This window comes from Micromonospora sp. NPDC049230 (assembly GCF_040647875.1).
Lineage (GTDB): Bacteria > Actinomycetota > Actinomycetes > Mycobacteriales > Micromonosporaceae > Micromonospora.
The window spans coordinates 1-57,671 of the sequence record NZ_JBEZCZ010000002.1 but is presented as its reverse complement, the minus strand read 5'-3'; the positions used below and the strand labels follow the sequence as shown (position 1 = coordinate 57,671).

At 72.5% G+C, this 57,671-nt stretch carries 47 protein-coding genes (1 of these 47 running past the window's edge); 32 read left to right on the top strand and 15 right to left on the bottom strand.

Annotation, left to right across the window (positions count from 1 at the left end):
• Window positions 1-758 carry the 3' portion of a hypothetical protein gene (locus AB0A95_RS01955; RefSeq protein WP_357553711.1) on the top strand. Its footprint begins 28 nt before the window's first position, so only the last 758 of its 786 coding nucleotides appear in the window; the start codon falls outside the window, past its left edge; it ends in the stop codon at window positions 756-758.
• Between the two features lie 14 nt (window positions 759-772).
• On the opposite strand, the gene AB0A95_RS01950 is transcribed toward AB0A95_RS01955, so the two are convergent.
• Entirely contained in the window at window positions 773-4,390 is a 3,618-nt protein-coding gene (locus tag AB0A95_RS01950) for a hypothetical protein (protein WP_357553710.1), read from the bottom strand.
• Between the two features lie 164 nt (window positions 4,391-4,554).
• A complete protein-coding gene (locus AB0A95_RS01945; protein WP_357553902.1) occupies window positions 4,555-5,364 on the bottom strand; it encodes a DNA-formamidopyrimidine glycosylase family protein in 810 nt (269 codons plus the stop codon).
• Between the two features lie 109 nt (window positions 5,365-5,473).
• On the opposite strand from AB0A95_RS01945, the gene AB0A95_RS01940 reads away from it, so the two are divergent.
• Window positions 5,474-6,736, top strand: a complete 1,263-nt coding sequence (locus tag AB0A95_RS01940) for a hypothetical protein (protein ID WP_357553709.1) — start codon at window positions 5,474-5,476, stop codon at window positions 6,734-6,736.
• A gap of 25 nt (window positions 6,737-6,761) precedes the next feature.
• On the opposite strand, the gene AB0A95_RS01935 is transcribed toward AB0A95_RS01940, so the two are convergent.
• The gene (locus AB0A95_RS01935; RefSeq protein WP_110566168.1) at window positions 6,762-7,004 is read right to left on the bottom strand and encodes a CPCC family cysteine-rich protein; all 243 of its coding nucleotides are present in this window, start codon (window positions 7,002-7,004) and stop codon (window positions 6,762-6,764) included.
• 25 nt (window positions 7,005-7,029) lie between these two features.
• Window positions 7,030-7,830 carry an SAM-dependent chlorinase/fluorinase gene (locus tag AB0A95_RS01930; RefSeq protein ID WP_357553708.1) on the bottom strand — a complete coding sequence of 267 codons (801 nt, stop codon included), beginning with the start codon at window positions 7,828-7,830 and terminating at the stop codon, window positions 7,030-7,032.
• Window positions 7,831-7,986: 156 nt separating this feature from the next.
• Between AB0A95_RS01930 and AB0A95_RS01925 the strand changes: the two genes are divergently transcribed.
• The gene (locus AB0A95_RS01925) at window positions 7,987-8,583 is read left to right on the top strand and encodes a hypothetical protein (protein ID WP_357553707.1); all 597 of its coding nucleotides are present in this window, start codon (window positions 7,987-7,989) and stop codon (window positions 8,581-8,583) included.
• Window positions 8,584-8,807: 224 nt separating this feature from the next.
• Here AB0A95_RS01925 and AB0A95_RS01920 read toward each other — a convergent pair whose 3' ends face one another.
• Window positions 8,808-13,439, bottom strand: a complete 4,632-nt coding sequence (locus AB0A95_RS01920) for an ATP-dependent helicase (protein WP_357553706.1) — start codon at window positions 13,437-13,439, stop codon at window positions 8,808-8,810.
• Window positions 13,440-13,616: 177 nt separating this feature from the next.
• On the opposite strand from AB0A95_RS01920, the gene AB0A95_RS01915 reads away from it, so the two are divergent.
• The 10 genes from AB0A95_RS01915 (at window position 13,617) to AB0A95_RS01870 (ending at window position 24,056) form a co-directional block, all read left to right on the top strand.
• Window positions 13,617-14,003, top strand: a complete 387-nt coding sequence (locus tag AB0A95_RS01915; RefSeq protein WP_357553705.1) for a hypothetical protein — start codon at window positions 13,617-13,619, stop codon at window positions 14,001-14,003.
• Between the two features lie 301 nt (window positions 14,004-14,304).
• Window positions 14,305-17,139 (top strand): Na+/H+ antiporter subunit A, encoded by a 2,835-nt coding sequence (locus tag AB0A95_RS01910; RefSeq protein ID WP_357553704.1) that lies wholly within the window; start codon window positions 14,305-14,307, stop codon window positions 17,137-17,139.
• Window positions 17,136-17,615, top strand: a complete 480-nt coding sequence (locus AB0A95_RS01905; protein ID WP_357553703.1) for a Na(+)/H(+) antiporter subunit C — start codon at window positions 17,136-17,138, stop codon at window positions 17,613-17,615. The genes AB0A95_RS01910 and AB0A95_RS01905 overlap by 4 nt, the downstream gene beginning before the upstream one ends.
• Entirely contained in the window at window positions 17,615-19,120 is a 1,506-nt protein-coding gene (locus AB0A95_RS01900; RefSeq protein WP_357553901.1) for a Na+/H+ antiporter subunit D, read from the top strand. The genes AB0A95_RS01905 and AB0A95_RS01900 overlap by 1 nt, the downstream gene beginning before the upstream one ends.
• Window positions 19,117-19,728 carry a Na+/H+ antiporter subunit E gene (locus tag AB0A95_RS01895; protein WP_357553702.1) on the top strand — a complete coding sequence of 204 codons (612 nt, stop codon included), beginning with the start codon at window positions 19,117-19,119 and terminating at the stop codon, window positions 19,726-19,728. The genes AB0A95_RS01900 and AB0A95_RS01895 overlap by 4 nt, the downstream gene beginning before the upstream one ends.
• Complete coding sequence (locus AB0A95_RS01890; protein WP_357553701.1) at window positions 19,725-19,988, top strand: monovalent cation/H+ antiporter complex subunit F; 264 nt, start codon at window positions 19,725-19,727, stop codon at window positions 19,986-19,988. Before AB0A95_RS01895 ends, AB0A95_RS01890 begins: the two co-directional genes overlap by 4 nt.
• A complete protein-coding gene (mnhG, locus tag AB0A95_RS01885) occupies window positions 19,988-20,347 on the top strand; it encodes a monovalent cation/H(+) antiporter subunit G (RefSeq protein ID WP_357553900.1) in 360 nt (119 codons plus the stop codon). Before AB0A95_RS01890 ends, mnhG begins: the two co-directional genes overlap by 1 nt.
• Window positions 20,348-20,519: 172 nt before the next feature.
• A complete protein-coding gene (locus AB0A95_RS01880) occupies window positions 20,520-21,875 on the top strand; it encodes a hemolysin family protein (protein WP_357553700.1) in 1,356 nt (451 codons plus the stop codon).
• On the top strand, window positions 21,872-22,936 hold the full coding sequence (locus AB0A95_RS01875) for a hemolysin family protein (RefSeq protein ID WP_357553699.1): 1,065 nt from the start codon (window positions 21,872-21,874) through the stop codon (window positions 22,934-22,936). Before AB0A95_RS01880 ends, AB0A95_RS01875 begins: the two co-directional genes overlap by 4 nt.
• Window positions 22,937-23,126: 190 nt before the next feature.
• A complete protein-coding gene (locus AB0A95_RS01870; protein WP_357553698.1) occupies window positions 23,127-24,056 on the top strand; it encodes a sporulation protein in 930 nt (309 codons plus the stop codon).
• Between the two features lie 187 nt (window positions 24,057-24,243).
• Here the strand turns inward: AB0A95_RS01870 and leuE are convergent, their stop codons facing one another.
• On the bottom strand, window positions 24,244-24,915 hold the full coding sequence (gene leuE, locus AB0A95_RS01865) for a leucine efflux protein LeuE (RefSeq protein WP_357553697.1): 672 nt from the start codon (window positions 24,913-24,915) through the stop codon (window positions 24,244-24,246).
• Window positions 24,915-26,156, bottom strand: coding sequence for a bifunctional pyridoxamine 5'-phosphate oxidase family protein/GNAT family N-acetyltransferase (locus tag AB0A95_RS01860; protein WP_357553696.1), 1,242 nt, complete (start codon window positions 26,154-26,156; stop codon window positions 24,915-24,917). The genes leuE and AB0A95_RS01860 overlap by 1 nt, the downstream gene beginning before the upstream one ends.
• Window positions 26,157-26,192: 36 nt before the next feature.
• On the opposite strand from AB0A95_RS01860, the gene AB0A95_RS01855 reads away from it, so the two are divergent.
• The 9 genes from AB0A95_RS01855 to AB0A95_RS01815 all read left to right on the top strand — a co-directional run bounded on the left by AB0A95_RS01855 (window position 26,193) and on the right by AB0A95_RS01815 (window position 35,448).
• Window positions 26,193-27,533 (top strand): aminotransferase class I/II-fold pyridoxal phosphate-dependent enzyme, encoded by a 1,341-nt coding sequence (locus AB0A95_RS01855; RefSeq protein ID WP_357553695.1) that lies wholly within the window; start codon window positions 26,193-26,195, stop codon window positions 27,531-27,533.
• Between the two features lie 388 nt (window positions 27,534-27,921).
• Window positions 27,922-28,626, top strand: coding sequence for a UdgX family uracil-DNA binding protein (locus AB0A95_RS01850; RefSeq protein ID WP_357553694.1), 705 nt, complete (start codon window positions 27,922-27,924; stop codon window positions 28,624-28,626).
• A gap of 186 nt (window positions 28,627-28,812) precedes the next feature.
• Window positions 28,813-30,414, top strand: a complete 1,602-nt coding sequence (locus AB0A95_RS01845; protein WP_357553693.1) for a flavin monoamine oxidase family protein — start codon at window positions 28,813-28,815, stop codon at window positions 30,412-30,414.
• Window positions 30,415-30,482: 68 nt separating this feature from the next.
• Entirely contained in the window at window positions 30,483-31,040 is a 558-nt protein-coding gene (locus tag AB0A95_RS01840) for a hypothetical protein (RefSeq protein WP_357553692.1), read from the top strand.
• A gap of 197 nt (window positions 31,041-31,237) precedes the next feature.
• Window positions 31,238-32,566 carry an MFS transporter gene (locus AB0A95_RS01835; protein WP_357553691.1) on the top strand — a complete coding sequence of 443 codons (1,329 nt, stop codon included), beginning with the start codon at window positions 31,238-31,240 and terminating at the stop codon, window positions 32,564-32,566.
• Window positions 32,567-32,571: 5 nt separating this feature from the next.
• Complete coding sequence (locus AB0A95_RS01830; protein WP_030489422.1) at window positions 32,572-32,772, top strand: DUF3046 domain-containing protein; 201 nt, start codon at window positions 32,572-32,574, stop codon at window positions 32,770-32,772.
• Between the two features lie 184 nt (window positions 32,773-32,956).
• On the top strand, window positions 32,957-34,003 hold the full coding sequence (gene recA, locus AB0A95_RS01825; protein WP_007456801.1) for a recombinase RecA: 1,047 nt from the start codon (window positions 32,957-32,959) through the stop codon (window positions 34,001-34,003).
• Window positions 34,004-34,017: 14 nt separating this feature from the next.
• Window positions 34,018-34,710: a regulatory protein RecX gene (locus AB0A95_RS01820; RefSeq protein WP_357553690.1), complete on the top strand. Its 693-nt coding sequence runs from the start codon at window positions 34,018-34,020 to the stop codon at window positions 34,708-34,710.
• A gap of 30 nt (window positions 34,711-34,740) precedes the next feature.
• Window positions 34,741-35,448 carry a 3-keto-5-aminohexanoate cleavage protein gene (locus AB0A95_RS01815; protein ID WP_357553689.1) on the top strand — a complete coding sequence of 236 codons (708 nt, stop codon included), beginning with the start codon at window positions 34,741-34,743 and terminating at the stop codon, window positions 35,446-35,448.
• A 70-nt stretch (window positions 35,449-35,518) separates the two neighbouring features.
• On the opposite strand, the gene AB0A95_RS01810 is transcribed toward AB0A95_RS01815, so the two are convergent.
• Window positions 35,519-35,692, bottom strand: a complete 174-nt coding sequence (locus AB0A95_RS01810; protein WP_357553688.1) for a hypothetical protein — start codon at window positions 35,690-35,692, stop codon at window positions 35,519-35,521.
• Between the two features lie 821 nt (window positions 35,693-36,513).
• Between AB0A95_RS01810 and rny the strand changes: the two genes are divergently transcribed.
• A complete protein-coding gene (rny, locus tag AB0A95_RS01805) occupies window positions 36,514-38,280 on the top strand; it encodes a ribonuclease Y (protein WP_357553687.1) in 1,767 nt (588 codons plus the stop codon).
• Between the two features lie 79 nt (window positions 38,281-38,359).
• Here the strand turns inward: rny and AB0A95_RS01800 are convergent, their stop codons facing one another.
• The 4 genes from AB0A95_RS01800 to AB0A95_RS01785 form a co-directional block, all read right to left on the bottom strand.
• Window positions 38,360-39,244, bottom strand: coding sequence for an amino acid ABC transporter permease (locus AB0A95_RS01800; RefSeq protein ID WP_357553686.1), 885 nt, complete (start codon window positions 39,242-39,244; stop codon window positions 38,360-38,362).
• Window positions 39,244-39,918, bottom strand: coding sequence for an amino acid ABC transporter permease (locus AB0A95_RS01795; protein ID WP_357553685.1), 675 nt, complete (start codon window positions 39,916-39,918; stop codon window positions 39,244-39,246). Before AB0A95_RS01795 ends, AB0A95_RS01800 begins: the two co-directional genes overlap by 1 nt.
• A gap of 84 nt (window positions 39,919-40,002) precedes the next feature.
• Window positions 40,003-40,869, bottom strand: a complete 867-nt coding sequence (locus AB0A95_RS01790; protein WP_357553684.1) for a glutamate ABC transporter substrate-binding protein — start codon at window positions 40,867-40,869, stop codon at window positions 40,003-40,005.
• Between the two features lie 57 nt (window positions 40,870-40,926).
• Window positions 40,927-41,682: an amino acid ABC transporter ATP-binding protein gene (locus tag AB0A95_RS01785; protein ID WP_357526236.1), complete on the bottom strand. Its 756-nt coding sequence runs from the start codon at window positions 41,680-41,682 to the stop codon at window positions 40,927-40,929.
• A gap of 195 nt (window positions 41,683-41,877) precedes the next feature.
• Here AB0A95_RS01785 and selD point away from each other — a divergent pair, with 195 nt between their 5' ends.
• Together selD and AB0A95_RS01775 are read left to right on the top strand one after the other, a co-directional pair.
• Window positions 41,878-42,867 carry a selenide, water dikinase SelD gene (selD, locus tag AB0A95_RS01780; RefSeq protein WP_357553683.1) on the top strand — a complete coding sequence of 330 codons (990 nt, stop codon included), beginning with the start codon at window positions 41,878-41,880 and terminating at the stop codon, window positions 42,865-42,867.
• Between the two features lie 273 nt (window positions 42,868-43,140).
• On the top strand, window positions 43,141-43,620 hold the full coding sequence (locus tag AB0A95_RS01775) for a hypothetical protein (RefSeq protein ID WP_357553682.1): 480 nt from the start codon (window positions 43,141-43,143) through the stop codon (window positions 43,618-43,620).
• A 122-nt stretch (window positions 43,621-43,742) separates the two neighbouring features.
• Here the strand turns inward: AB0A95_RS01775 and AB0A95_RS01770 are convergent, their stop codons facing one another.
• Window positions 43,743-43,991, bottom strand: coding sequence for a DUF2277 family protein (locus AB0A95_RS01770; protein ID WP_357553681.1), 249 nt, complete (start codon window positions 43,989-43,991; stop codon window positions 43,743-43,745).
• A gap of 164 nt (window positions 43,992-44,155) precedes the next feature.
• Between AB0A95_RS01770 and AB0A95_RS01765 the strand changes: the two genes are divergently transcribed.
• The 6 genes from AB0A95_RS01765 (at window position 44,156) to fxsT (ending at window position 53,311) form a co-directional block, all read left to right on the top strand.
• A complete protein-coding gene (locus tag AB0A95_RS01765; RefSeq protein WP_357553680.1) occupies window positions 44,156-44,344 on the top strand; it encodes a hypothetical protein in 189 nt (62 codons plus the stop codon).
• Between the two features lie 63 nt (window positions 44,345-44,407).
• On the top strand, window positions 44,408-46,657 hold the full coding sequence (locus AB0A95_RS01760; RefSeq protein ID WP_357553679.1) for an FxsB family cyclophane-forming radical SAM/SPASM peptide maturase: 2,250 nt from the start codon (window positions 44,408-44,410) through the stop codon (window positions 46,655-46,657).
• The gene (locus tag AB0A95_RS01755; protein WP_357553678.1) at window positions 46,641-47,465 is read left to right on the top strand and encodes an AAC(3) family N-acetyltransferase; all 825 of its coding nucleotides are present in this window, start codon (window positions 46,641-46,643) and stop codon (window positions 47,463-47,465) included. The genes AB0A95_RS01760 and AB0A95_RS01755 overlap by 17 nt, the downstream gene beginning before the upstream one ends.
• A 52-nt stretch (window positions 47,466-47,517) precedes the next feature.
• Window positions 47,518-48,177: a TIR-like protein FxsC gene (locus AB0A95_RS01750; protein WP_357553677.1), complete on the top strand. Its 660-nt coding sequence runs from the start codon at window positions 47,518-47,520 to the stop codon at window positions 48,175-48,177.
• On the top strand, window positions 48,174-49,445 hold the full coding sequence (locus AB0A95_RS01745) for a TIR-like protein FxsC (protein ID WP_357553676.1): 1,272 nt from the start codon (window positions 48,174-48,176) through the stop codon (window positions 49,443-49,445). Before AB0A95_RS01750 ends, AB0A95_RS01745 begins: the two co-directional genes overlap by 4 nt.
• A complete protein-coding gene (gene fxsT, locus AB0A95_RS01740) occupies window positions 49,442-53,311 on the top strand; it encodes an FxSxx-COOH system tetratricopeptide repeat protein (RefSeq protein WP_357553675.1) in 3,870 nt (1,289 codons plus the stop codon). Before AB0A95_RS01745 ends, fxsT begins: the two co-directional genes overlap by 4 nt.
• Before the next feature lie 38 nt (window positions 53,312-53,349).
• On the opposite strand, the gene AB0A95_RS01735 is transcribed toward fxsT, so the two are convergent.
• Window positions 53,350-54,258, bottom strand: a complete 909-nt coding sequence (locus AB0A95_RS01735) for an alpha/beta hydrolase (RefSeq protein WP_357553674.1) — start codon at window positions 54,256-54,258, stop codon at window positions 53,350-53,352.
• Between the two features lie 220 nt (window positions 54,259-54,478).
• Here AB0A95_RS01735 and miaB point away from each other — a divergent pair, with 220 nt between their 5' ends.
• A complete protein-coding gene (gene miaB / locus AB0A95_RS01730) occupies window positions 54,479-55,972 on the top strand; it encodes a tRNA (N6-isopentenyl adenosine(37)-C2)-methylthiotransferase MiaB (protein WP_357553673.1) in 1,494 nt (497 codons plus the stop codon).
• A 39-nt stretch (window positions 55,973-56,011) separates the two neighbouring features.
• Here miaB and AB0A95_RS01725 read toward each other — a convergent pair whose 3' ends face one another.
• On the bottom strand, window positions 56,012-57,361 hold the full coding sequence (locus AB0A95_RS01725) for a cellulose binding domain-containing protein (protein WP_357553672.1): 1,350 nt from the start codon (window positions 57,359-57,361) through the stop codon (window positions 56,012-56,014).
• Window positions 57,362-57,671 lie beyond the last annotated feature (310 nt).

Genomic DNA, 57,671 nt, shown 5'->3' with positions numbered 1-57,671 from the left:
GCAAACTGGGTCGGCTGCGCCGGTCCGCCCGACGGTGGAGCGTGTTGGCCGGTGGGCTCGGCGGCGCGGCGGCGGTGCTGACTCCGTACGCCGGCCTTGGTCTGCCCGACGCGGCCTGGGCCGGCGCCGCGGGCAGTGCGGTGGCACTCGCCGTCTGGCGCTGGATCGACGTGCGCGCCCTGGCCGCCCAGCCGGCACCTCCCGCGCTCGACCCCGCGGAGGCGGCAGCCCGGTCCCGAGCCCGGCTGATCGCCGCCGTCGAACGGCTGCCGGTCGGGCCGGGGGTGCTCGCCGAGGTGCGCCGGGTCCGCTCCCGGATCGCCCTGCGTGGCACCAGCGCGGGCGAGCAGTGGGCCCGACTCGACCGGGCGGCGCTCACCCTGGCCGGCATGGCCCCCCGGCTCACCGGGCTGGCCGAGCCGGCGGTGCTGGAGGCAGCCGCCGCCGACCGTTCGTTGCGCGACCTGGCCGCGCGGGTGGCAAGCGTCGAACGCGCGCTGCGGCTCGCGCCGGCCGACGCCCGCCCACCGCTCGCCGACGCGCACGGCGTGCTGACCGCCCAGTTGGAGGGTGGGGTCGCGGCCTACGAACGACTGGTGGTGGCCGCCGCCGGCTATCTGGCCGAGGACGCCCGACCGGAGCCCACCCACCCGGCGGCGGACCGACTCACCGAGGCGACCGACCTGTTGCACGGGGTGGCCGGGGCCCTGGCCGAGTTGCGCACCGTCGGCACCCCGCTTCGCGCACCCACCCGCTGAAACCCACCCGCCGGTCACGGCGGCGTCGTGACCAGGATCGGGCCGGTGTACGGCGAGCTGCCCACGACGTTGAACGACCGGAGCCGGTAGTGGTAGGTGACGCCCCGGGCCAGTCCCGTGTTGCTGAAGCTGCGCCCGGTCACGGTGAAGGTGGCGACCTCCCGGTCGAACGCCGGGTCCAGCGCCCGCTGCACGATGAACCCGGACCCCGGGCCGGCGGGGGTGCTCGCCGCCCAGTCCAGGATCACCGTCGCGGTGTCCGGCCCCGGTGCGTTGGCGGTGGCGCGCACCTCGTTCGGGGTGCCCGGCGCGGGTGGGGAGGTCACAGTGGCGACGGTCGACCAGGCCGAGGCGGCACCCAGATAGGTGGTGCGTACCCGGTAGTAGTAGGTGGTGTCCGGCGCGATGGTGACGTCCAGATGGTTGTCGCCGGCACCGATCGCCGTGGTGCCCGGGCCGCTGGTGAACGTCGGGTTGGTGGCCCGCTGCACGTCGATGCCCGTGGCGAACGAACGGTTCGTCCAGCGCAGGGCCACGCGCAGCGGCGCGGCGGGCGGCAGCGCGGCGACCAGTCCGCTGGGCGCGGCCAGGTGCACCGAGGCGGGTACGCCGTTCGACCAGGACGAGTAGCTGACCGCGTTCTCCGCCCGGATCCGGTAGTGGTAGGTCACGCCGGGGGTCACCGACGCGTCCGTGTACCGGGTGGCTGCCGCCGCGACGGTGATCGTGGTGACCTCGCCGTCGAATGTCGCGTCGGTGGCCCGTTGCAGCAGGTGACTGGTGGCCGGTGGTCGGCCGCCGTTGCTGGTCCAGGTCAACCCGATCGCGGGTAGTGCGGTGGCCGAGCCCGGCACCGGCGTGGCGGTCAGCCCGGTCGGTGCCTTCGGCGTGACGCGCAGCACCAGTGGTCGGGTCATCCCGCCGTCGCGGTGGCCGGCGAGTTGGCTGTGCCAGTGGTACTCCCAGCCGAGGTTCACCAGGTGGTTGACCACTGTGGCGGGTCGCCCGTCCACCGGGCTGATCGGGGTCGACCCGGTCCGGGCGCCGGCCGGGCGGCCCGGGTCGAGCAGCCGGACGCTGTCGCCCAGCTTGAACGGCAGCGTCGGGGCGACCGGGCGCAGCGCCACCACCACGTCCTCGCGGGGGTTGACCCGGACGATCTGCTTCCACCCCAACTCGGTGCCGTGCGGGAACCGCAGCGTGCCGTCCCAACCGGCCCGGTTGACCACCTGCACGTCGCAGCACCCGAAATGCAGCGGTTCGGTCTGCCGCACGGTGCCGCTGATCCGCCAGAGCTGGGTGCCGTCGGTCGCGCTGCCCAGCGGCACGGCGGGGTCGGTGGCGAAGAGCACCTCGGTGACCGGGTCGGTCGGACCGAGGGGCAGGGCCGGCGGGCCGAGCGGCCCGGCGTGCGGGTGTCCGACGCCGAGTCGGCCGGCCAGCCGGCCGTGGTCGGGCTCGAAGACGTGCTGTGCGGCCTTGACCGCGATCGGCAGTGTCACCGGGCTCGCGCCGGCCGTCGGTGTGATCGTCACCGAGGTGGCGTGCACCGGCACTGTGGTCGTCGACGCGGTGCGGGTGCCGAACGCCGGATCGTACGCCGGCTGCGGCACGATCGGCGGGCGTTGGCTGGCCCCGTACGCCAGGGGCAGCCGGTCGCGTAGCCGACCCAGGTCGTACGGCGGCGCGGGTGTCCCGCTGACCCGGAACTGGAGCAGGGTGCGGGTGTTCGGGCCGTACCCCGGTTCGGTGCCCGGCGGCCCACCCTCGGCCGTCCGGTCCCGGGCGTCGGTGTGCTGGTCGTAGCGGGGGTCGAAGCCGGGCAGCGGCGCCGGGGCGTCGTTGTACAGGATCAGCGTGCTGCCCGGCGGCACGGCCGAGAAGTCGACGAGCACGTCGGCCCGCTCACCCGGGGCGAGCAGCAGGGTGTGCCCGTCGACGTTGAGCACTGTCGGGTCGAGCCGGTCGTAGCGGTAGCCGACCGGCCGGTTCGGCAGCACCACCGGGGCGGGCAGCAGCCCGGCCTCGTTACCGATCTGGACGAACTCCGGGCCGGCGGCGCGCGGGTCGGGCACACCGCCGTCGCGCCCGTCGGTCGGCCACCCCGTCGGCCGGTCCGCCGCCCGCACGGCGGGCACCATCGGCACCTCCCCGGCGTCGGCGTCGGCGAGGGTGCCGTCGGCCGCCCACATGGCCGCGTCGGAGCAGGCCCGGTAGAGCTGGAGGTTGAGGCTGCGGTCCAGGCAGGCGTTGAGGATCCGGAACCGGTACGTCCGCGGCGCCACCTCCAGGTACGGGTACGCGACGCCGTTGACGAGCGGGGTGTCGCCGTACGCCTCGGGGACGGCGGACGGGTGCGGCACGCCGGGGCGCGACGGCGGCTCGTCCGGCGCGTCGACCGGGTCGTGGTGCGGGTTGGCGACCCAGCCGTCGGTGCGGGTGTCGCCCGGTGCGGGGTCGCGCGACCAGGGGCCGTAGTCCCACCGGCCGGTGGGGTTGCGTCCGTCGGACCGGTGCGGGTTCTGCCGCGGCTGGTAGACGTGCGGGTGCCAGAGGCTTCCCCGGGCACCCCAGCGGTCCCGGTCCCAGGTCGGGTCCTCGGTGGCGAGTTGGGCGTCGTCCGGCACGAACGTCTTGTCCTCGATCACCAGCGGCAGTTGGTCGGCCGGCAGCACCCCGTCGGCGACGAGTTGGTCCTCGGCCGGGTCGGTGAGCAGGTAGAGGGCGAGTTGCCCGCCGTAGACGGTGAGCCGGGCCAGGCCGAGGGTGTTGTCGTGCCACCACAGCAGCCGGCCGCTCTGCTCGTTCGGGTAGTACAGGGTGGTGGCGCCGGCGCCCGGCGGTGGCATGTCCGGCACGTGGGTCACGCCCACACCGTTCGGGTACGGGGTGATCTCCCCGGCCGGAGTTATCCACTGCCCCGGGTTGCCGGCGCTGGTCCAGCCGGTCTGTGCCCCGGCCAGGTGCAGCACCGCGCGGTTCTGCGGGAACGGGGCGGGCCCGTCCAGCGGGCCGAGGCCGGCTCCCTCGATCGTGTCGTCGACCGGCAGGAACAGCTCACCGGCCCGGCCGGTGGGGAGTTGGTTGATGAACTTCACCCGGACCGGTCGGCCCCGGCGGGCGCGGATCATCGGGCCGAGGTGCCAGGGCCGCCCGGGCGGTGCCATGGTGTTGTGACCGGTCGGATCGGTGCCCGGGTTGAGCTGCCGGTAGCCGCGCAGCCGGGTGGCGGGGAGGTCGCGGTGCAGCCGCTGCGCGTACTCCTGCACGCCGATCTCGTAGTAGTCGCAACCCGGATAGCTGATCGTGTCCGGCGCGGCCACCGGCAGGTGGCCGCCGAGGTCGCTGCCGGCCGGCTGGCCCGGGATGGGCAGTGGGTCGACGAACTTACGCAGCCCGGTCCCGGGCAGCACCCGCCCGTCGGCGTCGAGAGTCGGGCGAGGGCTGTGGGCGAAGTTCGGCACCGGGCCGAAGCAGCGAGGCACCACGGCCGGGTCCAGGCTCGGCGCCGGGGCGGTCGCCACGGCGGTACGCGCGGCCGGCACGGACGCCGCCCGGCCGTTGGCCTGGCCGTCGGTGGCGCGGGTGGCCCGTTCGAAGAAGGTGGAGCGGAGTCTGCGGAACAGCGCCATGACTCTCCCCGGGTCGGAGCGCGAGGGTCGCCACCCCGGCGTGGCTGCCTCGGCGCTCTGCTGACGATCGGTGAGCACTCAACCGCAGCATGCGACTCCGACGGCCAGATAGGAATTACCCAATCGTCCGTATCTGTGGTGACCTTGGCCGACGGGCGCCCTGGTCAGCCGGATTCGGCAGGGCCCGGATGCTCGGGCTGACAGACCGGACACCAGTAGGTGACCCGGTCACCCAGCTCCTCCTTGCGGATCGCGGTGCCGCAGCGGCGGCAGGGCTGGGCGCGGCGCCCGTACACGTAGCTGGTCTGCCCCCGGTGCAGCGAACCGGTGCTGCTCTGCGTCCACCGGCCGCGGTTGGCGGCGAGCAGCCGCTGCGCCAGGCTCACCAGGCCGGGCAGGTCGGGCACCTCGCCGACCGGCGTCCACGGCGACACACCGCGCAGGAACAGCACCTCGCACTTGTAGAGGTTGCCCACCCCGGCCAGGTTGCGCTGGTCGAGCAGCGCCTCGCCGATGGTCAGCTCCGGGTGGTCGGCGAGTCGGCGGACCGCCTCGGCCGGGTCCCAGTCCGGGCCGAGCAGGTCGGGGCCGAGGGGCCCGACCACCTGGTCCTCCTCGGCGGTCGGCACCAGGGTCATCTCGTGCAGGTGGTAGCCCACCGCGACCGCGCCGGGGCTGCGCAGCACCACCCGGATCAGGTGGGCGGGCCGGCCGGTCCAGCGTTCTCCCGGCGCGTACGCCCGCCAGGCACCGTCCATCCGCAGGTGCGAGTGCAGGGTCCAGTGCGCGTCGTCCGGTGTGGCGAGACGCAGCAGCAGGTGCTTGCCCCGGCTGGCCGACTCGCGGACGGCCCAGCCGCTGAGATCGGTGGTCGCCAACCGCGGCACCCGGAAGTCACTGCTGGTGATCCGCGCGCCGGCGAGCGCGCGGTGCAGCACGCGCGCGGTGTTCCAGACGGTGTCGCCTTCGGGCACCCCGCCATTCTCCCTCATTCGAGCAGGATTCGCATGTGTCGCTATTTGTACACAGGTTCCTCCTGATCTCCGGACATGCGAGGGTCAGGGGGTTCTGAGGAGAATGCCTATGTCACGGCTGCATTGTCGTACTCGATCCCTCTCCCTCGTCGCCTCCCTCACCCTCGCCCTCGTCGCCACGCTCCTACCCACCAACCCCGTTCCGGCCGCATCCGCCGCCGGAAGCCTGCCCATCCTCACCGCCGCCGCACCGGGCGGCGAGCGGTGGAACGCGGACCTGTCCGTCGTCGACCGCGACGACGTCAACGTCCGGCGTACCGCCGCCGGGCTGCGGCTGCGCGAGGCCCGGTCCGCCGGACGCAGCCCCCGCAGCCCGCACAGCGCGGTCGCGGAGGGGATGCTGCTGACCGCTCCGCGGACCCTCAGCCGGCCGGCCAACCGGGTCCGCGCCCAGGTCAGTGCCGTCGTGCCGGCGGGCGCCACAGTCGATGCCCAGGTGCGTGGTTGGCGGTCCAGCGGCTGGACCGAGTGGCGGTCCGCCACGGCCGGCGCGGCCTTCGACAGTCCGGTGAGCCGGGTGCAGAGCCGCGTGGTGCTCACCGCGCCCACCGGCGGCGCCACCGCGACGGTACGCGCCATCCAGCTCACCGCCGACACGGCCGCCGCCGTCGCCGAGGCCACGCCGGGCCTCACCTACCGGGTGTACGCCACCCGCATCGGCCTGGTCGGCGAGCAGACCGCCAACGGCCGCACCGTGCAGCCCCGGGACCACTTCGTGGCCCTGCCGTCGCGGCGCAGCCTGTCCCCGCTCAATTCGGGCGACTACTCCGTGCGGGTCTGCACCAGCACCGGCTCCCGCTGCGAGTACGCCCCGGTCTGGGACGTCGGCCCGTGGAACACCCGCGACGACTACTGGAACCCGGCGGCGGTGCGCGAGAACTGGAAGATCCTGGGGCAGGGCCGACCCGAGGCGCAGGCCGCCTACCAGTCCGGCTTCAACGGTGGGCGGGACCAGTTCGGGAGGACGGTGCTCAACCCGGCCGCCATCGACCTGGCCGACGGCACCTTCTGGGACGGTCTCCAGTTGACCACCAACGCGTGGGTGGACGTCGCCTACCTGTGGACCGGTGGCGGACTGCGCGGCGTGGTCGGTGACGGGCCACTCACCATCCGCACCGGGGCCAGCACGTCGTATCCGAGCCGTGGCCTCGCCGCCCGGTTCGCCACCGTGCCGATCCAGTGCTACGTCACCGGCCAGGCCGTGGCCGGGCCCTACGGCACCACCACCCGCTGGGACCGGCTGGCCACCGGCCAGTACGTCAGCCACGCGTACATCTCGACGGTGTACGGAGGCGTCGTGCCGGTCTGCTGACCCACGCTCGCCCCGCCGGGTGCCCTCAGGGGCGCTCGTCGGGGCGGGCCGGGCGCACCATGTCCTGGTAGCGCGGGTGGCTGGCACCGTAGACGGCGTAGTTGAGTCGGGCGTGCGAGAGACTCAGATCGCCGTTGGGGCCACCCCGGACCGCGTCGGCGTCGGCGTCGGTCTGGCCGTCGTCGGTCCAGAAACAGACCGGGCAGGTCCCCCCACCGGTCCGGGATGCGCAGCAGGGACAGCCCACGGGAACCACTTGTTCACCCACCGGGGCAGCATTCCACAGTCGAATATCAGCGGGAAACCCGTAGGACGTCACCCGGGGCCACCCGGAGGAGGTCCACCGCCCGCCCGCCATTGACGGCGATAGCCACCAGACCGGCCGAGTCGACGTACACCACCAGGCCATCGGCCGGGGCGTCGCCGAAGGTCCGGCCCCGGACGGCCGGCCGGGTCGGCTCCGGACCGGGCGGCCCCACCCGCAGCGCCGCCGGCAGCGCGTCGAGCAGGTGCGCCGGCGCGGCCAACTGGACGTTGCCGAAGTGGTCCACCGTCGACACCTCCGCGGTGAAGCCGTCGTCGTCCCAGGTCAGCGTCGGTGTCGGCAGCCGGACCAGGTCGTCCGGGTCGACCGGCGGCCCCGCCTCGGCCAGGGGCGCGCCGAGCGCCAGCCGGGCCGCCACGGGCGCGAAGACGTCCCGCCCGTGGAACGTGGCGGACACCCGGTCGGCCAGCCAGCGCGGCTCGGTCAGCAGCACCGCGGCGGTGACCCCGCCGAGAGCGGCGGCGGCGTCGGGCAGCAGCCCGTTGTCCGGACCGACCAGCAGCCCACCCGGGGTGGCCAGCGCGACTCCCCGCCGGGCGGTACCCACCCCCGGGTCGACGACCGCCACGTGCACACCCACTGGCAGGTACGGCACCGTCTGCGCCAGCACGGCAGCGCCCCGCCGTACGTCCGCCGGCGGCACCAGGTGGGTCACGTCGATGACCCGGACGGCCGGCGCGAGTCGGGCGATCACCCCGTGGCAGGCGGCCACGAAGCCGTCGGTGAGGCCATAGTCGGTGGTCAACGAGATCCAGGGCGTGGCGGGCATGCCCGCAGGCTAACCCCCGGCGTCGGCGCACGCCGCTCCAGGACCAGCTCGTCGTGCGGCGGGATGCCGTCCCGCACCGGCGGATGGCGGATATGGGACAGCGCGCTGACCGACCGGCCACTCCCGCCGTCGAGCGGTGCCGGGCAGACTGCCCTGGTGACCCCTCGGAGCCTGCCCGCTGTCGTGGTCCTGCTGGCCGCCGTCGCCCTCACCGCCGGCTGCGGCGGTGACGAAGCCGACCCGTCGAGCGCGGCCCCCACCGCCTCGTCCGCGTCGCCCGCTGTGGCCCCGACGGCCGCCGTCGCGCCGAGCGCGCCGACACCCTCGGTAGCCCCGCCCGGCAACGGCAGCGCGGCACCCCCGCCGGCCCGACCCTCCGTCCCCCCGCAGGGGCCCACGCAGCGCCGACCGGGCAGCCCACCGCCGGTGGTGCTGCCCCAACGTCCGACCGGGGCGCCCGGGGCGAAGCAGGTCGTCGAAGCGTTCCGGGCCGCCGGCCTGAAGGTGCCGCGCCCGTTGGACCGCTCGGTCGACTGCGGGCCGGACGGTCTCGGCCTGGGTTGTTCCGAGCTGATCGCCACCGACGCCGTCACTGTGTACGTCTTCCCGGACGAGACGAGCGCCGGTGACATCGCGGAGACCTGGGGCGGCCAGTCGTACCGGCGTGGGGCGGTGGTGCTCAACTACCTGGAGGCGAAGACCCCGGTCGCCGACCGCCCGCGCTACGAGAAGGTGCTCAACGGTCTGCGCTGAGCACCGAGCCCGACCTCGACGCGGCAGGGGGCATGTCGTTCTGCTGAGCGTGATGCCGGTGAGTCATCTTGATGACTCACCGGCATCAAGGTCTCCGCGGCGTCGCCCGACAAACGTTGGTGGGGTGGGCCCGGCCGGCGGGGTGGCCGGGCCGGGCCGGGTGCGGCGGCCGGGCGTGGCCGGGCGGGAGCTGGACCCCACCCCGACGGCGGGTGGGTGGCGGGTCAGCCGCGCAGGCGTAGGCCGCGGGGGGTCGCCCGGAAGCCGGCGGCGGTCAGCGCGTCGCGCAGCGGCGAGGAGTGCACCGCCTCGCCGTCGGCCCGCTCCACCGACAAGGCACCCAACGCGCCGGAGTGGACGGCGTCGGCGAGCGCCTTACCGGCCACCGCGAGGGTGTCGGTGTCGTCGCTGAAGGACAGCAGTGTCCGACCGCCGCGTTCCACGTACAGCACCAGGTCACCGGCGACCTGCACCACCAGCGCACCGGCCTTGCGGCCGGCCCGGTGCCCGGTCGCCGGTGCGGCACCGTCGCCGGAGTCGACAACCCGTTCCGGCCAGGGCAGAGCCGCGCCGTACGGGTTGGCCGGGTCGGTGGCGGCGAGCACGGTGGCCGGCGTGCCCCGACCCCGGGTGCCGTCCATCGGATCGGCCAGTGCGCGCAGCCGGTCCACCGCACCGGGCACCGCGAACTGCGCCGCCCCCAACCCCTCGACGAGGTAGCCGCGGCGGGCGGCGCCGCGCTCCTCAAGCGCCGACAGCACCGGGTAGACAGCCGAGAAGCCGCCGACCACCTGCTCGGCCATCACCGCGCCCCGGGTGACCACCCCGTGCCGTTCCAGCAGCACGTCGGCGAGCGCGGCGGCGCGGCGGGTGGGGTCGACGTCCCGTTCCGGTAGGCGCGACCAGCGACCGGCGACTGTCGGCGGGCCACCCCGGGTGGGCAGCGCCACCCGACCGGGGCGCCGGTAGCGGGTGCGCGGCGCGGACGGCCGCGAGCGGTGGGCGCCGCCGGCGCCGAGCACCGCGCGCAACGGGGCGAGGGTGTCGTTGGTGAGGTGCCCCGCCCAGACCAGGTCCCAGATGACCCCGGTCAGGGCGGCGTCGTCGGTCGCGCCGACGCGGTCGGCCAGCGGCCTGAAGAACAGCGCCTGCCCGTCACCGAGCGCGTCGAGCACCGCGTCGTGCAGCGGGGTACGGGTCAGCGCCTCGTCCGGTGGCGGGAGCAACAGCGGCGCGGCGTCCGCGTACGCCAGGGTGACCCAGCCGTCGCCCCCGGAGATCGCCCCCGACCCGGCCCAGAGCACCTCCCCGCTGGCGCACAACTCGTCGAGCTGGGCGGGGGAGTAGTCGGCGACCCGGCCGGGCAGCACCAGCCGCTCCAGGGCGGACGCCGGCACCGCCGCGCCCTGCAACTGCTCCACTGTCGCGGCGAGCGCCTCCACCCCTCGGGCGGACGAACCCACCTGCTGCCAGCGGGGCAGAAACGTGGCAAGCGCGCGGGGCGGCACCGGCTCGATCTCCCGGCGCAGCGCCGCGAGCGAGCGGCGGCGCAGCATCCGTAGCACCTCGGCGTCGCACCACTGGGCGCCTGCCGAATCCGGTGTGAACTCCCCGGAGACCACCCGCCCGGTGGCGCCGAGCCGGCGCAGCGTCTGTTCGACCACGAACACGCCAAGCCCGAAGCGGGCCGCGCAGCTGGCCGCGGCGAACGGCCCGTGGGTGCGGGCGTAGCGGGCCACCAGGTCGCCGAGCGGATCGGCCACCGGGGCGAGGTACGCCTCGGCCACCCCCACCGGCAACGCCACGCCGAGAGCGTCGCGCAGCCGGGCGGCGTCCTCGACGCCCACCCAGCGTTGCTCGCCGGCGATCCGGACGCGCAGCACCCGGCGGGTGGCCTCCAGCTCGGTGAGCCAGGTCTCGGGCACACCCCGCTCGGTCAACTCGGCGTCGCTCAGGTCACCGAGGACCCGCAGCAGCTCGACGACGTCTTCGGCGTCGCGCGGGCGGCGCTGCTCGGTCAGCCACCGCAGCTGCCGATCGGTCTCGGCGAGCACGGCGGGGTCGAGCAACTCGCGCAGGTCGACCCGGCCGAGCAGCTCGCCGAGCAGCGTGGAATCCAGGGCGAGCGCGGCGGCGCGCCGCTCGGCGAGGGGGGCGTCGCCCTCGTAGAGGAACGCGCCGACGTAGCCGAAGAGCAGCGACCGCGCGAACGGCGACGGCGCGTTGGTCTCCACCTCGACCAGCCGCACCTTCCGGCTGGCCAGGTCACGCATCAACCCGGCCAGCGCCGGCTGGTCGAAGACGTCCTGTAGGCACTCCCGGGCGGCCTCCAGGGTGACCGGGAAGTCCGCGTACTCGCGGGCGACGTCGAGCAGTTGCGCGGCGCGCTGCCGCTGCTGCCACAGCGGCTGGCGGCGGCGCGGGTCGCGGCGGGGCAGCAGCAGCGACCGGGCGGCGCACTCGCGGAAGCGGGCGGCGAACAGCGCGGAGGTGCCGACCGACTCCTCCACGAGTTGGGTGATCTCGTCCGGCTCGAAGACCACCACGTCGGCGCCGGGCGGCTCGTCGGCGGTGTCCGGCAGGCGCACCACGATGCCGTCGTCGGAAGGCATCACCTGGGCGTCCACCCCGTAGCGTTCGGCCAGCCGGCGGCCCACGGCCAGCGCCCACGGCCCGTTGACCCGGGCACCGAGGACGCTGTGCACGGCGAGCCGCCAGTCGCCCAGCTCGTCGCGGAACCGCTCGACCACGACCGTGCGGTCGTCGGGCAGCGACCGGGTGGCCTCGCGCTGCTCGCGCAGGTAGGCCATCAGGTTGCCGGCGGCCCAGTCGTCCAGCCCACCGTCACGCAGGGTGGCCAGCGCGGCCTCGTCGGTCTGCCGCAGCAGGGTGCGCACCCGGGCGCCGATGGCCCGGCCCAGCTCCACCGGCCGCCCCAACTGGTCGCCCTTCCAGAACGGCATCCGCGCCGCCTGCCCGGGGGCGGGCGAGACAAGCACCCGGTCGGGGGTGATCTCCTCGATGCGCCAGGAGGAGGAGCCGAGCAGGAACACGTCACCGACTCGGGACTCGTAGACCATCTCCTCGTCCAGCTCGCCCACCCGGGCGGCCCGCTCGGCGCCGGCCAGGAAGACCCCGAACAGGCCCCGGTCGGGAATCGTGCCGCCACTGGTGACCGCCAGCCGCTGCGCGCCGGGACGGCCGGTGAGCAGGTCGGTGGCCCGGTCCCAGACCAGCCGGGGGCGCAGCTCGGCGAACGCGGTGGACGGGTAACGGCCGGAGAGCATGTCCAGTACGGCGTGCAGCGCCGAGTCGGGCAGCTCGGCGAACGGCGCGGCCCGCCGGACCAGCACGGCAAGGTCGCCGAGCGGCCACGGCTCCAGCGCCACCATCGCGACGATCTGCTGGGCCAACACGTCCAGGGGGTTGCGCGGGTAGTGCAACTCCTCGATCGCGCCGTCGGTCATCCGCTCGGCGACCACCGCGCAGGAGAGCAGGTCGCCACGGTGCTTGGGAAAGACCACCCCACGGGAGACCGCACCCACCTGGTGCCCGGCCCGGCCGACCCGTTGCAGCCCGGCGGCGACGCTCGGCGGCGCCTCGATCTGCACCACCAGGTCGACAGCGCCCATGTCGATGCCCAGCTCCAGACTGGAGGTGGCCACCACCGCCGGGAGCTGGCCGGACTTGAGCGCCTCCTCGATGTGCTTGCGTTCCTCCCGCGAGACGCTGCCGTGGTGGGCGCGGGCGATCACCGGCGCCGCGCCGGTGGCTGCACCGGCCTGGGCCATCACCTCGGCCGGCGGCCGGTTGCGCAGCGGACCTGCCGGACCACCCCACCGCTGCGCGCCGGGCGCCGGGCCGCCGTCGGCCGCCGCTGGGGAGGCCGTCGCGTCGGCGGCCACCGCCTCGGCGGCCAGCTCGTTGAGCCGGGCGCAGAGACGCTCGGCGCTGCGGCGGGAGTTGGTGAAGACGATTGTCGAGCGGTGCTGCCCGATGAGGGTGAAGACCCGCTCCTCCACGGCCGGCCAGATCGATGCGCGGCGTGGCCCGGGGCCGCCCAGATCGTCCTCCGGTGGCTGCTCCTGCTCGTCCAGGCGGGTCATGTCCTCCACCGGGACCTGCACGCTGACCTCGATGGTCTTCGGGGTGGCCGGCTGCACCACGTCGACCGGGCGGGCACCGCCGAGGAACTGCGCGCAGGCGTCGATCGGCCGGACGGTGGCGGAGAGGCCGATGCGTTGGGCCGGTGCGGGCAGCAGCTCGTCGAGGCGTTCGAGGGAGAGGGCGAGGTGGGCGCCGCGTTTGCTGCCGGCCACCGCGTGCACCTCGTCGACGATCACCGTCTGGATGCCGCGCAGGGAGTCGCGGGCGGCGGACGTGAGCAGCAGGAACAGCGACTCGGGCGTGGTGATGAGGATGTCCGGTGGGGTGCGGGCGAAGGCGCGCCGCTCATCGGCCGGCGTGTCGCCGGTGCGCATGCCGACGGTGATGTCGGGGGGTGCGACACCCAGCCGGGTGGCCGCCTGCCGGATGCCGGCGAGCGGGGCGCGCAGGTTGCGCTCCACGTCGACGGCGAGGGCCTTGAGCGGGCTGACGTAGAGCACGCGGCAGCGCTGGCGTGCCTCGGCCGGCGCGGGCTCGCGGGCCAGCCGGTCCAGTGACCAGAGGAAGGCCGCGAGCGTCTTGCCGGAACCGGTGGGTGCGACCACCAGGGCGCTGCGGCCGGCGGCGACCGACCGCCAGGCTCCGGTCTGCGCGGCGGTGGGTGCGGCGAAGGCTGCCTCGAACCAGGCGCGGGTGGCCGGGCCGAAGCCGGCGAGCACCGCGCCGGTGTCTGCGTCTGCCCCGGTCACCGGTCCATCCTGCCCCGCACGTACGACAACGACGACCGACCGACAGTGGAATGTGCCGGACAAAAGCAAAAAGCATGGAACGTGCGCTTAATACGTTAAGTCTCACTTAACTGCTTGCTTCTGAGGAGCAACATAAAGTAACTTCACTGCCAACGTGAACCGGGGTGGGGGGATTTGATGGCCGGCGAGCAGCACACCGTCCAACCCGGCACCGACGTGCTGATTCGCAAGGTCGACAGCCACCTTGCCGCCCTCCGTGGTGGCCTGCACGGCCCCGAGCTCGCGCTTGCCGAGCGCCTCGCCCACTGCCTGCGGGAGTTGGTCCTGTGCACCGCCCAGGCCAGCGCCGCCGATCGCGGCCAGGTGCGCGTCGCCGTCCACTATTTCGTGCTGCGCCGCGAGAGCCGGGGCCGGTTGCTCTCGGTGCGGTCGCTGGCTGTTGCGGAGCGGGTGGTCGACCGGGTCGCACGCCAACTCGGCCGCGTCGACCTGCTCGCCGAGCTGGGCCACGACCGCCCCACCCCCGACAATCCCCACCCCCGCAACAACGCTCTACACCGCTGACCCTGCGGGCGGGTAGCCGCGGTTCGGGCTTTGTGGGTGAATTCCGGCAAAACCGCACGGTGGGCGACGAACTGACGTCTGATCGCTGCTAGGGCCTGTTTCACAAGGACTGGCCGGCCTGCGGCGGGCCCGGACGACGACCGGCGGCGTTGCGGTCTCGTCCGGATACGACACCGGTATCCGGACGAAACCGCGCCTTGTCGGATCGCCGCCCGGACTCCGCCTCGGCTCGACCGCCCTTGTGAAACAGGCCCTGGGCGCCACCGCTGCACGGGCGCTGGCCACTCGATCGGGAGCGCAGGTGCTGGTACTGCTCGTCCTTCACCTCGTGGGGGCCCTCGTCGCACCCCTGTTCGTCCGGTGGTGGGGTCGACGCGCGTGTTACCCGCTGGCGCTGGCACCGGCCGCCGCGTTCTGCTGGGCGCTGGCCCACACCCCGGCCGTCGGCGACGGCGGGGCGGTGGTCGAGACGTACCCGTGGATCCGGCAGTTGGGCCTCGACATCGCGTTCCGGCTCACCACGCTGTCCTGGCTGATGACGCTGCTCATCGGGGGTGTCGGCGCGCTGGTGCTGGTCTACAGTGCCCGTTACTTCGGCGCCGGGTCGACCGGACTGGCACGGTACGTCGGGGTCCTTGTCGCCTTCGCCGGCGCGATGCTCGTCCTGGTCTTCGCCGACGATCTGCTGTTGCTCTACGTCGGCTGGGAACTGACCACGATCTTCTCGTACCTGCTGATCGGGCACAGCACCGAGCGGCGTGCCAGTCGGTGGGCGGCGGCGCAGGCGCTGACCGTCACGACGCTGGGCGGGCTGGCCATGCTCGTCGGGTTCATCATGCTGGGCGAGCACGCCGGCACCTACCGCTGGTCGGAGATCGCCGCCCAGCCACCGCCCGGCGGCGCGTACCTCGTGGTCGCCGTGCTGTTGATCCTGGCCGGCGCGCTGTCCAAGTCGGCGGTGCTGCCGTTCAGCTCCTGGCTGCCGGTCGCGATGGCGGCGCCGACGCCGGTCAGCGCGTACCTGCACGCCGCCGCCATGGTCAAGGCCGGCGTCTACCTGGTCGGGCTGCTCGCGCCGGTGCTCGCCACTGTCGGGCCGTGGCGGCCGGTGGTGCAGATCGCCGGCGTGGCCACCATGCTGCTCGGCGGTTGGGCCGCGTTGCGGCAGACCGACCTGAAGCTGTTGCTGGCGTACGGGACGGTCAGTCAGCTCGGCCTGCTGGTCGCGGTGACCGGTTCCGGCACCCCGGACGCCGCCCTGGCCGGCACCGCGATGCTCCTGGCGCACGCCCTGTTCAAGGCGGCGTTGTTCCTGGTCGTCGGCATCATCGATCACGGCGCTGGCACCCGTGACCTGGGCGGGTTGTCCGGGCTGCGGCACTGGTCGACGCCGCTGTTCGTGGTCGCGGTGCTGGCCGCGGCGTCGATGGCGGGTGTGCCGCCGCTTGTCGGCTTCGTCGCGAAGGAGGCGGTGTTCGGGGCGTTCACCGACCAGCCCGTGCTCCTCACCGGTCTGGTCGCCGGGACGGTGCTCACTGTGGCGTACAGCGCACGCTTCCTCTGGGGAGCGTTCGCCGACCGCCCGGGTGTGCCACCGACCCGACCGGGCCCGATCGCCGCGTCGATGCTGGTGCCTCCGGCGGTGCTGGCCGGGGTCGGTCTGCTCGCCGGCCCGGCCGCGAGTGTGCTGGACGACCTGCTGCGCCCGTACGCCGATCTGCTCGGTGGGGTCGACGCGCACCTGGCGCTCTGGTCCGGGCCGACCCCGGCGCTGGGCCTGTCCGCGCTGGCGCTCGCCGGAGGCGGCCTGCTCTTCGCCGTGCGCGGGCCGCTCACCCCGGTGTTGGCCCGGCTCCGCTCGCCGGTGGGCGGCAACCAGGGGTACGAGTGGGTAGTGGGCCGGTTCGACCGGCTGGCGGTCGAGGTCACCGGGGCGACGCAGCGCGGCTCCCTGCCGCAGTATCTGGGCGTCATCCTGGTCGCCCTGGTGCTGGTGCCCGGTGCGGCGATGCTCTCCGCCAGCCCGTGGCGGGCTCGGCTCCCGCTCTGGGACAGCCTGCTCCAACCGGTGGTGGTGCTGGTGATCGCGGTGGCCGCGGTGTTGGCGGTCGGCACCCGCCGCCGGCTGACCGCGATGCTGTTGGTGGGGATGACCGGCTACGGCACCGCGATGCTGTTCGTCCTGTACGGGGCACCCGACCTGGCGCTCACCCAGTTCCTGGTGGAGACCGCGACGATCGCGGTCTTCGTGTTGGTGCTGCGTCGCCTGCCGGAGCGGTTCTCGGCCCGCCCGCTGCGCCGCAGCCGGTGGACCCGCCGGGCGACCGGGGTGGCGGTGGGCGTGGTGGCCGCCGGCCTGGCCCTCACCGCCGCCGGTGCCCGCCGGGCACCGGACATCTCCGCCGCCTTTCCGGATCTGGCGGTGGCCCACGGGTACGGCCGCAACGTGGTCAACGTGACACTTGTCGACATCCGGGCTTGGGACACGATGGGCGAGCTGGCGGTCCTGGTGGTGGCGGCGACCGGGGTGGCCAGCCTGATCTTCGAGCGGTCCCGCACCGGGCCGCGACCGCGTCGACCCGAGTCGGATGCGCGGGTGAATCGACCCGGTCGACCGGTGTGGCTGCGGGGCGGCCCCACCCTGCACGAGGAACGCCGTTCGATCGTGTTGGAGGTGGTCATCCGGCTGATCTTCCACACCGTGGTGCTGTTCTCCCTGTTCCTGCTGTTCTCCGGGCACAACGCGCCGGGGGGCGGTTTCGCCGGTGGCCTGGTGGCGGGTCTCGCCCTGGTGGTCCGCTATCTGGCCGGCGGCCGGTACGAGTTGACCGAGGCGGCCCCGATCGGCGCCGGGGTGATCCTGGGCGCCGGACTGGCCGTGGCGGTGGGCAGTGGCGTGGTGGGGTTGCTGGTCGGCGGATCGGTGCTGGAGAGCGCCAAGGTCGACGGGTCCCTGCCGGTGGTCGGTGACGCCCACCTGGTCACGTCGCTCTTCTTCGACATCGGCGTGTACCTGGTCGTGATCGGGCTGGTGTTGGACATCCTGCGCAGCCTCGGCGCCGAGGTGGACCGGCACATCGAGGCCACCGGGACGGCCGCCGGCGGCCTGGCCGTCGACAAGGGCGAGCGGGCATGACGGCGACCGGCGCGGGGCCGACGGTGGTGTTGGTGCTAGCTGTCGGGGTGCTCGTGGGGTGCGGGGTGGTCCTGCTGTTGGAGCGCAGCCTGACCCGGATCCTGCTCGGGGTGATCCTGCTCGGCAACGGGGTGAATCTGCTGATCCTGCTGGGCGGGCGGCCCGGTGCGGCGCCGATCGTCGGGACCGGCCCGATCGAGCGGATGAGTGATCCGCTGCCGCAGGCGATGGTGTTGACCGCGATCGTGATCACCTTCGGGCTGACTGCGTTCCTGCTCGCGGTGGCGTACCGCAGTTGGTATCTGACCGGCGACGACGAGGTGCCCGACGACCTGGAGGACCGGCAGATCATCCGCCGGGCGGTGCGCGACGAGGTGGGCACCGCCGACCTCGGCGGGGAGGGGCCGGGTGTCGACCCGGAGCAGGTCGATCCGGAGCCTGCCCGCCGTCGACTGCGCCGTGGGGAGCAGGCGTGATGAACACGCTGGTGCCGCTGCCGGTGGTGGTGCCGCTGCTCGGTGCGGCGTTGACCCTGCTGCTGGCCGCGCGGCCCCGACTCCAGCGGGTGGTGAGCGTGCTGTGTCTGAGCGGCACCCTCACCGTGGCGGTGCTGCTGTTGGTGCAGGCGTACCGGCACGGGCCGGTGGTGGTGGCGGTCGGGGCGTGGCCGGCGCCGTTCGGCATCGTGCTTGTCGCCGACCAGCTCGCCGCGCTGATGCTCGTGGTCTCGTCGGCGGTCACCCTCTGCGTGCTGCTGTACTCGATCGGTCAGGGGCGCAGCGAGACCGGTGAGAGTTCACCGGTGGTGATCTTCCACCCGACGTACCTGGTGCTCACCGCGGGCGTCACCAACGCCTTCCTGGCGGGTGACCTGTTCAACCTCTTCGTCGGCTTCGAGATCCTGTTGGCCGCCAGCTTCGTGTTGATCACCCTGGGTGGTTCCGAGGCCCGGATCCGGACCGGGTCGACGTACGTGGTGGTCAGCATCCTCTCCTCGATGATCTTCCTGACGGCGGTGGGCCTGGTGTACGCGGCCACCGGCACGCTCAACCTGGCGCAGCTCGCCCGGCGCCTCGACGACCTGCCCGACGGCGTACGACTGGCCCTGGAGCTGATGTTGCTCCTGGCCTTCGCGATCAAGGCGGCGGTCTTCCCGCTGTCGGCCTGGCTGCCGGACAGCTATCCCACCGCGCCGGCTCCGGTCACCGCCGTCTTCGCCGGTCTGCTCACCAAGGTGGGCGTCTACGCGATCATCCGCACCGAGACGTTGCTGTTTCCCGGCGGGCACGCCGACGTGCTGCTCATGGTCGTCGCCGGGCTGACCATGGTGATCGGCATCCTCGGCGCGGTGGCCCAGTCCGACCTGAAGCGGCTCTTCTCGTTCACACTTGTCAGCCACATCGGCTACATGATCTTCGGGGTGGCGTTGAGCACCGCCGCCGGGCTCTCCGGCGCGATCTTCTACGTGGTGCACCACATCACCATCCAGACCACGCTGTTCCTCGTCGCCGGGCTGGTCGAGGAGCGTGCCGGCAGCACCGACCTGCGTCGCATCGGCGGGCTGGCCCGGGTGGCGCCGCTGCTCGGTGTCCTGTTCTTCGTCCCGGCCATGAACCTCGCCGGGGTGCCGCCGTTCTCCGGTTTCCTCGGCAAGCTCGGCCTCCTCCAGGCCGGGGTGGCGGCCGGCGGTCCGCTGCCCTGGGCGCTGGTCGCGGCGGGCACGCTGACCAGTCTGCTCACCCTCTACGTGGCGTCGCGGGTGTGGAACATCGCCTTCTGGCGCGCGCCCCGACTGGCCACCAGCGAGCCGGCCGTCCGGCTGCCGAAGCTGATGGTCGGGGCCACTGTGGCCCTTGTCGCCTTCGGGCTGGCGCTGACCGTGCTGGCCGGTCCGCTCTTCGACGTCACCGCCGACGCGGCCGCCGACCTGCGCCTGCGTACCCCGTACGTCGATGCCGTGCTGCCGGACGGCGTGCCGTGACCGGCCCCTCCGAGTCGGCCCGCGACGCTCCCGGGCCGCCGGCGTCGGGGCGCGGCCGACTCGGGCGCTGGCGGGACCAGACGGCGGCGCTCGGGTGGTTGGTGGTGGTCTGGAACCTGCTCTGGGGCGACATCAACTGGGCCAACGCGGCAGGTGGTGTGCTGGTGGGTGGCGCGGTGCTGGCCTTCTTCCCGCTCCCGGCGGTCAGCTTCGACGGTCGGCTGCGGTCGCGCGGGCTGCTGGTGTTCGCGGCGCGGTTCGTCGTGGAGTTGGTCAGCGCGAGCCTGCACGTCGCCCGGATCGCCGTGCAGCCCGGCTACCGGCCGCGGGGGGCCATCATCGCGGTCCGGCTGCGGGTGCCCACCGACCTGAACCTGGCGCTCACCGCCGAGGCGGTCTCCCTGGTGCCGGGCACGCTGATCCTGGAGGTGGACCGGGACTCCGGGACGCTCTACCTGCACGTGCTCGACACCCACGGGCCGGCGGACCTGGACGTGGCCCGGGAACGCACCCGCACCGTCGAACGGCGCATCATCCGCGCGGTGGGCTCCAGCGCCGAACTGCGCCGCGTCGAGACCGACGAATACGAGAGGGGTACCAGCCCGTGACCACGTTCCTGGCCGTCGTCCTTACCGTCCTGCTGTCGGTGACCGCGCTCCTCGCGCTGGCCCGCCTCTACCGTGGTCCGTCGCTCGTCGACCGGGTGATCGCCGCGGACATGCTGCTCGCCACCATGGTCGGCGCGGTGGGCGCCGAGGCGGCGGTCAACAGGCACGCCACCACGCTGCCCGTGCTGGTGGTGCTCTCCCTGCTCGGCTTCGTGGGTTCGGTGTCGCTCGTCCGCTTCGCCGTCCGGGGGCAGCAGTGATCGCGACGATCGCGGACTGGCTCGGTGCCGCCTGTCTGGTGGCCGGCGCGCTGCTCGGCCTGGCCGCCGGGATCGGCGTGCTGCGGTTCCCGGACGCGTTGTCCCGGATGCACGCGGCCACCAAACCGCAGGTGCTCGGGGTGCTCCTGCTGCTGTTGGGCATCGCGTTGCGCCTGCGGTCTCCGGCCGATCTGGGCATGGTCGCGCTGGTGGCGGTCTTCCAGTTGGCGACCGCGCCGGTGTCGGCGCAGATGATCGGGCGGGCCGCGTACCGGTCGGGGCGGCTGGGCCGGAGTCTGCTCGACGCCGACGAGCTGGCCGAACACGGCTCGGGTGGCGGGTCGGCCGGAGCGGCGTGACGGCGGGCGAACCGGACGTTGCTGCTCCTTCGGCCCACCCCCAGCGGAGTCCCAGCCAGCGCGGATAAAATAGCGGCATGATCGACTCCTCTGCCCAGGAGGGCAGCAGAAGCCAGCCGGGTCGTGCCCGGCATCTTCCCGTCCCGACGACTCCGGGAGCCCTGAGCGACAGGTGCTGATCGTCGTCGGCCTTCTTCTGATCATCCTTCTCACTGCCGCCACCGGATACTTCGTGGCGCAGGAGTTCGGCTACGTCGCCGTGGACCGGGGCAAGCTGCGCCAGCTCGCCGACGACGGCGACCAGGCCGCCGCCCGGGCCCTGACCGTCACCAGCCGGCTCTCCTTCGTGCTCTCCGGCGCCCAACTCGGCATCACCGTCACCGCCCTGCTGGTCGGCTACGTCGCCGAGCCGTACCTGGGCGGTGGCCTCGCCGACCTGCTCGGCGTGGCCGGCGTCAGCGAGGCGGTCAGCCTGCCGTTGTCGGTGGCGTTGGCCCTGGTCATCGCCACCGTCGTGCAGATGGTGCTCGGCGAGCTGGCCCCGAAGAACCTGGCCATCGCCCGGGCCGAGCAACTGGCCCGGGCGCTGAGCCGATCCACACTGCTCTACCTGGCCGTCGCCGGGCCGGTGATCCGGCTCTTCGACCGGGCCTCGGTGCGTCTGCTGCGCCGGATCGGCATCGAGCCGATCGAGGAGCTGCCCAGCGGCGCCACCCCGGCGGACCTGGAACAGATCATCGCCGAGTCCCGCGAGGAGGGCAGCCTCGACGCCGAGATGTCCACGCTGCTCGACAGAGGTCTGGACTTCCGCGAGCTGACCGCCGGTGAGGCCATGGTGCCCCGGGTCGACGTGCACACCGTACGGGCGCACGAGCCGGTCAGCCGGGTGGTCGAGCTGCTCGACACCGGCCACTCCCGCTTCCCGGTGCGCGGCGCGGAGGGCGTCGACGACCTGCTCGGCGTCGTCGGCATCGCCGACGTGCTCGGCGTACCCCCGGGGGAGCGGGCCACCACCCCGGTGAGCGCGGTGGCCGGGCCGCCGCTGCTCGTACCGGAGACGTTGGCCCTGCCCACGGTGCTGGACCGGCTGCGGTCCGGGCATCGCCAGATGGCGTGCGTGGTCGACGAGTACGGCGGCTTCGCCGGGGTGATCACCCTGGAGGACATCGCCGAGGAACTGGTCGGTCCGATCCGGGACGAGGACGACCCGCCGGACCGGGCGCCGGCCCGGCAGGACGATGGTTCCTGGGTGGTGCCGGCCCGCTGGCGGATCGACGAGGTCGCCGACAGCACCGGCATCGCGCTGCCCGAGGCCCCGGAGTACGACACCCTGTCCGGGTTGGTGATGCGGGAGCTGGGCCGGGTGCCGGAGGTCGGTGACCGGCTGGAGATCAGCCTGCTGCCCGAGGGCGCCGACGGCGAGGACAACGAGACGGAGCCCCGGGCCCTGGTCGAGGTGCTGGCCGTGGACCGGCACGTGGCCGACTCGGTGCGGTTGCAGCTGACCGAGCCGGGGGTGAGCCCGTGAGCCCTGGGGTCGCGCTGTTCAGCTCGGGGATCCTGCTGGCACTGAACGGGTTCTTCGTGGCCGCCGAGTTCGCCCTGGTGGCCAGCAAGCGGTACCGCCTGGAGCAGGCGGCGGCGAACGGCGGGCGGGCGGCACGCGCCGCGCTGGACGGTGTCCGGGAGCTGTCGCTGATGCTGGCCGGCGCGCAGCTCGGCATCACGCTGTGCACGCTGGGTCTCGGCGCGCTGGCCGAGCCGGCGATCGAGCACCTGCTCAGCCCGCTGCTGCACGCGGTGGGCCTGCCGGACGCGGCCAGTCACCTGATCGCCCTGCTCTTCGCCCTCGGGGTGGTCACCTTCCTGCACCTGGTGGTGGGGGAGATGGCGCCGAAGTCGTGGGCGATCACCGACGCGGAGCGTTCGGCGACACTGCTCGCGCTGCCGTTCCGCGCCTTCGCCAGGGTGTCCCGGCCGGTGCTCTCCGCGCTCAACGCCCTGGCCAACGCGATCCTGCGGCTGGTGGGGGTGAACCAACAGGACCAACTCGCCCAGGTGCACGGCCCGGACGAGCTGAAGATCCTGCTGGAGCAGTCCCGCGAGCACGGGCTGCTCGGCGCCGAGCAGCACCAGTTGCTGACCAGCATGCTGGATTTGCAGGGCACGTCCGTGGCTCAGGTGATGGAACCGTTCGCCACGATGGTCACCGTCCGTCGGGACGACCCGGCCGAACGAATCGAACAGGTCAGCCGGGACAGCGGTCGGTCCCGACTGGCGGTGCTGGACGAGGCGGGCGACGTCTGCGGCCTGGTCCACGTCCGAGAGGCGGTGCGGGTGGTCACCACCGGCCGGGTCGCCACCGCCGGGGAGCTGATGACGCCCGCGTTCACGCTGCCCGCGACGTCCTCGGTGACCGAGGCGGTCGGGGCGATGCGGGCCCGACAGTCGCAGCTCGCGCTGGTGCGCAACGGCGGTGGCCCGGCCCGGCCGATCGGTTTCGTGGCCCTGGAGGACCTCCTGGAGGAGGTCATCGGGGAGTTCGACGACGAGACCGACACGGTGCCGCGCGGGAGGCGGTTGCGCTGACCTGTCGGGCCCGGTCGTGCCGGTGCGGTGTGGCTGGGGTGGCGCTGTCTGTCGGATCTGGTCGTGCCGGTGCGGTGTGGCCGGGTCCGCGCGGCGACGCTGCTCGGCGCGGGCGGGCTTGACGTCAGCTCGACCGGGTAGGCGGGCCGGGTGGGGCCGAGGGGCCCCTTCCCGGAAAGGGGGGCCCGCGGTGCGGCTGACAGGGGTGTCCCGGGAGTCCGGCCGGACCGGGCTCTCCGTGCGGACCACGCTGTCCAACCCGAGCACCCGCCCGGGCCTGCGCCTGCCCGGGCGGGTGACCCTCGCGGCCGGCCCGGAGGACGTACTGGTGCGGCACATCCGGCTCGGCCTGGTCACCACTGTCGAACCGGACGACCCGGCGGCTCCCCGGCGTCTTGTCCAGTTCCACCAACTGCCGATCGCCGGCTGCTTCGTCGTGCCGGCCGGTCGACGGCGGGCTGTCGACTTCGCGCTGCCGCTGCCGTGGGAGACCCCGGTGACCATCTTCGGCGGGGTGCCGTTGCTCAGCCTGCGGATGGGTCTGCGGACCGAGGTGTCGCTCGATCCCGATCTCGACCAGGGGGCCATGGTGCCGGTCTTCGTACATCCGCTCCCCACCCAGCAGCACGTGCTGGCGGCGCTGGACACGCTCGGTTTCCTGATCCGCCAGTCCGGGTTGCAGGAGGGCGGGTTGCCCGGGGTGGAGCACACCCTGCCGCTGCACCAGCGCTGGGGCTACTGGGTGGGACCGCTCTACGCCGGGCCGATCACCGAGCTGGAGGTGATCTTCGTGACCAACTCGGCGGGTCTGGAGGCGATCCTCTGGATGGACCGCCGGTTGGCGCTGGCCGGGATCACCCACCAGAGCATCAGTCGGTTCCGGATCTGGCACGAGGACACCGACCGGCGGGACTGGGTCGCCACCGTCGACGGCTGGATCCGCCAGGCGATCAACAGGCACGCCGCCGCTGCCGCCCAGGCCGACTGGTCCGCACAGATCGCCGGGTCCGCCCACGTCAGCCGCCACCCCGACGAGCCGGTCCAGTCCGGCTACGGCCTGGGCGGCACCGCCGGCGGCGCAGGCGTAGGAGGAGGCGGCTCCGGCGGCGACGGCACCTAACCCGCCCCACCCAGCCCAGCCCAGCCCCGCCCGGCCCCCCGGCCCGGCCCCCCGCGTTGATCATGGGGTTATAGTCCCGACACGCCGGGGCGAGTGGCTATAACCCCATGATCAATGCGGGGCCGGCCCGGCCAACGCCGTGCGGGAGCGCAGGCCCGTGCGAGGGCGGCGACGTGCGCCGGGGGGATCAGCCGGCGGTGGCGGTGGCGAGTTTGAGGCTGAAGGCCAGGAAGAGGGCTGCCACGGCGGTGGTGCCGCCGGCGGCCAGGCGGCGGCGTTGGCGGAACTGCGCGGCGAGGAAGGTGCCCGCGAAGATCAACGCGGTGAGGTAGAGCGCGCTTGTCACCTGGGCGATCAGCCCGAGCAGCAGGAACGACAACGCCGGCCAGGCGTAGCCGGGGTCGACGAACTGGATGAAGAACGAGATGAAGAACAGGATCGCCTTCGGGTTCAGCAGGCTGATCACCAGCGCCTTGCGGAACGGGCTGCGCAGCGCCGTCGGCTCCGCGGCGTCGATGAGCCGCGGCGTGCTCGGGTCGTTGCGGTCGCGCCAGCGGCGCACGGCGCCGAGCAGCATGGTCAACCCGACATAACCGAGGTACGCGGCCCCGGCGTACTTGATCACCAAAAACAGCGGGGGGTACGCCTTGAGCAGCGACGCCACTCCGGCGGCGGAGAGGACCATCAGTACCCCGTCGCCGACGAACACCCCGCCGGCGGCCCGGTAGCCGACCGCGACGCCCCGTTTGGCCGCGGTGGAGAGCACGAAGAGTGAGTTTGGCCCGGGCAGCAGGATGATGGCCACGGTGCCCAGCACGTACGTCCAGATGTCGGTGATCCCCAGCACGTCCGCCATCATCACGCCACCGGTGCCGTCCGCAGAAGTCTTTCCCGCAGCCGGGCCTGTGCCTTCGGCCACTCGTCGACGGTCATCGCGTACTGCACGGTGTCCCGCCAGGAGCCGTCCGGGCGTTGCCGGTGCATCCGCAGCACCCCTTCCCGGGTCGCGCCGAGACGTTCGATGGCCGCCTGGGAGCGGAGGTTGCGGATGTCGGTGTGCCAGACGACCCGAACCGCGCCCAGGTCGTCGAAGGCGCGGCTGAGCAGCAGCACCTTCGCCTCGGTGTTGATCCCGGTACGCCACCAGGGCCGGCCGAGGAAGGTGTGCCCGATCCCCACCGACCGCCGCTGCGGGTCGATCTCGTAGTACGACGTGCTGCCGACCACCGCCCCGGTCGCCGCGCAGCGCTGCACCCAGGCCACCCGCTCGCCGCGATGCTGGGCGGCCAGGGCGGTGTTGATCACCTCGGCCGTCGCGGTGGGCGTGGTGGGCGGCGCGACGCTGAGGTGCCGCCACACCTCCGCGTCCGCCGTGGCGGCGTGCAACTCGTCGGTGTGCGCCAACTCCAGTGGCTCCAGCCGGACGTGCTCGCCGTGCAGCGGCACCGGGTCGTGCCAGGGCGTGCGGGCGGTCCGCAGGTACGCCGGCAGTGGCGCGGTGACCCCGGCGTCCGGCTCGGGTTGCCCGGCGGTCATCCGCAGCGGGAGGACACCGGCCCAGTGCGGCAGGTCCAGGTCGGCCTCGTCCTCGCGGACCCCGCCGCTGCGGCTCCGGACGGACACCTCGTGCAGGGGCAGCGCCAGCACGGCGGTCTCGGCCAGTTCACGACGGCTGGGCGGGCGGGTGGCCGTGCTGCGTCCCGTGCCGACCTTCTCCACAAGCGCGGTGAGCATGGCGAGCTTCTCCCGCTCGTCGGTGACCAGTCGGGCGGTGCCGAGCGCGACGACCGAGCGGTAGTTGGCGCTGTGGTGGAACTGCGAGCGGGCGTAGACCAAGCCGTCGAGCACTGTCACCGCGACGCAGACCTCCAGCCCGTCACCCCGGGCCGCGAGCAGCGGACGGCTGCCGGTGGAGCCGTGCAGGTAGAGCGTGTCGCCGATGCGGACGTGCAGGGTGGGCAGCACCCGTGGCTGGCCGTCGACGGCGAAGCCGAGCGCGCAGTGGTACGCCTCGTCGAGCACCGCGTGGGCGGCGGCCCGGTCGTAGCTCATCTTGTCGCGGGAACGGTGGGGTGTGGTCCGGGCGGTGGGTGGGTACATGCGCTCGCCCCTTTGTTCTAGTACAATCTCTTGTTTGTGTCAGCACACTATCAGCTCACCGGTACGACGGCCGTCGATATTTCGGCCAGCATCGAGTCGGGCATCCGTACGGACGCCCTGCCGCCGGGTGCCGCCCTGCCGCCGGTCCGGGTGCTCGCCGCCGAGTTGGGCGTCAGCCCCGCCACCGTCGCCCGCGCGTACCAGGACCTGCGCCAGCGCGGCCTGCTCGCCACCGCCGGGCGGCACGGCACCCGGGTGCGTCCGCGTCCCCCGGTGGCCGCCCGGCGCTCGGCGCTGCGTCCTCCGTCGTTGCCCGGTGCCCGCGACCTGTCCCGAGGCGAACCCGACCCCCGGCTGCTCCCCCCGCTCGGCCCGCACCTGGCGGCCCTCGCCGCCGACAACCGCCCGTCGATCGGCTATTCCGACGCCGGGGTGCTGCCGGAGCTTGCCGAGGAGGCTCGCGTCCGGCTGAGCGCCGACGGCGTACCGGCCGGGGAACTCACCCTCACCGGCGGCGCGTTGGACGGCATCGAACGGCTGCTCGGCGCACACCTGCGTCCCGGTGACGCGGTCGCGGTGGAGGACCCGGGCTGGGCCAACCTGCTCGACCTGGTCGCCGCGCTGGGGTTGCGCCCGATCGGCGTACCGCTGGACGACGAGGGCCCCCTGGTGGCCGGGGTGGCCGCCGCGCTGGCCGCCGGGGCGCGGGCGCTGGTGGTCACCAGCCGGGCGCAGAACCCGACCGGCGCCGCCGTCTCCGCCGCCCGCGCCGACGCGCTGCGAGCGCTGCTCGCCGGCCGCCGGGACCTGCTGCTGATCGAGGACGACCACGCCGCCGAGCTGGCCCGCGTACCCCTGCACCCGCTGGCCGGGGCGACGTCGAGCTGGGCCTTCGTGCGCTCGGTGAGCAAGCCCTTCGGCCCGGACCTGCGGCTCGCGGTGCTGGTCGGCGACGAGACCACTGTGGCCCGGGTGACCGGCCGCACCCGGGTCGGCGCCGGCTGGGTCTCCACCGTGTTGCAGCGGCTGGTCCTCGCCCTCTGGCAGGATCCGGCGGTCACCGAGCAGGTGCGGCGGGCGGCGCTGAGCTACGAGCAGCGGCGTGTGGGGCTGTTGGCCGCACTGGCCGCGCACGGTCTGACCGCGCACGGCCGCAGTGGCATCAACGTCTGGCTGCCGGTGGCGGACGAGACAAGCGTGGTCACCGCGTTGCGCGATGCCGGTTGGTCGGTGGCCCCCGGCGCCCTCTACCGGATCGCCGCGCCTCCCGCCGTGCGCATCTGCGTCAGCCCGCTGACCACCGAGGATCTGGCCCCCCTGGCGGCAGCCCTAGCCAAAGCCCAGAACCCCACCCCACCCCAAGGCTTCCCAACCTAGCCACCCCCGCCCCGCGCGCCCGCGCCCTCGCCCTCGCGATCTTGCGCTTTCTGTCGGCTCTCCGGTCGGTTCATCAATGCGGCACTTGTCGGGGCAGAAAGTGCGAGATCGCGGGGATTCGGGGCGGACGAGACGGGTATGCGGGGCGCCGGAGGTGGGGTCATGGCTTCAGGTGGGGCACGTAAGGGAGTCTGGATCGCGGTCGCGGTGGCGATCATCATCATCATTATCGTGCTGATCGCGATCGCGTCCGGCGGGGATGGCGGCGGTAACGGGTACTGACGCGGGTCGGCCGGCCTCGCGTCGCCGGTGTTGGTTCTCCTCGTGTCGCGGCACCGCGCCGAGGACGTGCCCGGCACCAGGCAACCAACGGTATATAACAGTCGGCATGGCCGAGCAGACCGGAAGCGCTCCGGGCGCCCAGCGGTTCATCCCGCCCGACGCCGACACCATCGACGACCTGCGCACGGCGGCCGGTGGCTGCCGCGGCTGCGAGCTGTACCGGGACGCCTCGCAGACGGTCTTCGGTCGGGGTGACGAGAGTGCCCGCGTGGTGCTGGTCGGCGAGCAACCAGGCGACATGGAAGATCAGAAGGGGCTGCCCTTCGTCGGCCCGGCCGGACGCCTGCTGCGCCGCGCGGTCGACGACGCCGGGCTGGACCCGAGTCATCTGTACCTCACAAATGCCGTAAAGCATTTCCATTTCCTTCTCCGCGGCAAGCGGCGAATCCACCAGACCCCGGACCAGGTGCACGTCACCGCCTGCCGGCCGTGGCTGGTCGCCGAGTTCGCTCGGCTGCGGCCGGAGATCGTGGTGGTGCTCGGCGCCACCGCCGCCAAGGCGCTGCTCGGCCCGTCCTTCCGGGTCACCCGGCAGCGGGGCGAGTTGCTGCCCTGGCCCGAGTCGGCACAGCACCCGGAGGACTTCCGGCGGGTGCCGGTGGACAACTCCGGGAAGCGGGCCGACGTGCCGCGGACCCGGTTGCTGGCCACCATCCATCCGTCCGCGGTGCTGCGCGCCGACGATCAGGACAAGGCGTACGAAGGGCTGGTCAGCGACCTCGCCATCGCCAGCCGGGCCCTCGCCGGGTAGGTAGCCGGCAGCCTCGGCCACCGGTGGGTTGGTCGCCCGCCGAGGCCCGGCCGGGGCGGAGATCTCTGTCGAGAATCGCCAGTACGGTCGGACGCCGAGGAGATACCCACCAGAAACGTCAATGCGCGACCGGCGTAACAGGTCCTCTACAGACTCACACGAGTCGATCTTGTAGGGGAGGCTGTTATGAGCGAGACGCAGTCGATGGTCAGCCGGCGTGGGTTCCTGCGCGCGATCGGAGTCAGCGGTGGCGCCGGTGCGATGCTCGCCACGATGGGTGCCATGGGACTCGCTCCCAGCGCGGCCGGATCCGTAACCCCCGCGTTCCGAGCGCCGCAGCGATCGGATTTCACCCTGACCGGGCGGTCCGGCGCGAGCGTGGTCGTTCTCGGCGGCGGCATCGCGGGGCTCACCACCGCGTACGAGTTGGGCAGGGCGGGCTATGACTGCACGGTCCTGGAGGCGCGGCACCGCGTCGGCGGGCGCAACCTGACCATCCGAGGTGGCGACGTCGAGACCGACCTCGACGGCCGCACCCAACGGGCCGGCTTCTCCGACGGGGTCTACTTCAACGCCGGGCCGGGTCGCATCGCACAGTGGATGGTCACCATTGACTACTGCCGGGAGCTCGGCGTACCCATCGAGGTCTTCACCAACCAGAACGCCGACGCCTGGATCTACAACGAGTCCGCCGGGATGACCGAGCCGGTCCGGTACCGCACCGCGAAGGCCGACGTGTACGGCTACGTCTCGGAACTGCTCGCCAAGGCCACCGACCAGGGTGCGCTGGACGGCCGGCTCACCACCGAGGACCGTGACCGGCTGCTGTCGTTCCTGCAGAGCTTCGGCGCGATCGGAGGACGGGCCAGCGACTGGGCCTACACCGGCAGCACCCGTCGCGGCTTCTCCGGGTATCCCGGTGCCGGCAACGACGTGGGAAGCCTGCTCGGCACGCCGCCGCCGCTCTCCGACGTCTTCGCCAGCAACGTGGGCCGGTACTTCTCGTTCGAGTTCGGCTACGACCAGGCCATGCTGATGTTCCAGCCGGTCGGCGGGATGGACCAGATCCCGCGCGCCCTGGCCAAGGCCGTGGGCACCAGACGGATCCGGCTCAATGCCGAGGTGACCGGGGTGACCGACCGGGGCAGCCGGGTCGAGGTCACCTACCGCCAGGGTGGCCGACAGTCGCAGATCACCGCCGACTACTGCGTGGCGGCGCTGCCGCCGCACCTGATGGCCCGGGTGCCGCACAATCTCGGCACCGAGGTGACCGCCGCCCTGGCCGACTTCCCGGTCACCGCCGCCGGCAAGATCGGCCTGGAGTACCGCAGCCGCTGGTGGGAGACCGACCAGCGGATCTACGGCGGCATCACCGAGACCGACCTGGACCTGTCGCACATCTGGTACCCGTCGCACGGCTTCCACGGCAGGCGCGGCCTGGTCGTCGGCTACTACAACACCGGGGCGAACGCCCGGGCGTACAGCGGGCTCGCGCCGGAGCAGCGCAGCGAACGCGCGATCAGCCAGGGTGTGAAGATCCACGGTGACAAGTACCGCACCGAGCTGGTCACCTCGTACTCCCACGCCTGGGACCGGACCCGCTACATCGAGGGCGCCTGGACCTCGCCCCGGTACGGCACACCCGGGTACAACCTGCTCCTCCAGCCGGCGGGGCGGGTCTACTTCGCCGGGGACTGGCTGAGCCACGAGGTGGCCTGGCAGCACGGCGCGTTCGTGGCCGCCCGGTCGGCGGTCTCCGCCCTGCACCAGCGGGTGATGGCCGGCTGACCCAGACTGTCCACGACTGACGGTGCGCCGGGGGTTGCGTGGCTGCCCTGGGCGGGTAGCACGGGTCGATGGATGTCGACAGCGCGGCAGCTCGTGCCGGTGTCAGTGAGAGATGGAGAAGCTTCCTCGGGCGGGCGCCCGGGCTACAGCTCATGGCCGTCTCCTGGGCGCCGATGACGCTGCTGATCGGGCTGCCGGTGGGCTGGCTGTTCGACCGGGAGGAGTCGCTGGTCGAGGCCGTGCTGGACGCCGCGCTGGGCGTCGTCTGGGCGGTCCCCTCGATCTACCTGAGCCAGCGGATCGTGGGCGAGGCGGGAGCACTGCGGGATCCGGAGGGGTACGCACTGCGCCAGGCACTGCGCGGGGGCACCGTGCCCGCGGACGACCGGGTGCGTGCCGAACTGCCCGGCTACCTGGCGGGGCAGCGGCGGGGGACCCGGGTGGGCCTGCCGGTCGTCCTGGGCATGTGTCTCGGTCTGATCCTGCTCGCTCTCCTCGGCGCCGACCGGGAGGGCTCCGCGGTGATCCTCAGCGTGATCGCCGCCGTCAGCGTGGCCGTCGCCGCGCACACCCTGATCCGGATCCGCCGGCTGGCACCCCTGCTCACCACACCCGGCCGCGAGTGAACGCCGTCCACCGCCGCCCGCCCGCGCCCGCCGTCCACCCGCGCCGGCAACACTGCCCGCCGCGCCTGAAGATCCGAGGGCGGGGCGCGGGGCGCGGGGTGGCGGGAAGGGATCGTCGGGTTGGCTGTCGGCTAAACCCACTGCCGCTTGCCGTCGTGGATGCGCGAGGATGGGTCACCCCCGCGTGAGGAGCGCAGATGGCCACCGACCTGACCGCGTCGCGTACCGTCGCCCGCCCCGACGTCACGTCGATCCAACGTCGTACCCTGCGGTTGCTCTTCGCCACCCAGATCATCGGTGGTGTCGGCGTGACCATCGGCATCGCCGTGGGCGCGTTGCTCGCCGCGCGGATCGCCGGCACGGCGGTGGCCGGTGTGGCACAGAGCGCCGGTGTGGTCGGTGCGGCGCTGCTCGCCGTCCCGGTCACCCGGATCATGGGGCGGCACGGGCGGCGACCGGGTCTGGTGGTGGCGTACGCGGTCGGTGCCGTCGGCGGCGTACTCGTGGTGCTGGCCGCGGCCACCCGCTGGGTGCCGCTGCTCTTCCTCGGCATGCTGCTCTTCGGTGGGGGCACCGCCGCGAACCTGCAGGCCCGCTACACGGCGGTGGATCTCGCCGAGCCGGCCCGACGAGGGCGGCAGCTCTCGCTGATCGTCTGGGCGACCACCATCGGCGCGGTGGCCGCCCCGAACTTCGCCGCGCTGGCCGACCGGGTCACCACCGGCTGGGGGTTGCCCGCGCTGGCCGGGCCGTTCGCGTTCAGTGCTGTCGCGTTCGTGCTGGCTGCCGCCGTACTCCTCGGGCTTCTCCGGCCCGATCCGCTGCTCACCGCGCGGCGCCTCGCGGCGGCCGCCACGCCGCCGACCCGCGACGCGTCACCGACCACCGTGCCGGTCAAGGTGCGCGCGCCGCGCGGGGCCGGGATGCGGGCGGCCTGGTCGGTGGTACGCGGACAGCCCGCCGCCCGACTCGGCATCGCCGCCGTGGCGGTGGGTCACCTGGTGATGGTGGCGGTGATGGCGATGACCCCGGTGCGGCTCGGTGAGTCGCACGCCGACGCCGACGTGTTGCGACTCGTCGGCATCGTGTTGAGTCTGCACATCGCCGGCATGTACGCGTTCTCCCCGGTGGTCGGCTGGCTCACCGACCGGCTCGGCCGGCGGGCGGTGATCCTCGGCGGGGTCGGGCTGTTGCTGGCCGCCTGCGCGGTCGCCGGCACCGCGGGGCACCACACGCCACGGCTCTCGGTGGGTCTGGTCCTGCTCGGGCTGGGCTGGTCGGGGACGATGGTGGCCGGTTCGACGCTGCTGTCCGAGTCGGTGCCGGCCGGCGTGCGACCGAGCGTGCAGGGGCTGTCCGACCTGATCATGGGTCTGGCCGGGGCGGGCGCCGCCGTGGCCAGTGGGTTTGTCATGCAGTTTGCCGGATATCCGGTGCTCACCCTGCTCGCGGCGGTCGCGGCGGTGCCCCTGGTGGCGCTAGCGTTGCGCCCGGTGCCGACCGGGGCACCGGACGAGGAGGGCTGATCACTGTGCGGCTGACCGACTTCTGGACGCGCCTTGACGAGGCGTTCGGGCCCGGCTATGCGGCCAGCATCGCCCGCGACCAGGTGCTGTCGCAGCTCGGCGGACGGACCATCGAGCAGGCACTGGCGTCGGGGGAGCAGACGCACGTGGTGTGGCGGGCGGTGTGTGCCGCGTACCCCGACCGCGTGCCCGCCCGACTACGCTGAGCAGCCTTTTCGTCGCTTCCGCGTGTCGCTTGTCGAGTCGTACACCTGTTCGGCTATTGTCCACAGCGGGGTGCTCGTCCACAGCTCGCGGCCCGTCGGCTGGTTTTCTGTCGGACCCAGCGCCTAGCGTGTCCGCGTGACGCGAAGCTCAGCAAAGACGCCGGCGAAGGCAGGGGTGGCAACCATGGCAGCAGGGCCTGACCGGGAGAAGGCACTCGACCTTGCTCTCGCTCAGATTGACAAGCAATTCGGCAAGGGCTCGGTGATGCGGCTGGGTGACCGGCCGGTCGTCCAGACCGCGATCATTCCGACCGGCTCCATCGCGCTCGACGTGGCGCTGGGCATCGGCGGTCTGCCCCGTGGCCGGGTGGTCGAGATCTACGGCCCCGAGTCCAGCGGTAAGACCACCGTGGCACTGCACGCGGTGGCCAACGCCCAGCGCAACGGCGGCATCGCCGCCTTCATCGACGCCGAGCACGCGCTCGACCCGGAGTACGCGAAGGCCCTCGGCGTCGACACCGACGCGATGCTGGTCTCGCAGCCGGACACCGGCGAGCAGGCACTGGAGATCGCGGACATGCTGATCCGCTCCGGCGCCCTGGACATCATCGTGATCGACTCGGTGGCGGCCCTCGTGCCGCGTGCCGAGATCGAGGGCGAGATGGGCGACAGCCACGTGGGTCTCCAGGCCCGGCTGATGAGCCAGGCACTCCGGAAGATCACCGGTGTGCTCAGCAACACCGGCACCACGGCGATCTTCATCAACCAGCTGCGGGAAAAGATCGGCGTCATGTTCGGCAGCCCGGAGACCACGACCGGTGGTCGGGCGCTGAAGTTCTACGCCTCGGTCCGGCTCGACGTGCGACGCATCGAGAGCCTCAAGGACGGCACCGACGTGGTCGGTAACCGCACCCGGGTCAAGGTCGTGAAGAACAAGGTCGCCGCGCCGTTCAAGCAGGCCGAGTTCGACATCATGTACGGCAAGGGCATCTCGCGTGAGGGCTCGCTGATCGACGTCGGTGTGGAGCAGGCGATCATCCGCAAGTCCGGAGCGTGGTACACGTACGACGGCGACCAACTCGGCCAGGGCAAGGAGAAGGCCCGGGAGTTCCTGAAGGAAAACCCGGACGTGGCCGCCGAGATCGAGAAGAAGATCCTGGAGAAGCTCGGCGTCGGGGTCGGCGCGGGTGACGCCGCCGGTGGCCCGGAGCTGCCGCCTGTCGACTTCTGACCGGTCGCTGACCCATGGCAGGACGACGTGCCCGTACGGGGCGGGGCTGGGATGCCAGTCCACCTCGTACGGGCGACGCCCCTGATCCACCCCGCCCCCGCCAAGGTCGCCGTGGGCGCTCCGCGGAGACCGACGCGGTCGAGTCTCCCCCTCGTGACGAGTCGGAGGTGGCCCGCGAGATCTGCCTGCGGCAGCTCGCGGTCCGGCCCCGCACCCGGGCCGAGCTGGCCGGTGCGCTGGCCAAACGAGGCATCTCCGAGGAAGTCTCGGCCGAGGTGCTCGACAGGTACGACGAGGTCGGCATCATCGACGATGCCGCGTTCGCCCGCGCCTGGGTGTCCAGCCGGCACTCCGGGCGTGGGTTGGCCCGCCGGGCGCTCGCCAACGAGCTACGCCGCAAGGGTGTGGACGGCGAGGTGGCCACCGAGGCGCTCGGCGAACTGGACGAGGAGACCGAGGCCGACACCGCCCGCACCCTGGTGGAGCGCAAGCTGCGCACCGCCCGGGGTGAGCCGGACGCGGTCTTCCGTCGGCTGGTGGGCATGCTGGCCCGCAAGGGCTACCCGCCCGGCGTGGCGATCCGGGCGGTGAAGGACGCGCTGGCCGCGCAGAGCGCCGAGGCGGCCGAGTTCGCCGAGCAGATCGACGCCGACGCGCTCGCCGACGCCGAGGGCGAGTTGGATCGCGACAACCGTCCGATCGACTGAGACTCGCGCTGGGTGGGGTGGGGTGCTCCGATGCTGAAGGCGTGTCTGAACGGTGTGCGCGGCCGTGACGACCACCCGGCGGTGCCGGTCACGCCCGCGGAGTTGGCCGCCGACGCGGCCCGTTGCGCGGCGCTGGGCGTCGCGGCCGTGCACGTCCATCCGCGTGATGCGTCGGGTGTCGAGTCGCTGCGCCCAGAGGTGATCGCCGACGCGCTCACCGCGATCCGGGCCGCCCGGCCGGGGCTGCCGGTGGGGGTGAGCACCGGCGCCTGGATCGCGCCGGATCCGGCCGGCCGGGTGGCCGCCGTCCGGGCCTGGTCGGTGCTGCCCGACTTCGCCTCGGTCAACGCGCACGAGGCCGGTGCCGAGGCCGTGGCCGCAGCCCTGCACGAGCGGGGTGTGCTCGTCGAGGCGGGGCTCTGGACGCTCGACGCCGTCGAGGCGTACCGGAGGTGGCGGGTGCCGGTCGGGCGGATCCTCGTCGAGTGCATGGCCGAGGAGGTGCCTGTCGCGTTGGCCGACGCGGCGCGGATCCTCGCCGCCCTGCCGGCGCGGCGGATCCCACCGGTGCTCCTGCACGCCGAAGGGCCGGCCACCTGGGCGGTGCTCGCCGACGCGGTCAGCCGCGGTCTGCACACCCGGATCGGCCTGGAGGACACGCTCCTGCTGCCCGACGGCACACCGGCGCCGCACAATGCCGCACTGGTCACCGCCGCGTTGGCGGCCGGCGCCCACTGAGCGCACGGCGCTGGGCGGGCTGTGCTGGGCGGGCTGTGCTGGGCACCCTGCGTCGTGCTGGCTGCCGGCGTCATGCTGGGTGGGCGGTGTCGTGCTGGCTGTCCGCGTCGTGCTGAGCGGCTGCGTCGTGCTGAGCGGCGGCGTCGTGCTGAGCGGCGGCGTCGTGCTGGGCGTACTGCGTCGTGCTCGGCGGACGACGTCTGCTGGGCCGCCCGCCGAGATCGTGCTCGATCCAGGATGTCAACGCCGTTGCGTTAGGTGGAACGGCTGTGCGTCAACCAGCACTGCCTCGCCGATCATGGAGTTGTGGTGGGTAACAAAACACCCGTAAAACCCCCAAAGTCGGCACCACAACTCCATGATCGCCAGGCCGGGCCCACCCGCTCCCCGGTCGGGCACTTCCTGTCCCGGGGTGACTCGGCGGCTGTCGCCCTGACGCGACGGTGTTGAGCTCAAGGATCGAGCACGATCTTGGCGGGACGGGTGTGATCTTGGTCGGGGTGGGACGGGCGAGGGGTGGGGCGCGGGCGCGGGGTCGTTGGTGTCACACGGGCGGCTTGTCGAGGGTGCCGTCGTCGCTGAACAGGCACGACATCCGGATCGGGGCCGGACGCCTCGCCGCGTTTGTCCCATCGTGTCCGACCCGACATCACCTTTGGGTGACGATGCAACTTCTCTCCGTTCGGGGGGTTTGATCATGAGTCCTTGACCAGAGCACCCCCGGCGACCTAGCCTCGCCATACAGGCTCACATTGCCCGACCATCGCAGGCTAAGCGCACAACATAGATCGCGTAACAAGACAGCATCACTTTGGCCGACTCCGCGGCCTTTGGCGGCAACTCCGGACAGGCCGGTCCGGAACGCCGCGACAACTGCACCCGGTCGCCGACGTTGCCCGCGGGCACCGCCGGCGGAGAGAGCTACCTACGGCCAGCCGCTCCGGTCGGGCGTCCACAGCCGCAGGAGTGTGCCCCCGGCACGGTCGCTGCGGTCTCGACGTTAGGGGAGGCGGCCATGGCGGGGCGGCGGCACAGGTTCATCGGTAGACCCGACGGGGTCCCGGCATGAACGCCTTCGACGTCGTGCTCCTCGCGGCCGTCCTCGTCCTCGCCGTGGTGGTGATCGGAGCCGTGCTGGTCGGCATCCGGACGCTGCGCCGGGTGGGCGCGGCACCGGCTCCGGAGGATCCCGCCTTCATCGCCGAGAAGGACCGGCAGGAGCAGTCCCTGGCCGCCCTGCGGACCGCGGCCGACGAGGCGAACAGCACGATCGACGTGGCGAAGTCCGCCGCCGCGGCGGCGCGTACCGAGGCGGCGGCGGCGAAGGCCGAGGCGAAGGCGGCCCGCGCCGAGGCCCGGCGGGTGCTCGACGACGCCCGCGCCGAGGCGGACACCGTCCTGGAGCGCGCCCACAAGCAGGCCGAGGCGGACGCCGAGCAGTTGCGGACGACGGCCCGGCGCAGCGGTGAGCGGGAGGTCGCGGTGCTCGCCGCCACCACCCGGGAGCAGGCCGCCGAGGTGGAGCGTCGGGCGGCGCGGATGGACGAGCGGGAGCGGATGCACACCGAGGAGGTGGAGCGGTTCGCCGAGCGGGAGCGGCAGCTCACCGAGGCACGTGCGGCCCTCGCGACGCGGGAGTCCGCCTTGGCCCGGCGGGAGGCCGAGCTGGCCGAGTCCGAGGAGCTGCGCCGCCGGGAGTTGGAGCGGGTCGCCGGGCTCAGCGCCGACGCGGCACGACTGGAGTTGGTCGAGGCGATCGAGACCCAGGCCAAGCGGGAGGCGGCGCTGCTGGTGCGCGACATCGAGTCCGATGCGCGCAACACCGCCGAACAGCGGGCCCGACACATCGTGGTGGACGCGATCCAGCGGGTCGCCAGCGAGCAGACCGCGGAGAGCGTGGTCAGCGTCCTGCACCTGCCCGGTGACGAGATGAAGGGGCGGATCATCGGCCGGGAGGGGCGCAACATCCGCGCCTTCGAGTCGGTGACCGGCGTCAACCTGATCATCGACGACACTCCCGAGGCGGTGTTGCTGTCCTGCTTCGACCCGGTCCGCCGGGAGGTGGGTCGGTTGACACTGGAGAAGCTGGTCCTGGACGGGCGGATCCACCCGCACCGGATCGAGGAGGTCTACGACCTGGCCCGGCAGGAGGTGGAGCAGCTCTGCCTCCGCGCCGCCGAGGACGCCCTGGTCGAGGTGGGCATCACCGAGATCCACCCGGAGCTGGTGGCCCTGCTCGGTCGCCTGCGCTACCGCACCTCGTACGGGCAGAACGTGCTCAAGCACCTGGTCGAGACGGCGCACATCGCCGGCATCATGGCCGCCGAGCTGCGGCTGGACGTGCCGATCATCAAGCGGTCGGCGTTCCTGCACGACATCGGCAAGGCGCTCACCCACGAGGTGGAGGGCAGCCACGCCATCATCGGCGCGGACCTGGCCCGCAAGTACGGCGAGCACGAGGACGTGGTGCACGCCATCGAGGCGCACCACAACGAGGTGCCCCCGCAGACCATCGAGGCCGTGCTCACCCAGGCTTCCGACGCCTGTTCCGGCGGTCGGCCGGGCGCGCGTCGGGAGAGCCTGGAGGCGTACGTCAAGCGCCTGGAACGGATCGAGGAGATCGCGGCCGGCAAGCTCGGCGTGGACAAGGTCTTCGCGATGCAGGCCGGCCGGGAGATCCGGGTGATGGTCAAGCCGGACGACGTGGACGACATCGGCGCGGCCGTGCTGGCCCGCGACGTGGCCAAGCAGATCGAGGAGGAGCTGACCTACCCGGGTCAGATCCGGGTAACAGTGGTCCGCGAATCCCGGGTCACCGAGATCGCCCGCTGACCGGCCCGCCCACCACGAGTTCAGCAATATCGGGGTGTCCCCAAGCAGGGGACACCCCGATATCAAGAAAATCCGCCGGTCAGCCCTGCGGTTCGCTGACGGCGGGGCCACCGACCGGAGTGGCGCCGGTGGCGGTCCGTCGCTGGGCGCGGAAGCCGCGCCGACGGCTGCGCTGGTCCAGCCAGTTGGCGAGCGCGGTGAGCAGCGAGTTGATCACGATGTAGATCGCGGCCACCACGATCGCCGCGGCGACGATGTTGCCCTTGTTCGCGGCGAGGTCGTTGACCCCACGCTGGAGCAGCTCCGGGTAGGCGACGATGTAGCCGAGCGCGGTGTCCTTGAGCAGCACCACGAGTTGGCTGACGATGACCGGCAGCATCGCCCGGGCGGCCTGCGGCACGAGGATCAACTGCATGACCTGGCTCTTGCGCAGGCCGATCGCGTACGCGGCCTCGGACTGACCACCGGGCAGCGAGCGGATCCCGGCCCGGAACGCCTCCGCGAGGACCGAGCCGTTGTACAGGGTCAGCCCGATCACGACGGCCCAGAAGGCGGTCACCGGCCCGTCGATCACGAACGGCACGCCGTAGAAGATGAAGAAGATCATGAGGAGCAGTGGTACGGCGCGGAAGAACTCGACCACCGCGCCGGACGGAATGCTGATCCAACGACGCTCGGAGAGCCGGCCGACGGCGAAGATGATGCCGAACGCCAACGAGAGCACCATGCCGACAGCGGCCGCCCAGAGCGTGGCGAGCAGGCCGGGCCCGATGAACTGGGTCCACGTCGCGGCCTCGGTGAAGGGCTTCCAGAGCTGCCCGTCCCACTGGCCCGCCTCGTCGAACTTCGCGTAGACCCACCAGAGCAGCCCGGCCAGAGCGACCCCGAAGACGACGGTCAGTGCCGCGTTGCGGATGCGTGCCCGAGGCCCCGGGTGGTCGTAGAGGACGGAGTCGGTGCTCATCAGCGCTTCACCGCCAGTCGGTTGGCCAGCCAGCCGAAGGCGTAGCCGGTGGGGATCAGGAACGCGGCGAAGGTGCCGGCGAAGACCAGGAAGATGATGATGACCGCGTTGCCGTTGTCATTGATCAGCTGCTTCATCACGTTTGAGGACTCCATCAACCCGATCGTGCCGACGATCGTGGCGTTCTTGCAGAGCGCGATCAGGATGCTGCCCAGCGGCGCGATCACGGAGCGCGTGGCCTGGGGCAGCACCACGATCCGCAGGGTCTGCACGAAGGTGAGACCGATCGCGCGGGCCGCCTCGGCCTGCCCGGTGGGCACCGTGTTGACGCCGGAGCGCAGCGCCTCGCAGACGAAGGAGGCCGTGTAGACCGACAGGCCGACGACCCCGAGCCAGTAGTTGTTCAGGTCCAGGTCGTCGGAGAAGCTCAGACCGAGGCTGGAGTAGAGCCCGAAGTAGCAGAAGAAGACCACCAGGGTCAGCGGTGTGTTGCGGAAGATGTTGACCCAGGCCGTCCCGAAGCCGCGCAGCACGGGGACCGGCGAGACCCGCATGGCGGCGAGCACCAGGCCGAGGATCAGCGCGAACAACGCCGACGCGCCGGTCAGCTTGAGGATCCAGACGAAGCCCGACAGGTAGGCGTCGAAGTTCGTCGGATCAGCGAATACGTCCATGCGTCGGCTCCCAGGGGCAGGTCGTCGGCGTCGTCACGGGCCGGGGGCCGACACCCGTGATCGGATGTCGGCCCCCGGGACCGGTCAGACGCTGCCGCAGTTGGTCAGCTTGGTGGTGTCCAGCTCGGGTGCGGCCTTGCCGCTCTTGCCCAGGCTGGTGTCCCAGGCGGCCTTGTAGGTGCCGTCCGAGGCGGCGGCCTTGAGGATCTCGTTGACCTTCTCGCAGCCGTCCTTGTCGTCCTTCTTCAGGCCGATGCCGTAGGGCTCGGTGGAGAAGGTCTTGCCGACCACCTTGAACTTGCCGGCGTACTGCGACTGGGCGGCGTAACCGGCGAGGATGATGTCATCAGTGGTGACGGCGTCGACCTGGCCCTTCTCCAGCAGCGGCAGGCACTTCGAGTACGCGTCGAACTGCTGGAGCTTGGCCTTCGGGTAGTCCGACTGGATCCGCTTGGCGGGCGTGGAGCCCGAGGCCGAGCAGACCTTCTTGCCCTCCAGGCCCTCGGGGCCGGTGATCGTCGAGTCGGCCTTGACGAGCAGGTCCTGGCCGGCGATGAAGTACGGGCCGGCGAAGTTGACCTTCTGCTTGCGCTCGTCGTTGATGGTGTACGTGGCCACCACCAGGTCGACGGTGCCCTGCTGGATGAAGGGCTCCCGGTTGTTGGAGACCGTCGTCTTCCACTCGATGTTGTTCGCGTCGACGCCGAGGCCCTTGGCGATGATCTTGCCAATCTCGATGTCGAATCCCTCGTACTGGCTGCCGGTCTGTAGACCCAGGCCGGGCTGGTCGGCCTTGACGCCGATGACGAGCTTCTTCTGCTTCTCCGCCTTGCCGACGATGCCCTTGGCGCCCGAGCTGCCGGTGCTGCCGCCTTCGTCCCCGCCACAGGCGGTCATGGTGACGGCCAGAGCCGCGACCGCGGCGACTGCCGCAATGCGCTTGATACGCATACTCTTCTCCTTCTTCGACGGAGCCCACCGAGGTGCGGCGCGCTCCACTACGGACGCCTAGTGCGTGAGGATCTTGGAGAGGAAGTCCTTGGCCCGCTCGCTGCGCGGGTTCTCGAAGAACTCCGCCGGGGAGGCGTCCTCGACGAGCTTGCCGTCGGCCATGAAGATGACCCGGTTGGCCGCGTGCCGGGCGAAGCCCATCTCGTGGGTGACCACGACCATCGTCATGCCGTCGCGGGCCAGCGAGGTCATCACGTCCAGCACCTCGCCGACCATCTCCGGGTCGAGAGCGCTGGTGGGCTCGTCGAAGAGCATGGCCTTGGGCTGCATGGCCAGCGCGCGGGCGATCGCCACGCGCTGCTGCTGCCCGCCGGAGAGCTGGGCGGGGAACTTGTCCGCCTGGTTGCCGATGCCGACCCGGTCGAGCAGGGCCAGGCCGCGCTCGCGGGCGGCGGCCGGCTTCTCCTTGCGGACCTTGATCGGGCCGAGGGTGACGTTCTCCAGGATGGTCTTGTGCGCGAAGAGGTTGAAGGACTGGAAGACCATTCCCACCTCGCTGCGCAGCTTGGCGAGGGGCTTGCCCTCGGCCGGCAGCGGCTGGCCGTCGAAGGTGATGGTGCCGGAGTTGATCGGCTCCAGTCGGTTGATGGCGCGGCACAGCGTCGACTTGCCGGAGCCGGACGGGCCGATGACCACGACCACCTCACCCCGACCCACCGACAGTGAGACGTCGTCCAGCACGTGCAGCGGCCCGAACCACTTGTTGACCGCGTCCAGCACGATGAGCGGTTCGCCCGTCGTCACGTCGTCCACCGTCCCCTGTCGTCTCCCGGATCGGGGTCGGTTGACCCCCGGTGCGGCCACTGTAGGCGGCCTGATGTGGCGGAATGCAACTCAGCGGGTCACGGAGCGATAACACCGGTCACGATCGTCGTCGGACGTCCGATTCCGTTCATCCCGAGAGCCACGACGGTGGCGATCGTGGCCCGCTGTCGAGATCATGGGGGCATGACCGAACCGGTACGACTGACCACGTACGCCCGCGGTGGCGGCTGCGCCTGCAAGATCCCGCCGGGCGAGCTGGAGATCATGGTGTCCGGTCTCGGCCCGGCCACCGGGACCGCCGAGTTGCTCGTCGGGTTGGACCACGGCGACGACGCGGCGGTGGTACGCCTGGATCAGCGCACCGGCCTGGTCAGCACCGCCGACTTCTTCACGCCCGTGGTCGACGACGCGTACGACTGGGGTCGGATCGCGGCGGCCAACGCGCTCTCCGACGTGTACGCGATGGGCGGCACCCCGCTGCTCGCGCTCAACCTGCTCTGCTGGCCGCGCGACGTGCTGCCGATGGAGTTGGCCGGCGAGGTGCTGCGCGGCGGTCAGGACGTGGCTCGGGAGGCCGGCTGTCACCTGGCCGGCGGGCACAGCGTCGACGACGACGGCCCGAAGTACGGTCTCGCGGTCACCGGCACGGTCCGTCCGGAGGAGTTGATCACCCTCGACGCCGGAGTTGCCGGCGTGCCGTTGTCGTTGACGAAGCCGCTCGGTGTGGGTGTGCTCAACACCCGACACAAGACCACCGGTGAGAGTTTTCCGGAGGCGGTGGCCTCGATGAGCGCGCTCAACTCCGACGCCGCCCGTGCGGCGGTCGCCGCCGGCATCCGCTGTGGCACCGACGTGACCGGGTTCGGGTTGCTCGGGCACGCGTCGAAGCTGGCCCGGGCCAGCCAGCTCACTGTCGCCATCGACGCGGCCCGCGTGCCGTACCTGTCCGGTGCGCGGGAAGCGCTGCGCGAGGGGTACGTCAGCGGCGGCAGCCGGCGCAACCTGGAGTGGGTGACCCCGTGGACGGATTTCGGCGCCGTGGGCGAGGACGAGCGGTTGTTGCTGGCCGACGCGCAGACCTCCGGCGGCCTGCTGGTCGCCGGTGAGATTCCCGGCGCGCCGGTGGTTGGTGAGTTGCTGCCGCGCGGCGAGCACCTCGTCGTCCTGCGCTGACTTTCCCCAGGTCGGGCGCCGGAGAGGCGGCGGTCACCGCTCGCCGGACACGCGAGGGACGCTCGTCGGACACGCGGCGGCGGTGGTGCGGTTGGCGCACCATAGCCGATAAACTGTCACCTTCCCGCTACTCCGAGCAATGCGGCTCAGGGAAATTTTGCCCGGAATGGTCACAGACCGGTAACTTGCCCCCGGCTGGGGTCAAATGCCCCCCACCATCGTGTGTAAGGCCCGATCCGGAGGCCGGTGGGACGAACGCAGCGAGGAGGCGGAATGACCGAGCTGTGGAACTGGAGAATCGACGGGGCTCGCCCCGTGGAGGTCTACCCGGCGCTGGCCGAGGCGCTCGGCCGGGTGGTGATGCCGTTGGCGGTGGCCGACCCGGCCCGGCTGCCGGCGTACGCGGTGGTGTGTGACGTCTGGCAGGCGCCGGGCGAGTTCGCGACTGTCGTGGATTGCTACGGGGTGCCCGAGCGGCTCTCCGAGCACGCCAGCATCGCCGCGCTCGCTCGACTGTTGGGCCGCAACTGCCTGTTGCGTGACGACACCCTCGACGCGGGACGGCATCTGCTCGTCGCGCCGGACGGCACGGTCCGTCCGGTGCACTTCGACGTGCGGGACACCGACGACGGTGAGGTGCTCAGCAGGCACCGGCTCTGCACGCTCGGTGACCCCGGCTGTCGGGGCTGGTCGCAGTGCCACAGGTCGCGCTGGGCGCCGGACACTGTCGTCCCGGCGCTCGCCGCGGCCTGACGCGCCGAGGGGCGGGCCCGGCCGGGAGCGGCTCCCGCGAGTCGGTCCGCTCCCGCGAGTCGGTCCGCTCCCGCTAGCCCTTGACGCGGGCGCGACGGCGGCCGGTCGGTCCGTGCCCGCGATCAGCCGGTGGCGGCGGCCTGCCGGTCCGTGGTGCCCGATCCGGCACCTCGTACCACCAGTTGGTCGAGCAGCTCGCGCGTCGCCGCGGTCACGGCGGCCACCGCGGCGTCGAACGCGGCGGCGTTGTGTGCGGCGGGCGTCCGGAAGCCAGAGATCTTCCGGACGTACTGCAACGCCGCCGCCTCGACGTCCGCGTCGGTCACCTGCGGGGTGAACGGCTCACGCAACGTCTTGATGCTCCGGCACATGTGGGCTCCTCCTCTGCCGACGCCCCGGATCACCACCCGGGGTGCCGGTGGCTGTACCGACGGTGACACTTGGTCGATATTTGTCTATCCTGGTCACGGACCAGAGCCTTTCGCGCAATTATCGCCGCTCGCGCTTCCGGCGCCCGGGCCCTCGGAGACTCATTGTGGACCATGCCCCCACCCGCACCACCCGTCCCGACCTCGACAACCTCACCCGAAGCCTGCACACCCCGCTGGCGCGGATCGCCGCCGAGCACGCCGATCTGGTCGAGGCGGTCCGTCGGCGCGTCGTCGTGAACGAGAGCGTGCCGTCCGGCAGCGTGCCCGTCGCCGCCTTCAACTCGTCGATCTAGATGATGGCCGGCCGGAGCGGGCCACCCGCAGCGGGCGGGTCGTGCCGGCCGATCAGCCAGTTCGTGCTGAAGGTGCACAGCCGGTGCGATCTGAGCTGTGACCACTGCTACGTCTACCAGCACGCCGACCAGACCTGGTTGGGTCGGCCGGTGCGGATGGCGACGGCCACGGTCCGGGTCGCCGCGCGACGCATCGCCGAGCACGCCCGCGAGCACGCGTTGCCGGTCGTGCACGTGGTGCTGCACGGTGGCGAGCCCCTGCTGCTGGGCGCCGCCGGGCTGCGCGACGTGCTGGCCGAGCTGCGGGCGGCCATCACGCCGTGGACGCGGCTCGACCTGCGCATGCAGACCAACGGCGTGCTGCTCGACGACGAGCTGTGCCGGCTTCTCGTCGACGAGGACGTGCGGGTCGGCGTGTCGTTCGACGGCGACCGCGCGGCCAACGACCGGCACCGGGTCTTCGCCCACGGCGGCAGCAGCCACGACCACGTCCGGCGGGCGCTGGCCCTGCTCCGGCGGCCGGAGCACCGCGCCAGCTACGCCGGCATCCTCTGCACCGTCGACGTCCGCAACGACCCCGACCGGGTGTACGAGGCGCTGCTGGCCGAGAGCCCGCCCCGGGTGGACCTGCTGCTGCCGCATGCCACCTGGGACAACCCCCCGCCGCGCCCCGGCCCCGGGCCGACTCCGTACGCGGACTGGCTGGGCCGGGTGCACCGGCGGTGGGTGGACGAGGGGCGGCCGATGTCGATCCGGCTGTTCGAGGCGTTGCGGCCCGGTGGCGGCGGCACCGAGGCGTTCGGTCTCGCCCCGGCCGACGTGCTGGTGATCGAGGCGGACGGCAGTTGGGAGCAGGTCGACTCGTTGAAGACCGCCTATCACGGCGCGGCGGGCACCGGGTTCGACGTGTTCGGCCAGTCGGTGGACGAGGCCGCCCGGCACCCCGGGGTCGCCGTCCGACAGGAGGGCGTGGCCGGGCTCTGCGCGACCTGCCGGGCCTGTCCGGTTGTCGACAGGTGTGGCGGCGGGTTGTACGCCCACCGCTGGCGCACCGGCTCCGGCTTCGACAACCCGTCGGTGTACTGCGCCGACCTGCTGCGCCTGATCGACAGCGTCGACGCGTACCCGCGGTCGGTGCGCCAACCCCCGGACGCCGCGCCGGCCGACGACCTGCTGGACGACCTGGCGACCGGCCACGGGTCGACGGCGACGCTGGCGCTGCTCGCCGCCACCCAGCTCTCCATCACCCGGGCGTTGCTGGTGGCCTGTGAGGACCGGGCCGGTTCCCCGGCCGCCTGGGAGCTGCTCGTCCATCTCGACCAGGTGGCGCCGGAGGCGGTCCGGGCGGTCCTGGAGCACCCCTTCGTCCGACAGTGGCTGGTGCGCCGCCTCGACTCGTCGGCCCGCCCCGCGGTCGACCCGCTGCCGGCGCTCGCCGTCGCGGCGGCGATCCGGGCCGGCGTCCCGGCGGCGGTGCACGTACCGGTGCGGGCCGACGCGATCACGTTGCCCACGCTCGGTCGCCTGGTGCTGCCCGGCCTGGGGGAGAGCGCCGAGGTGACTGTCCTGCGGGGAGGCTTCCGGGTCCGCGGCGGGACCGCCGAGCGGACGGTGCTCCTCGACCCTGTCGAGTTGTCCGCCGGCTGGCGACCGACGCGCGACGTGTCGGTGCCCGGTGGCTGGTTGCTGATCGAGGACGGCGACCCCTACCGGGACTGCTACGGCCAGCCGGTGGCACCCCGCCTGGCGGACCCGGTCGCGCGGGCGTTGGGGCGTACCGTGGCCGAGGCCTGGCGGGTCGTGCAGCGCGACGTGCCGGCGCACGCGGCGGCGCTCGACGGCGGTCTGCGCGCCGTCGTGCCGCTGACACCCGACCCGGTGCGACCACTGCGCAGCGCGACCGCGCGGCACGCGTTCGGCGCGGTCGCGGTCACTCCTCATCCCGACCCGGAGACGATGGCGGTGCTGCTCGTGCACGAGTGGCAGCACGCGAAACTCGGTGCCGCGCTCGACCTGTACGACCTCGTCGAACCCGGCCAGGGCACCCGGATCAGAGTCCCCTGGCGTCCCGACCCACGGCCGCCCGAGGGCGTGCTGCAAGGGGTGTACGCCCACCTGGCGGTCACCCAGGTGTGGCAGTCCCGGGCGGCCAGCACCGGGGGTGACGCGTCGGCGCACGCCGACCGTTACCTGAGCTGGACCCGGGACGGCGTCGACGCGCTGCTGGCCAGTCGGTCGCTCACCGCCGCGGGTGAGCGGTTCGTCGGCCAGTTGCGGCACGCCCTTGAGGAGACCCGTGTCGGGTCCCGATGAGCGGCATCCGCCCGTCCTGGGCCGTCCTCGCCTCGCCGCCGACCTGCGGGCGCTGGGCGTCCGCCCGGGGGCGTGCCTGGTGGTGCACTGCGGCCTGCGTCGGGTGGGTCCGTTGGAGGCCGGGCCGGCGACGCTCGCCAACGCTCTGCGCGACGTCCTCGGCCCGGCCGGCACGCTGCTGGTGCCCACCCACACCGACGGCAACTCCACGACCTCCCGGGCCCACCTGGCGGCCACCGCCGGGATGGACCGGGCGCAGCGCGAGCGGTACGAGGCGGCGCTGCCGGGTTGGGACCGCCGCAGCACCCCGTCGCAGCGGATGGGTGCGCTCGCCGAGTACGTCAGGTGTGCCCCCGGTGCCGTCCGCAGTGATCATCCGCAGACGTCGTTCGCCGCGCTCGGGCCTCGTGCCCGGCAGCTCACCGACGACCACGACCTCACCTGTCACCTGGGTGAACGCTCACCTGTCGGTGGCCTCTACGCGGCCGACGGGCAGATCCTGCTGCTCGGCCTCGGCTACGAGGCGTGCAGTGCCCTGCACCTCGCGGAATACCGGCTTCCGGTGCCGGCGCCCGAGCGCGACTACCACTGCTTCCGGCTTGTCGACGGGCGTCGGGTCCGCCTCGACTTCCGCGCTCTCGACCTGGACGACCGCGACTTTCCCACGGTTGGCGCCGCGCTCGACGACACTGCGTTGGTGCGGCAGGGGCGGGTCGGTCGGGCGCACGCGCGCCTGCTGTCGGCACGTGCCACAGTGGACTTCGCCGTCGACTGGTTCGCGGCGAACAGGCTGGCGGCGCGACGTTGACGCGGGGTCTACGCTGATGGTCCGGCCGCGTGGGGAGGGCGGAGGGTCAGCGGTGAGCACAGCGGACGCACCCTCCAGAACGCGCGCCCCGCTCTTCTTCGTCAGCTACTCCAGGGCGCCGGTGGGCCGGGCCACCGGCAAGCCCGCCGAGTACGTCTCCCGGTTCTTCGAGGACCTGTCCGTGCATGTCAGCGAGCTGGTGGGCCCGGTGACCGGGCTGGACGCCGGGTTTTTGGACAGCTCCATCGCGGGCGGGGAACGGTGGAGCCCGGAGCTTCTCGAGGCCGCCGGCACCTGCCAGGTCTTCGTGCCGCTGGTGTCCAGTGCGCTGCTCGGCAGCGAGTGGTGTGGCCGCGAGTGGGACGCGTTCTCCCGCCGACGGATCGTCGGGCGGCACAGCTCCGCCTCGGCCCATGAGACGGCGATCGTGCCGGTCACCTGGTCGCCGACGAACGGCACCGCACTGCCCCGGGTGCTGCGCGACATCCAACGGTTCACCCCGACCGCCATGCCGGATCCCGACATCGCGGTGCACTACCAGCGGGATGGGGTCTACGGCTTGCTGACCATGCAGTGGGAGAACGCGTACCGGGCGGTGGTCTGGCGGCTCGCGCAGCGGATCGTGGCGATCCACCGCTCGTACCTGGTGGAGCCCTGGGTGCCGGCCAGTGCCGACGAACTGTGCAACAGGTTCGCCGAGGAGCCGGGGTGAGCCGCCCGGGGGACCGCCGCCGACCGGCGGCACGGGGGACGTACTTCTTCCTCAGCTATGCCCACTCGGCGCCGGCCCCGGGCGCGCGGGCCGACGCTGACGTGTGGGTCGGGCAGTTCTTCACCGATCTGGCCGACGAGGTGCGGCGCCAGGCGCGGCCGGTGGCCGGGATGCGGATCGGCTTCTTCGACCAGCACATCCCGTTGGGCGCCGACTGGAAGGCCGCTCTCGCCGAGGCGCTCGGTGACGCCGAGGTCTTCGTCCCGCTCTACTCACCCGGCTACTTCAGCCGCCCGTGGGCGTTGGGCGAGCAGGAGTCCTTCCGGGCCCGGCTGGCCGCCGCCGGGTCGGCCCGGCTCACCGCCGGCCACCTCAGCCCGGTGCTGTGGATCCCGTTTCCCCCGTGGGAGGCCCATCCCGAGCTGGACGGCGCACTGGACCTGGGCCGGGACGTCCCGGAGTACGCCGAGGACGGCCTGCGCGCCTTCTGCATGCTGGCCTCCTACCGGGCGCAGTACGAGCTGCTGCTGAGCCGCCTGGCCAGTCGGATCGTGCACACCGCCGAGCGGCGACCGCTGGGCCCGTCGCGTGCGCCGGGCCTCGACGAGGTCGCCCGCCCGGGGCCGTCCGACCCGGACTTCGTCGTCGCCGTCCTGGCACCGACCCGGGACCGCCTCCCAGCCGACCGCGACCCCGCCGGCTACGCGGCGAGCGGCCGGCTCTGGCGGCCGTACGGGCGACGCCAGGAACTCCCCGCCGCCGACTACGCGGTCAGCACCGCCGAGCGCCTCGGGCTGTCCGCCCGCACGGAGGACTTCACGCAGGCGGCCGGTCTGCTCGACCACCGACCGGCGGTGCTGCTCGTCGACCCGTGGATCGCGGCGGCGCCCGACGCGTCGGCGATCCTCGCCGGGATGCTGCACGGCCTGCGGGAGTGGGTCGTGCCGCTGGTGGTCACCGACGACGACGACAGCCAGGACGCGACCCGCTGGGCGACCGAGGTGACGCGCCTGCTGCACGACGCCGGCCTGCCCCAGGTCAAGCGGGCGTGCAGCATGCCGGAGTTCGTCGACCTGATGCCGGCGTTGGTCACCGAGGCCCGCCGCCAGTTCCTCAAGTACGGCCCGGTCGTCCCCTTCGAACCACCACCGGAACCGGTGCCGAGCCTGCGCGACGGCCTGTCCGCCGCCGGCTCCGCCGGCACGCCCGACCCCGTGTCCCCGCCCGCTGATCCGGCCCCACCGCGTCCCCACGGAGAAGACCGATGAACAACGATCGCGAAGGCCAGGTCGTCACCTTCTACTCGTTCAAGGGTGGGACGGGCCGGACGATGGCGCTGGCCAACGTCGCCTGGATCCTCGCGGCCAGCGGCCGCCGGGTGCTTGTCGCCGACTGGGATCTCGAGTCACCAGGTCTGCACCGCTTCTTCCATCCGTTCCTGGACGCCGAGGCGATCCAGGGCACCAGCGGCGTGATCGACATGATCCGGGACTACGAGTGGGAGACCACCCGGGTCGACGACCGACCGGATCGCTGGATGGAGCAGTACGCCCGGGTCGGGCGGCACGCGTTCTCGTTGCGGTGGAGCTTCCCGGAGGGCGGCGGCCTCGACTTCCTCTCCGCCGGCCGGCAGAACAGCGACTACGCCGTCTCGGTGAGCGGTCTGGACTGGGACAACTTCTACAACCGGCTGGGCGGGGCGCAGTTCTTCGAGGCGCTGCGGGCGGACATGAAGCGTCAGTACGACTTCACGCTGATCGACAGCCGGACGGGGTTGAGCGACGTCGCCGACATCTGCACCCTGCACCTGCCGGACACCCTCGTCGACTGTTTCACGCTCAGCGACCAGGGCATCGACGGTGCCGCCCGGGTGGCGCACTCGGTGCGGGACCGGTACCGGCGGCGTGACATCCGGGTCCTGCCGGTGCCGATGCGTGTCGACCAGGCCGAGAAGGAGCGGGCCGAGGCGGGTCGCATGCTGGCGATGCGCCGCTTCGCCGGGTTGCCGGCGGGCATGACCGAGGCGGAACGGCGGCGCTACTGGGCCGCGGTGGAGGTCCCGTACCGGCCGTTCTACGCGTACGAGGAGACACTGGCGACCTTCGGCGACCCGCCCGGCTCGCCGACGTCGCTGCTTGCCGCGTTCGAGACGCTGACCGGGATCCTCACCGACGGGGCGGTGACCGCGCTGCCGGTGATGGACGAGTCGGTGCGGGAGCGGGGCAAGGCCCGCTTCCGTCGGCGTACCGAGGCGATCGACGACCAGATCGTGCTCCGGTGCGCGCCGGAGGACGCCATCTGGGCCGAGTGGCTGGAGCGGGTGCTCAGTTCGGCCGGGCTGCGGGTGGTGGAGCCCACGACCGCCGTCGGGTCCGCCGGCACGCCCGCACCACGCACGCTGACAGTTGTCTCACCGGCCTACGTGGCCACACCGTCGGGCGGCCTGCCCGAGCGCGACACGAGCACCGGCTCGACGGCCCTCGCCGTGTACGTCGCCGACCTGCGTCCGCTTGCCGAGTTTCCGGCCCAGAGTTCCACGAACCTGGTCAACGTGAGCGCCGCGACGGCAGTGGAACGGGTGCTGCGGCTGGTCGGTCGGCCGGTGCCGTCGTCGGCTGACGGTCCGGCCGCCGGGGCGACCCGTTATCCCGGCACCGAGCCGCTGATCTTCAACGCCCCCAACCGCAACGCCCGGTTCACCGGCCGGGAGGACGACCTGGCACAACTGCGCGCGCAGTTGCAGAGCGGGGGCAGTGCGGTGGTGCTGCCGGTTGCCCTACAGGGCATGGGCGGCGTCGGCAAGACACAGGTGGCGTTGGAGTACGTGCACCGGTTCAAGGCCGCGTACGACGTGGTCTGGTGGATCGTGGCGGACCCGCCGCAGTTCGTCGACACCGCCCTCGCCGACCTCGCCGGTCGCCTCGGCATCCTCGTCGGGCCCACCCTGCCCGACACGGTCCGATCCGTGTTGCAGGTGCTCGGCCGTGGTGAGCCGTACGAGCGGTGGCTCGTCGTGCTGGACAACGCCGAGGAACTCGACCAGATCGAGCCCTTCCTGCCGCAGGGTCCCGGCCACGTCCTGCTGACCTCCCGCAACCGCGCCTGGGGTGATCGGGCGAACCCGATCCAGGTGGACGTCTTCAACCGCACCGAGAGCGTCGCGCACCTCGCCCAGCGGGTGCCCACGATCAGCGCCGAGGAGGCCGACCGGGTGGCCGAGGCGCTCGGTGACCTGCCGATCGCGGTGGCCGCGGCGGGTGCCTGGTTGGCGGACACCGGCACGTCGGTCTCCGACTATCTGCGGCAGATCGAGCGGCACGGCCCGAGCGCGCTCTCCGTGGAGGCCACCTGGGACCTGTCGCTGAACCGGCTACTCGAACAGGCGCCCGCCGCGTACCGGTTGTTGCAACTCTGCTCGGTGCTGGCGCCGGAGATCGCCCTCGAACTCATCTACAGCGACGAGATGGCGGCGGCCCTCGTGCCGTTCGACCCGTCGGTGTCGGAGCGGCTGGTGCGTGGCGCCCTGGTGCAGCAGATCAACCGGCTGGCGCTGCTCAAACTCGACGTGCAGGGCGGTCGGGTGCAGGTGCACCGGTTGTTGCAGGCGGTGGTCCGCGACCGGATGACCGACGACGAGATCACCGCCGCCCGGCACCAGGTGCACCTGGTGCTGGCCGCGTCCCGGCCACGCGGCGACGTGGACGACCCGAACACCTGGGCCCGGCTGCGGATGCTCTGGCCGCATCTGGAGGTCTCCGAGGCGCTGACCTGCCCGGACGAGTCGGTGTGTCAGCTCCTGATCGACCGGGTCCGTTACCTGTGGCAGCGCGGCGGTCTGGACCAGGCCGACGTGTTCAGCCAGGAGGTGGACGACACGTGGAGCGCCCGCCTCGGCGACACGCACGACGAGGTCGAGGCGTCGGCGCTGGGCCGACAGCTGCTGCACCTGCGGTTCAACCGGGCGAACATCCTGCGCAGCCTGGGCCGCTTCGACGAGGCCCGGGACCTGGACGAGGCGGTGCTCGCCGAGCAACGCCGGCTGCTGGGTCCGCTGCACCCGCACAGTCTGATGACCGCCGGCAGCCTCGGCGGTGACCTGCGGGCCCTCGGCCGCTACGCCGAGGCGCTGGAACGGGACCGGTCCACCTACGCCTCCTGGCTCCAGGTGTTCGGCGAGGACCACCCCCGGACGCTGAGCGCGGCGAACAACCTCGCCGTCTCGTACCGTCTGGTCGGCGACTACCGCTCGGCCCGGCGGTGGGACGACGAGGTGCACCAGCGGCGGCGGCTGGTGCTCGGCCCCACCCATCCCTACACGCTCGTCTCCGCCGTCCGGCTGGGCAGCGACCTGCGGGAGGCCGGCGAGTACGAGCGCTCGGCCACCCTGCTGCGCACTGTGTACGAGACGTACTGCGAGGTGCTCGGGCCGGACGACGGCCAGAGTCTCGCCGCCCAGGTCAACCTGGCGGTGTCGCTGCGCAGCTCCGGTCGGGGCAGCGAGGCCGCGCCGATGTTCGAGACGGCCTTCCGTGAGCTCGACGAACGCTTCGGGCCCGACAATCCGGACACGGTGGCCTGCCGGTCCAGCCGTGCGGCGAACCTGTTGGCCGTCGGCGACGCGGCCCGGGCGTTCACCGAGATGACCGCGGTGCGCCAGGCGTACGAGGAGCAGCTCCGGCTCGGTCCGGAGCACCCGCACACCCTGGCGACGGTGAGCAACATCTCGGCGGCGGAACGCGCCCTCGGACGCCGGTCGGACGCCCTCGCGTCGGCGGCCCGGGCCGTCGGCGAGTTGCGCAAGGTGCTCGGCCCCGACCACCCGCACACCCTCGCGGCCGAGGTCAACCAGGCGGTGTGCCTCGCCGAGGAGGGTGAGCTGGACTCGGCGCGGGACCGGCTGCGGGAGACCGCCGCCCGGTTGGCCGCGGTGATCGGCGCGGACCACCCCGACACGCTGCGCTGCCTCGGTGACCTAGCCCTGGTGTCGAGGCGCGCGGGCGACGGCGCTCCGGCCGAGGACGTCGGCGCGGTGGCGGACCGGCTGGCCGAGGTGATCGGCCTGGAGCATCCGACAGTGCAGACCCTGCGGGAACGGCGGTTCGTCGTCCGGGTGATCGACCCGCACACGATCTGACGGGGTGTCCGGCCCGCCGGCCCGGCCGGGCCGGGCGCTCAGACCTGCGGGCTGGTCGCGAGAGCCGGCGTGACCAGCCAGCTCAGGGTCTGCGGCAGGATCTCCACAGCCCCGAAGTGCGCGGCGCCGGGCTGCACCTGAACCTCGGCGCGCGGGATCCGCGAGGCGAGCCAGTGGGAGTGCTCCACCGGTGAGAAGCGGTCCTGCTCGCCGTGCCACAGCCGGACCTCCGCGCGGATGCCGGCGAGGTCGAACCCCCAGCCGCGTCGGATCGCCAACACGTCGTCGATCCAGCCCTCGGGGCCGTGCCGCAGCGCCTCGGCGTACATGTCGGTGAGCAGTCGACGGATCGCGACGTCGTCGACCACCCGGATGTCCTCGTCGGGCAACTGCGGACGCAGGAAGTCCAGCAACGTCATCGGGTCCCGTCGAGCCTCCTCGGCACGGACCTTCAGGTTGAGCGTCAGCTCGGTCAGGTCCTCGTCGGCCTGCCCGTAGTCCGTCACGTTCGTCGCGGCCATGCCCGCGTACCAGTCCAGGTCGGGCGCACCGGCCGGGGCGAGCCCCACCAGCACGGCGGCCCGGGTGACCCGGTCCGGCAGCAGGGCGGCGCAGGCCAGGGCGTGCGGCCCACCGCCGGAGCGGCCCACCACCGCGAATCGTTCGATGCCGAGGGCGTCGGCGATCGCCGCCACGTCGGCCGCCGCGTCGGCCACCCGCCGGCCCTCCTGCCGGTCGGAGTCGCCGTAGCCGGGCCGGTCGTAGCAGACGAGGTGCACGCCGAGGCGGTAGACGACGATGCCCCGGGGCCGGGGGCCACTGCGGCTGCCCGGGGTGCCGTGCAGCAGGAAGACCGGGGGCCCGTCGGGCGCGCCGGAGGTCTCCACCGCGAGACGCCGCCCGTCCGGAGTCGTGACGGTGCGCTGTGTCGCATCTTGTCGCGTCACGGTTGGCCTCCCGCGGGTCGTCATGTGCTCCCCCGTGAACGGTGCCGCGCATCGTCGGCGCTGAGTGCAAAGCCCCCGAAATCGCCCAGAACACATTCTTGTTGTGCAGCGTACTGCCCGCCGTGGATGCCCGCCATGGGCCGCCGGGTCAATGCCGGTGGGTGGGGGTCGCCAAACGGGCCGCTACCCTGGTAGCCCGAGGGGAAGGGGCACCAAGAGGGTGGCTAGGACCTACAACGTCGTGACGTACGGCTGCCAGATGAACGTCCACGATTCTGAGCGCATCTCCGGCCTGCTCGAACAGGCCGGCTACGTACGCGCGGCGCCGGCCGACGACACCCCGGACATCGTCGTCTTCAACACCTGCGCCGTTCGGGAGAACGCCGACAACCGGCTCTACGGCAACCTCGGTCGGCTGCGTCCGGTGAAGGACAAGCACCCCGGAATGCAGATCGCTGTCGGTGGCTGCCTGGCCCAGAAGGACCGGGGCGAGATCGTCCGCAAGGCGCCGTGGGTGGACGTGGTCTTCGGCACCCACAACATCGGTGCGCTGCCGGTGCTGCTGGAGCGGGCCCGGCACAACGCCGCCGCCGAGGTGGAGATCCTGGAGTCCCTCGACGTCTTCCCCTCCACGCTGCCCACCCGCCGCGAGTCCACGTACGCCGGCTGGGTGTCGATCTCGGTGGGCTGCAACAACACCTGCACGTTCTGCATCGTGCCGGCGCTGCGCGGCAAGGAGAAGGACCGCCGCCCCGGCGACATCCTCTCCGAGGTGCGCGCCCTGGTCGACGAGGGCGTGCTGGAGGTGACCCTGCTCGGGCAGAATGTCAACTCCTACGGCGTGGAGTTCGGCGACCGGTACGCCTTCGGCAAGCTGTTGCGGGCCTGCGGGGACATCGACGGCCTGGAGCGGGTCCGGTTCACCAGTCCGCACCCGAAGGACTTCACCGACGACGTGATCGCCGCGATGGCCGAGACGCCGAACGTGTGCCACTCGCTGCACATGCCGTTGCAGTCCGGCTCCGACGACGTGCTGAAGGCGATGCGCCGGTCCTACCGCTCCGAGCGCTACCTGGGGATCATCGAGAAGGTCCGTGCGGCGATGCCGGACGCGGCGATCACCACGGACATCATCGTCGGTTTCCCCGGCGAGACCGAGGCCGACTTCCAACGCACGTTGGACGTGGTCCGCGAGGCCCGGTTCTCCTCGGCCTTCACCTTCCAATACTCGAAGCGCCCCGGCACCCCCGCCGCGACGATGGACGACCAGTTGCCCAAGCAGGTCGTGCAGGAGCGCTACGAGCGGCTGATCGCCTGCGTCGAGGAGATCACCTGGGCGGAGAACAAGCGCCTGGTGGGGGAGACCGTCGAGGTGCTTGTCGCCCTCGGTGAGGGCCGCAAGGACGAGCGGACCGGTCGGATGTCCGGTCGGGCCCGCGACGGTCGGCTTGTGCACTTCGCGACAGAGGTCCCCGGCGGGCAGTCGCTGGCCGGCCAGATCCGGCCGGGCGACATCGTGCACACGGCGATCACGTACGCCGCGCCGCACCACCTCAACGCCGACGGGGCACCGGTGGCGCACCGGCGGACCCGGGCCGGCGACGCTGCCGAGGCGGGGCGCTCCCCGCGTACCCCCGGGGTGTTGCTCGGTCTGCCGACGATCGGCGCACCGCCGGTCGCGCCCGCACCCACCGCCGGCTGCGCCACCCACTGACCGCACGGAAGGGCCCCTCGACGAGGGGCCCTTCCTCGGTCAGACGGTGATCCGGCCGGCGCCGGCGCCCGCCGTCACGATGGACTTGACGTTGCTGGCGGTGTCCAGCTGGTACGAGTACGGGATGCTGGCCACGCTGCCGCCGGTCTGGCCGGCGGGTGAGTTGACGAAGTGGTTGTTGCGGGCGACCAGGCGGCCCGGCCCGGAGTCGGCCTCGCCGAGGTGGTACGTGTCCTTGACGTTCTCGAAGTAGTTGCCCTCGACGAGCACACCGGCGTTCTCGGTGGAGGCCACGCCGTAGCCGCCGTTGGCCCGGTAGTAGTTGTTGAACACGTGCACCGGGTTGCCGAAGCGCACCCGGGGGTTGCGCTGCCTGCTGCCGTCGAACCAGTTGTGGTGGTAGCTCACCCGTAGGTGGCCGGTGTCCTGCGCGCCGTTGTCGTCGCTGTGACCGAGCAGCATGGTCTTGTCGTGGTTGAAGACCCGGTTCCACGACACGGTGACGAAGTCCGACCCGCGCTTGACGTCGACAGCGCCGTCGTAGCCGTTGCTGAAGGTGTTGTGGTCGATCCAGACGTTGGTGGCCGACTCCTGCACGTTTATCGCGTCGTCGTTCCAGTCCCGGAAGGTCAGGTTCCGGATGATCACGTTGCGGTCACCACTGATGTTGAGCCCGCAGCCGGCGATCGTCGCGCCGGAGTTGCCGAGGATGGTCTTGTTGGACCGGACCCGCAGCATGCCCGAGCAGGAGATCGTGCCGGACACCCGGATCACCGCGGCGCCCGTCGCGTTCAACGCGCTGGTCAGCGCCGACGCGGTGGTGACGGTGGTGGCCGGTGCGCCGCCACCGCCGGTGGTGCCGCCGTTCTGGGTGGCCCAGCCGACGAGACCGGACGGTGGCGGGACGCTGGGCGGCGGATCGCTCGGGATCGGCGGGGTCGTCGGCGTGCCCGGGTTGGTCGGGGTGCCCGGGTTGGTCGGGGTGGCGGTGCCGCCGGTGCACGCGACGTCGTTCAGGGTGAAGCTTGCCGGATCCGGGTTGGCGGAGTTCCAGCTCGCGTTGAAGCCGAACGAGGTGCTGCCGTTCGTCGCCAGGCTGGCGTTGTAGTCGACGTTGGCGGCGGAGACCTGGCCCCCGCTCTGCGAGACGGTGGCGCCCCACGCCTGGCTCACCTGCTGGCCGGCCCCGTACGACCAGCGCAGCGTCCAGCCGGAGACCGGGTCGCCGAGGTTGGTGACAGCGACGTTGCCGGTGAAGCCGCCCGGCCACTGGCTGGCGACCGAGTAGGCGACCCGACAACCGGCGGCCGCCTGCGCGGACACGGAGGTCAGCAGGCCGGCGGTGACGAGACTGGCGGTGGCTGCGGCGGTGGTGGCGATCAGCGTCATTCGACGCCGTCCTGAGTGCATGCTGCTTCCTTTCGATGAGGCGGACGGACCGTCGCGACGCCCATGCCCGTGGGCGGCGAGTGGTGGCCGGGACCTCTGGTCCTCGGGCCCGCCAGTGCACGTACGTGAAGGAAAGCGGCTCCCGCGCTCGCGCCCACCAGGAGAAAGGCAAGCGCTTTCCCGATGAAAGCATAGAAGCATCTGGATGTAAATGGCCGGGACGGCCGATGCGGTGCGCACCGCATCGGCCGTCCCGGGGGGGGGGGGGGAGGGCGGCCACCACCACCCATAGAAAAAAAAACAGAAACCC

Excerpts from the sequence above, each read along its gene's own strand:
- selD (WP_357553683.1), top strand. The coding sequence starts at position 41,878 with ATGACCGAACCGGTACGACTGACCACGTACGCCCGCGGTGGCGGCTGC.
- AB0A95_RS01900 (WP_357553901.1), top strand. The coding sequence starts at position 17,615 with ATGAACACGCTGGTGCCGCTGCCGGTGGTGGTGCCGCTGCTCGGTGCG.
- AB0A95_RS01835 (WP_357553691.1), top strand. The coding sequence starts at position 31,238 with ATGGCCACCGACCTGACCGCGTCGCGTACCGTCGCCCGCCCCGACGTC.
- AB0A95_RS01940 (WP_357553709.1), top strand. The coding sequence starts at position 5,474 with ATGTCACGGCTGCATTGTCGTACTCGATCCCTCTCCCTCGTCGCCTCC.
- AB0A95_RS01775 (WP_357553682.1), top strand. The coding sequence starts at position 43,141 with ATGACCGAGCTGTGGAACTGGAGAATCGACGGGGCTCGCCCCGTGGAG.
- AB0A95_RS01840 (WP_357553692.1), top strand. The coding sequence starts at position 30,483 with ATGGATGTCGACAGCGCGGCAGCTCGTGCCGGTGTCAGTGAGAGATGG.
- AB0A95_RS01860 (WP_357553696.1), bottom strand. The coding sequence starts at position 26,156 with ATGTACCCACCCACCGCCCGGACCACACCCCACCGTTCCCGCGACAAG.
- AB0A95_RS01790 (WP_357553684.1), bottom strand. The coding sequence starts at position 40,869 with ATGCGTATCAAGCGCATTGCGGCAGTCGCCGCGGTCGCGGCTCTGGCC.
- AB0A95_RS01770 (WP_357553681.1), bottom strand. The coding sequence starts at position 43,991 with ATGTGCCGGAGCATCAAGACGTTGCGTGAGCCGTTCACCCCGCAGGTG.
- AB0A95_RS01725 (WP_357553672.1), bottom strand. The coding sequence starts at position 57,361 with ATGACGCTGATCGCCACCACCGCCGCAGCCACCGCCAGTCTCGTCACC.
- AB0A95_RS01915 (WP_357553705.1), top strand. The coding sequence starts at position 13,617 with ATGGCCGGCGAGCAGCACACCGTCCAACCCGGCACCGACGTGCTGATT.
- rny (WP_357553687.1), top strand. The coding sequence starts at position 36,514 with ATGAACGCCTTCGACGTCGTGCTCCTCGCGGCCGTCCTCGTCCTCGCC.
- AB0A95_RS01930 (WP_357553708.1), bottom strand. The coding sequence starts at position 7,830 with ATGCCCGCCACGCCCTGGATCTCGTTGACCACCGACTATGGCCTCACC.
- AB0A95_RS01850 (WP_357553694.1), top strand. The coding sequence starts at position 27,922 with ATGGCCGAGCAGACCGGAAGCGCTCCGGGCGCCCAGCGGTTCATCCCG.
- fxsT (WP_357553675.1), top strand. The coding sequence starts at position 49,442 with ATGAACAACGATCGCGAAGGCCAGGTCGTCACCTTCTACTCGTTCAAG.
- AB0A95_RS01795 (WP_357553685.1), bottom strand. The coding sequence starts at position 39,918 with ATGGACGTATTCGCTGATCCGACGAACTTCGACGCCTACCTGTCGGGC.
- AB0A95_RS01820 (WP_357553690.1), top strand. The coding sequence starts at position 34,018 with ATGGCAGGACGACGTGCCCGTACGGGGCGGGGCTGGGATGCCAGTCCA.
- recA (WP_007456801.1), top strand. The coding sequence starts at position 32,957 with ATGGCAGCAGGGCCTGACCGGGAGAAGGCACTCGACCTTGCTCTCGCT.
- AB0A95_RS01845 (WP_357553693.1), top strand. The coding sequence starts at position 28,813 with ATGAGCGAGACGCAGTCGATGGTCAGCCGGCGTGGGTTCCTGCGCGCG.
- AB0A95_RS01815 (WP_357553689.1), top strand. The coding sequence starts at position 34,741 with ATGCTGAAGGCGTGTCTGAACGGTGTGCGCGGCCGTGACGACCACCCG.
- AB0A95_RS01800 (WP_357553686.1), bottom strand. The coding sequence starts at position 39,244 with ATGAGCACCGACTCCGTCCTCTACGACCACCCGGGGCCTCGGGCACGC.
- AB0A95_RS01950 (WP_357553710.1), bottom strand. The coding sequence starts at position 4,390 with ATGGCGCTGTTCCGCAGACTCCGCTCCACCTTCTTCGAACGGGCCACC.
- AB0A95_RS01905 (WP_357553703.1), top strand. The coding sequence starts at position 17,136 with ATGACGGCGACCGGCGCGGGGCCGACGGTGGTGTTGGTGCTAGCTGTC.
- leuE (WP_357553697.1), bottom strand. The coding sequence starts at position 24,915 with ATGATGGCGGACGTGCTGGGGATCACCGACATCTGGACGTACGTGCTG.